The organism is Bacillus sp. ISL-7, from assembly GCF_018613065.1.
Map to the genome: position 1 here is coordinate 1 of NZ_JAGGQW010000018.1, position 53,243 is coordinate 53,243.

General features: G+C 38.8%; 41 protein-coding genes, 2 pseudogenes and 2 riboswitches. Of the genes and pseudogenes, 38 read left to right on the forward strand and 5 right to left on the reverse strand.

From position 1 onward, the window contains the following. The first annotated feature begins 140 nt into the window (after window positions 1–140). Entirely contained in the window at window positions 141–1,700 is a 1,560-nt protein-coding gene (locus J7E66_RS04775) for a BCCT family transporter (protein WP_214998274.1), read from the forward strand. A gap of 593 nt (window positions 1,701–2,293) precedes the next feature. Here the strand turns inward: J7E66_RS04775 and J7E66_RS04780 are convergent. After that, the gene (locus J7E66_RS04780; protein ID WP_214998275.1) at window positions 2,294–2,761 is read right to left on the reverse strand and encodes a hypothetical protein; all 468 of its coding nucleotides are present in this window, start codon (window positions 2,759–2,761) and stop codon (window positions 2,294–2,296) included. A gap of 99 nt (window positions 2,762–2,860) precedes the next feature. Next, on the reverse strand, window positions 2,861–4,789 hold the full coding sequence (locus J7E66_RS04785; protein WP_214998276.1) for an outer membrane protein assembly factor BamB family protein: 1,929 nt from the start codon (window positions 4,787–4,789) through the stop codon (window positions 2,861–2,863). Window positions 4,790–5,577: 788 nt separating this feature from the next. On the opposite strand from J7E66_RS04785, the gene J7E66_RS04790 reads away from it, so the two are divergent. Beyond that, a complete protein-coding gene (locus J7E66_RS04790; protein WP_251032770.1) occupies window positions 5,578–6,342 on the forward strand; it encodes a MurR/RpiR family transcriptional regulator in 765 nt (254 codons plus the stop codon). Window positions 6,343–6,500: 158 nt separating this feature from the next. Here the strand turns inward: J7E66_RS04790 and J7E66_RS04795 are convergent, their stop codons facing one another. Then, window positions 6,501–7,382, reverse strand: a complete 882-nt coding sequence (locus tag J7E66_RS04795) for a LysR family transcriptional regulator (RefSeq protein WP_214998277.1) — start codon at window positions 7,380–7,382, stop codon at window positions 6,501–6,503. Window positions 7,383–7,684: 302 nt separating this feature from the next. Here J7E66_RS04795 and J7E66_RS04800 point away from each other — a divergent pair, with 302 nt between their 5' ends. The 13 genes from J7E66_RS04800 (at window position 7,685) to ald (ending at window position 23,224) form a co-directional block, all read left to right on the forward strand. Beyond that, complete coding sequence (locus tag J7E66_RS04800; protein ID WP_214998278.1) at window positions 7,685–9,310, forward strand: PucR family transcriptional regulator; 1,626 nt, start codon at window positions 7,685–7,687, stop codon at window positions 9,308–9,310. A gap of 190 nt (window positions 9,311–9,500) precedes the next feature. Next, the gene (locus tag J7E66_RS04805) at window positions 9,501–10,958 is read left to right on the forward strand and encodes a CoA-acylating methylmalonate-semialdehyde dehydrogenase (RefSeq protein ID WP_214998279.1); all 1,458 of its coding nucleotides are present in this window, start codon (window positions 9,501–9,503) and stop codon (window positions 10,956–10,958) included. Window positions 10,959–10,987: 29 nt separating this feature from the next. Beyond that, window positions 10,988–12,343: an aspartate aminotransferase family protein gene (locus J7E66_RS04810; RefSeq protein WP_214998280.1), complete on the forward strand. Its 1,356-nt coding sequence runs from the start codon at window positions 10,988–10,990 to the stop codon at window positions 12,341–12,343. Between the two features lie 551 nt (window positions 12,344–12,894). Continuing rightward, window positions 12,895–14,376, forward strand: a complete 1,482-nt coding sequence (locus J7E66_RS04815) for an alanine/glycine:cation symporter family protein (RefSeq protein WP_214998281.1) — start codon at window positions 12,895–12,897, stop codon at window positions 14,374–14,376. Window positions 14,377–14,663: 287 nt separating this feature from the next. Then, window positions 14,664–16,184, forward strand: a complete 1,521-nt coding sequence (locus J7E66_RS04820; RefSeq protein WP_214998282.1) for an aldehyde dehydrogenase family protein — start codon at window positions 14,664–14,666, stop codon at window positions 16,182–16,184. Window positions 16,185–16,221: 37 nt separating this feature from the next. Further along, window positions 16,222–17,415, forward strand: coding sequence for an NAD(P)/FAD-dependent oxidoreductase (locus J7E66_RS04825; RefSeq protein WP_214998283.1), 1,194 nt, complete (start codon window positions 16,222–16,224; stop codon window positions 17,413–17,415). A 57-nt stretch (window positions 17,416–17,472) separates the two neighbouring features. Next, a complete protein-coding gene (gene dapA, locus J7E66_RS04830) occupies window positions 17,473–18,399 on the forward strand; it encodes a 4-hydroxy-tetrahydrodipicolinate synthase (RefSeq protein WP_214998284.1) in 927 nt (308 codons plus the stop codon). An 82-nt stretch (window positions 18,400–18,481) separates the two neighbouring features. Then, window positions 18,482–19,276 carry an aspartate/glutamate racemase family protein gene (locus J7E66_RS04835; protein ID WP_214998285.1) on the forward strand — a complete coding sequence of 265 codons (795 nt, stop codon included), beginning with the start codon at window positions 18,482–18,484 and terminating at the stop codon, window positions 19,274–19,276. 306 nt (window positions 19,277–19,582) lie between these two features. Then, entirely contained in the window at window positions 19,583–19,855 is a 273-nt protein-coding gene (locus tag J7E66_RS04840) for a (2Fe-2S)-binding protein (RefSeq protein WP_214998286.1), read from the forward strand. Then, the gene (locus J7E66_RS04845) at window positions 19,852–20,187 is read left to right on the forward strand and encodes a (2Fe-2S)-binding protein (RefSeq protein ID WP_214998287.1); all 336 of its coding nucleotides are present in this window, start codon (window positions 19,852–19,854) and stop codon (window positions 20,185–20,187) included. The genes J7E66_RS04840 and J7E66_RS04845 overlap by 4 nt, the downstream gene beginning before the upstream one ends. Continuing rightward, window positions 20,184–21,395: an NAD(P)/FAD-dependent oxidoreductase gene (locus tag J7E66_RS04850; RefSeq protein WP_214998288.1), complete on the forward strand. Its 1,212-nt coding sequence runs from the start codon at window positions 20,184–20,186 to the stop codon at window positions 21,393–21,395. The genes J7E66_RS04845 and J7E66_RS04850 overlap by 4 nt, the downstream gene beginning before the upstream one ends. Before the next feature lie 31 nt (window positions 21,396–21,426). Continuing rightward, complete coding sequence (locus tag J7E66_RS04855; protein WP_214998289.1) at window positions 21,427–21,960, forward strand: NAD(P)H-dependent oxidoreductase; 534 nt, start codon at window positions 21,427–21,429, stop codon at window positions 21,958–21,960. A gap of 130 nt (window positions 21,961–22,090) precedes the next feature. After that, entirely contained in the window at window positions 22,091–23,224 is a 1,134-nt protein-coding gene (gene ald / locus J7E66_RS04860) for an alanine dehydrogenase (protein WP_214998290.1), read from the forward strand. 268 nt (window positions 23,225–23,492) lie between these two features. Here the strand turns inward: ald and J7E66_RS04865 are convergent, their stop codons facing one another. After that, window positions 23,493–24,695 carry a macrolide family glycosyltransferase gene (locus J7E66_RS04865; protein WP_214998291.1) on the reverse strand — a complete coding sequence of 401 codons (1,203 nt, stop codon included), beginning with the start codon at window positions 24,693–24,695 and terminating at the stop codon, window positions 23,493–23,495. A 343-nt stretch (window positions 24,696–25,038) separates the two neighbouring features. Here J7E66_RS04865 and J7E66_RS04870 point away from each other — a divergent pair, with 343 nt between their 5' ends. Continuing rightward, window positions 25,039–25,542: a DUF6241 domain-containing protein gene (locus J7E66_RS04870; protein ID WP_214998292.1), complete on the forward strand. Its 504-nt coding sequence runs from the start codon at window positions 25,039–25,041 to the stop codon at window positions 25,540–25,542. Between the two features lie 155 nt (window positions 25,543–25,697). After that, a complete protein-coding gene (locus J7E66_RS04875; protein ID WP_214998293.1) occupies window positions 25,698–26,405 on the forward strand; it encodes an SH3 domain-containing protein in 708 nt (235 codons plus the stop codon). A 312-nt stretch (window positions 26,406–26,717) separates the two neighbouring features. Here the strand turns inward: J7E66_RS04875 and J7E66_RS04880 are convergent, their stop codons facing one another. After that, window positions 26,718–29,252 (reverse strand): tetratricopeptide repeat protein, encoded by a 2,535-nt coding sequence (locus J7E66_RS04880; RefSeq protein WP_214998294.1) that lies wholly within the window; start codon window positions 29,250–29,252, stop codon window positions 26,718–26,720. Window positions 29,253–29,446: 194 nt separating this feature from the next. Between J7E66_RS04880 and J7E66_RS04885 the strand changes: the two genes are divergently transcribed. The 21 genes and pseudogenes from J7E66_RS04885 (at window position 29,447) to ptsG (ending at window position 52,853) form a co-directional block, all read left to right on the forward strand. Continuing rightward, window positions 29,447–30,508 (forward strand): NAD(P)-dependent alcohol dehydrogenase, encoded by a 1,062-nt coding sequence (locus J7E66_RS04885; RefSeq protein ID WP_214998295.1) that lies wholly within the window; start codon window positions 29,447–29,449, stop codon window positions 30,506–30,508. Window positions 30,509–30,535: 27 nt separating this feature from the next. Then, the gene (locus J7E66_RS04890; protein WP_214998296.1) at window positions 30,536–31,948 is read left to right on the forward strand and encodes an MFS transporter; all 1,413 of its coding nucleotides are present in this window, start codon (window positions 30,536–30,538) and stop codon (window positions 31,946–31,948) included. Window positions 31,949–31,980: 32 nt separating this feature from the next. Continuing rightward, window positions 31,981–32,965, forward strand: a pseudogene (locus J7E66_RS04895) (carbohydrate kinase family protein). Between the two features lie 476 nt (window positions 32,966–33,441). Then, window positions 33,442–33,738 carry a WXG100 family type VII secretion target gene (locus tag J7E66_RS04900; protein ID WP_026565218.1) on the forward strand — a complete coding sequence of 99 codons (297 nt, stop codon included), beginning with the start codon at window positions 33,442–33,444 and terminating at the stop codon, window positions 33,736–33,738. A gap of 224 nt (window positions 33,739–33,962) precedes the next feature. Then, window positions 33,963–37,301 carry a type VII secretion protein EsaA gene (gene esaA, locus J7E66_RS04905; protein ID WP_214998297.1) on the forward strand — a complete coding sequence of 1,113 codons (3,339 nt, stop codon included), beginning with the start codon at window positions 33,963–33,965 and terminating at the stop codon, window positions 37,299–37,301. Next, on the forward strand, window positions 37,276–37,494 hold the full coding sequence (locus J7E66_RS04910) for a type VII secretion EssA family protein (protein WP_214998298.1): 219 nt from the start codon (window positions 37,276–37,278) through the stop codon (window positions 37,492–37,494). The genes esaA and J7E66_RS04910 overlap by 26 nt, the downstream gene beginning before the upstream one ends. A gap of 34 nt (window positions 37,495–37,528) precedes the next feature. Beyond that, complete coding sequence (gene essA, locus J7E66_RS04915) at window positions 37,529–37,789, forward strand: type VII secretion protein EssA (RefSeq protein ID WP_374103828.1); 261 nt, start codon at window positions 37,529–37,531, stop codon at window positions 37,787–37,789. A 13-nt stretch (window positions 37,790–37,802) separates the two neighbouring features. Next, entirely contained in the window at window positions 37,803–38,054 is a 252-nt protein-coding gene (locus J7E66_RS04920) for an EsaB/YukD family protein (protein ID WP_214998299.1), read from the forward strand. 66 nt (window positions 38,055–38,120) lie between these two features. Further along, a complete protein-coding gene (locus J7E66_RS04925) occupies window positions 38,121–38,396 on the forward strand; it encodes a type VII secretion protein EssB/YukC (protein ID WP_214998300.1) in 276 nt (91 codons plus the stop codon). 36 nt (window positions 38,397–38,432) lie between these two features. Next, the gene (locus J7E66_RS04930; protein ID WP_214998301.1) at window positions 38,433–39,107 is read left to right on the forward strand and encodes a hypothetical protein; all 675 of its coding nucleotides are present in this window, start codon (window positions 38,433–38,435) and stop codon (window positions 39,105–39,107) included. 15 nt (window positions 39,108–39,122) lie between these two features. After that, the gene (locus J7E66_RS04935) at window positions 39,123–39,587 is read left to right on the forward strand and encodes a hypothetical protein (RefSeq protein ID WP_214998302.1); all 465 of its coding nucleotides are present in this window, start codon (window positions 39,123–39,125) and stop codon (window positions 39,585–39,587) included. A gap of 15 nt (window positions 39,588–39,602) precedes the next feature. After that, a complete protein-coding gene (locus tag J7E66_RS04940) occupies window positions 39,603–40,427 on the forward strand; it encodes a hypothetical protein (RefSeq protein WP_214998303.1) in 825 nt (274 codons plus the stop codon). A 143-nt stretch (window positions 40,428–40,570) separates the two neighbouring features. Further along, window positions 40,571–40,891: pseudogene (locus J7E66_RS04945) on the forward strand (immunity protein YezG family protein); the annotation flags it as partial. 8 nt (window positions 40,892–40,899) lie between these two features. Continuing rightward, window positions 40,900–41,292, forward strand: a complete 393-nt coding sequence (locus tag J7E66_RS04950; protein ID WP_214998305.1) for a hypothetical protein — start codon at window positions 40,900–40,902, stop codon at window positions 41,290–41,292. A 330-nt stretch (window positions 41,293–41,622) separates the two neighbouring features. Beyond that, window positions 41,623–42,579 carry an AAA family ATPase gene (locus J7E66_RS04955; protein WP_214998306.1) on the forward strand — a complete coding sequence of 319 codons (957 nt, stop codon included), beginning with the start codon at window positions 41,623–41,625 and terminating at the stop codon, window positions 42,577–42,579. A gap of 1 nt (window position 42,580) precedes the next feature. Then, a complete protein-coding gene (locus tag J7E66_RS04960; RefSeq protein ID WP_214998307.1) occupies window positions 42,581–43,804 on the forward strand; it encodes a DUF58 domain-containing protein in 1,224 nt (407 codons plus the stop codon). Continuing rightward, entirely contained in the window at window positions 43,797–46,016 is a 2,220-nt protein-coding gene (locus tag J7E66_RS04965; protein ID WP_214998308.1) for a DUF4129 domain-containing transglutaminase family protein, read from the forward strand. The genes J7E66_RS04960 and J7E66_RS04965 overlap by 8 nt, the downstream gene beginning before the upstream one ends. Before the next feature lie 87 nt (window positions 46,017–46,103). Beyond that, window positions 46,104–46,206, forward strand: a riboswitch (purine riboswitch). A 148-nt stretch (window positions 46,207–46,354) separates the two neighbouring features. Next, window positions 46,355–47,875 carry a glutamine-hydrolyzing GMP synthase gene (gene guaA / locus J7E66_RS04970; protein ID WP_214998314.1) on the forward strand — a complete coding sequence of 507 codons (1,521 nt, stop codon included), beginning with the start codon at window positions 46,355–46,357 and terminating at the stop codon, window positions 47,873–47,875. A gap of 151 nt (window positions 47,876–48,026) precedes the next feature. Next, window positions 48,027–48,128, forward strand: a riboswitch (purine riboswitch). A 112-nt stretch (window positions 48,129–48,240) separates the two neighbouring features. After that, on the forward strand, window positions 48,241–49,569 hold the full coding sequence (locus J7E66_RS04975; RefSeq protein ID WP_214998309.1) for an NCS2 family permease: 1,329 nt from the start codon (window positions 48,241–48,243) through the stop codon (window positions 49,567–49,569). A 174-nt stretch (window positions 49,570–49,743) separates the two neighbouring features. Then, window positions 49,744–50,586, forward strand: coding sequence for a glucose PTS transporter transcription antiterminator GlcT (glcT, locus tag J7E66_RS04980; protein ID WP_214998310.1), 843 nt, complete (start codon window positions 49,744–49,746; stop codon window positions 50,584–50,586). 191 nt (window positions 50,587–50,777) lie between these two features. Further along, complete coding sequence (gene ptsG / locus J7E66_RS04985; protein ID WP_214998311.1) at window positions 50,778–52,853, forward strand: glucose-specific PTS transporter subunit IIBC; 2,076 nt, start codon at window positions 50,778–50,780, stop codon at window positions 52,851–52,853. Window positions 52,854–53,243: the final 390 nt, after the last annotated feature.

Below are 53,243 nucleotides of genomic sequence, written 5' to 3' on the forward strand. Positions count from 1 at the left end.
GATTCATTTTTCAGTGGTTTCGGACGGTTCAGGTGGCTTTTTGTTAATGATCATTGTCGTACATCAAGAAGCCGGAACGCTGTTCCGGCGACTAAAATAAGTAGAAGTTTCTAAATTTTATGAACAAAGGGGAAGTATGGATGAAAAATTTGAGACATAGCGTTTTCTGGCCGCCGTTCTTGTTGTTGATCGCTGCAGCTATCTTTAGCTTTACGAACAGAGAAGGTTTCATTAAAATGGCGACTAATGCCAATAACTGGCTGCTTTCGAATGTGGGTTGGCTGTTTAGCTTAGGCGGCTTGATTATGCTGTTAACGGTTGTAGGGGTCTATTTTTCACCAATGGGGAAAGTAAAAATCGGTGGGAAAAATGCAAAACCCATGCTTAAATTGTCAAATTGGCTGGCGATTACTCTTTGTACCACGATTGCATCAGGTGTAACCTTTTGGGGAATTGTTGAGCCAATCTACCATGTAACGGCACCACCTGAGTCTTTGGGGATCAAACCGAATAGCCCTGCGGCAGCCATTTTTTCGATGTCAACGATGTATCTTCACTGGACGGTTACGCCATATGCTATCTATTGTGTACCTGCCCTTATGTTCGCTTTTGCTTATTATAATATGCGTAAACCGTTCAGCTTAAGTTCAACGTTAGCACCGCTTTTTGGCGACAAAGTATTTGGCGGCTGGGGGAAAACGATTGATGCCTTATGTTTATATACATTGGCACTTGGAATGGCCGCAGCAATGGGAACCAGTATTTTGAACTTAGCGGGTGGAGTGAAACATCTAACAGGTATAGCTAGTACCCCAACACTTTGGGCCATTATCTCTGTAGTGGTCATGGTTACGTTTATTATTTCTGCTTCCAGCGGTTTAATGAAGGGAATTCGAATCTTATCGGATATCAATATGAAGGTTTATATTGTGATCGTGCTATTCCTGTTGGTTGCAGGACCGGCAGCTTATATTGTCAATCTTGGAACTGAGTCCTTTGGTTACTTCTTGAGCCATTTCTTTGAAAAAAGTTTATTTACTGGAGCAGCAGCAGAAGACCAGTGGCCGCAATGGTGGACGGTGTTTTATTGGGCGAACTGGTTTGCCTGGGCAGCGATTACAGCGTTGTTCCTTGGAAGAATTTCATATGGTTATTCAGTAAGAGCTTTTATTATGGTTAACTTCGTTTTTCCTTCAGTCTTCGGTGCTTTCTGGATGACGATCTTTGGTGGCACTGCAATCCATAAGCAGATGACGGAAGGAACCCTGGGGGATATTCTGACGAATCAAGGACCTGAATCGGTTTTATATGCGGTATTATCTGATGTTCCATTGTCTAGTCTAGTTATTCCTTTCTATTTATTTGTTGTCTTTATCTCGTTTGTAACGGCATCCGACTCCAATATCTCGGCAATGGGCGGTATCAGTTCTACTGGAATTACGCCTGAGAGCCCGGAATCACCAATGTTCATTAAATTTGTTTGGGGAGCTGCTATTGGTGTTATTTCTTGGATCATGATTAGCTTTGCCAAGATTGATGGGATCAAAATGCTTTCTAATCTAGGAGGCGTACCTGCACTAATACTGGGGCTGTTAACGGTCTTTGCCCTAATTAAGGTCGCTAGAAATCCAGAAAAATATGATGTTGCGAGTAGAGACCAGAACAATGATAGTCAGGAAGATTTGAAAAAGGTGATGTAACATATAGAACATTTGAAACGAGAGGGGGTCTCTTTAAGGGAGCCCCTTTTTTGTGTTACTATTCGCTTATTGAAGATTATTGTTTCATTTAAACTGTAACTAGTGTTAATTATTAAAAATCCTCTCTGAAGAGCTTTTATAATTGTTTTTGTCCTCGGGTTAGTCCTCGACTTGTTAATAAACTATTTCAGGCTATTAAAAATAAAACTCGCAAAATGTGATTTATAGTGTTTTTTTGTAATAAATTTTCTTCTATTATTCATGAAAATGAATGGGCGGCATGATGTAATCTCCCACCAGAAATCCCGAAATAACAACGTTTAGAGGCTTCTTCCCAAAGTTTGGGAGAAGCCTCTTTTACTTGAGTCTATTGGAAAGAGGGCCTTATAAGCCCTTTAGATATTCATCATAAATAAAGTCGATTTTTTCCTCCTTAATTAAGGCCTTCCGAGCACCTCAATGTTTGTCGCTTTCCGCATGAATCAAATTTTTGATCAGTTTGATCAATGTTGTCTTGTTCTTAATTAAAAATCAAATCCCGTACCATTTTAAAGGATGATACGGGATGCTTTTAGGGTTTCAATACACATATTTTAGTAATCAGCATTATTAAGGATAAATCGAATGGTCCATTGGCCCTTTTGATTCAATATCCCATCAGTTTTAAATGTCATATGAGGATTTTCAGGTCTGTATTGATGTAGTTGTGCTTCTATCGTTCCTTTATATAAGTTGTTACCTATCTTTTTAAACGTATCGGAATTTTCACGAACTAACGTGTGTTCAATCCAAATATGAGGACTTGCCATAAGGCTTTTGGCATACGGATCTACTTGAATATTCGAATTGGAATGTATTGTATAATTCAGCCTAATGGTATGACCATGGTTTACGATGGAATAGCCATTGAGTGTTAGCTTGATTCCGTTATCTTCAGCTGAGCCTAAGCCCTGATTTAGGGATTCGGCACTGGTCAAAGCAGGGGAGGCAAAGCCAATGAGCAAGCAAAGGAAGAAGGCGATAGCCCTGAATCGCACGGTATATTTCGTTAGGTCCCTCATTTTACCACCATCCTTATTTTTCGTTTATAGGTTGCTCCACTTTGAAACAATCTGAGTCCGAAAGAAGTGATCGGACTCGAACTGCTTCAAGAAAACACATCATTTCTTTTTGGACAGCCATTCTGCTAGTGCTTCAGCTTCTGCACCTTTAGCGAGGCCCGCCGGCATGCGGTCGCCGCCGTTTAAGATTTGGTTCAATATTTGTTCTTTGGTCATCGATTTACCGATGTGTTGAAGATTTGGAGCAGTTGCGCCCTGAAGATTATCTCCGTGACAAGAAATACAACTTTTTTTGTAAACCTTTTCCGGGTCGATAACAACGTCGGCTTGCCCTTGTAATTTAGCATTTTTATTAGGGGCAGCGATCTTTTCCTTACCACCGAGTCCATAAACCACTACCCTCGTTCCACCAGTAATCACCCCAATATATTGTTTGCCGTCAACCATATAGATGGAAGGGGCCATTTTAATTTGTTTTCCTCCACTTTTCATGCCCCATAATACTTTTCCTTTTTTAATATCGAGTGCATTCACCGTTCCGTCTAATTCCCCGTAGAAAGCAAGGCCGGAAGCAGTACTTGTTAATCCTCCATACATCGGGTCGTCAGTTTTGATTTGATAAACCTTTTTACCTGTATTCACGTCAATAGCTGTAATGTTACCAGTAGGATCAATATCTTCTGGTAAAGGAAGTATCTTCGTACCAGGGAAGGTATTGTTATCTTTTGCAATCTCTTTTCGATCTTTTGCTGCTAACATTAAATTCGGGTTATTAATACCTGGAATCAGCACATAGTTGGTATCGGGATCATACGTCTCTGGGGCATAGCTTTCTCCACCTGGCGTACCTGGCCATTGAAGTTTCACTTTACTCTGATCGCTAGGTGGTGTTGAATGTTGAATTTTGACAAATGGTACACCATCATAAATGGTTTTTCCGGTTTTGGCATCCCATGCATACCATTTCCCGTTCTTTCCGCCTTCCACCACAATCTTCTGTTTTTTCCCGCTGACCTTGGTATTGAGAACCATCGGTGTCGCGGCAGCGTCATAATCCCATACATCGTGATCAACCTCGGAGGAGGCCCACTTAAATTTCCCCGTTTTACTGTCCAAAGCAACGATGGAATCCGTATATGGATTTTTCCCTTTTCGATCTGCATCGTAAAAGTCAGGGGCTGGATTCCCTACTGCAAAATACATTATATCGGTATCTGGGTCGAACGACATTGGTGTCCATACGGAGCCTCCGCCCGTGTATTTCCCCTTCGCCCAGCCTGTTCCTCTTTCAGGAACTGTCCAAAATGGTTCTTTCCAGAGCGGTTCGAGACTATCAGCCTTAAATGCCCAAACGAAGCCTCGAGTGCCATTATCACCGCCGCTGCTTCCAACGTAAATGTTGCCGTCATAATACATGGGAGCCGAAGATTCATAGTATCGGTTTTCTAATTTAATGGAGGGAACATGATCCCAGAAGTTGACCATTTTTTCCAGTTTTCCGGTTTTCGCATCAAGTTTGGCCAGCCGATTGTCAATCATCAAGACATATACCTTTCCATTGGCCACCGCGACACCTCTGCTTGCCACGTTGGACTGCCATGGCAAACTTTCAAGATGGTCAAGTACTTCCTTAGGAGGTGTCCATGCCCAAATTTTCTTTCCGCTTGCGGCATCGATTGCAAACACATGGTTTTTTGCACTCGTCACATACATGATTCCGTTTTGAACGACAGGGAAATCCTCTTGTAAATTAGGAATATCCTGATTCCATTCCAGGATATCCTGCTGCCAGACAATCCCTAATTTTTTTACATTATCTTTTGTAATCTCTTTATAGGGCACATGTCGGGTATGTTGGAGGTCATAACCCCAATTTGGGAATCCTGTCTCCTTTACCTGATTTGCTTGGTTGGATTTCTTGGTTTCTTCCTTGTTATTTGCATTGTTCTGCTTATTATTCGTTTGACAGCCAACAAGGACCATACAGGCCAAAAAAAACGAACCTGTTGCCTTTAAGTAACGCCTCACAATAATTCCTCCTCACATTATGAAATCTTAATATGTATTGAATCACTGATCATGAAATGTACCAGTTTGTTCCCTCCTTTAGAGGATCTAATTTTGATAAGAACAATGATATGGTGCCCTACAAAATCCCTAAATTATACAAATGGTGAAAATATACTTCTTTATTTTGTTGGAATGGAGATTTTCTGCTCCAGTCCATACGCCGCAATACGGGCTTTGCGCCTTTTGTTTTGTCGAGCGGATTTCGACATTCTTTTCTCCATTTCCCGGGGAAAAATCCTTTTTTTAAAAGGGTTTTTCCCGCAACTAATCAAACGTTAGGTTAGTAAGGAATGATCAGGCAACGTGTCGAAGCATGTGAGTTTCCCTAAGGAAATCCAAATATCGACTTGTTTTTTATTTTTTATATAGGAAAAATAGAACTGCGTCGACAAAGATTTTTTTATGAAAAGGCTGAAACTCTTTACTTATATGGAGTCGTGGTTAACTAATCAAACGTTTGGTTAGTTTTTTGGAGTAGTGTAAATTCAACAATCTCTTTAACAGATTTGGGAGTAAAAGGTTGAGAGGGAGGGCTATTCAGCCTATTTAATTAAACGTTTGATTAGTTTGCAGTTGGTCGAAGGGTGTAAATTTTAAGGGAAATAAGGTGAATGGAAGGCTTAGCTGCCCAAGTTATCGACAAGTATTTTATACAATTACAGAGAAAAACGTTGATTTACCAGAGCTGATACCAGTTTTAATCAAACGTTTGGTTAGTTCCATATTTTGAGGGAACTGGTGCCATATTGGAAGAAGTTTATGTAACGATTAAAGAGCTTGCTAGTAATGCCAAAGTTGGAATTTCAACTGTTATGCGTACGATAAATGCCTTAGGGTATGAAAACTTTAATGACTTACGAAAAGATATCTACGATGAATCGTTTCCTTCCGAATCAAGATGGACATTAAAGAAGTCTATTACAGAAATTCAAAAAGAAGAAGGGAGAGTTTCGACTTTAGTACAAGTTTGGAATGAATCAGTTAATTTATTAAACAAATCTTTAGACTCTAATTTAATGGAAAATTTCGAAATTGCTATTGATTTCATAGAAAAATCAAGTCATATCAATGTTTTGGGTACTCGACCGTACAAAGCAACTGCATTATATTTTGAACAGTTACTTGGAGAATTCTACTCTAAGATAAGGCAACTAGGCCATGATACGGAAGTGATTTTCGATAGGATTTTACAATTAGAAAAGGATGAAATTTTAGTGGTTTTTGCATTCGAACCATACACTAATCGAGTTATCGAAGCCGTTAAGCTGGCTTATGAACTAGGCAATAGCATTATATTGATAACAGACTATATCTCATGTCCAATTATTTCTTATGCGTCCGTAACGTTGAAAGTAGAAGTTAGTAAAGAACAATTTTCAGTAGTACCTATTATTACGTTGATAGAGGCATTGGTAATTGAAATTGGTAAACGATCATCAGAAGAATCGATTAAAAAATTGAAAAGACTTGAAAAAACACTTATAGAAAAGAATGTATTGTTTTCTTATTAAAACCTAAGTCCCACACACTGGGTTACGGGTTTTCTGAAACATTTTGGTCTGATAAGGAATTCTCAATTGCAATAACCACTTCCTATAAAAATTAGGGAGTGGTTTTTTGGTTGTTAAAATTCGCTTCCAGAACTTTTCAGATGACAGACGCTTTGATGTTAATAATCCAGTAAATTGTGCTCACTTAACCATGAGTGGACACAATCAATAAATTTTTTTGTGGCAGGAGACATATTAGGTTTTGTAGCCATACCTATAAAACGAAAAGACTCATTTTCTAAATTAAGAATACGAACGTTATTAGGGATATGAGATAAAGTCATTTCAGGTCGTATGCTGATACCTAAATTATTTTGTACCATAGCAATGATAGTTTGGTCATCTGATACCTCGAATTTCACATTTGGTTTTATATTGTTTTCTCTAAAAATTTGTTTTATCTCATTGTCCCAACCTTCTTTGGGCATAATCAAAGGTTCTTCTTGTATTTGTTTAAAGGAAATTTTATCTTGGGTATGAAGAGGGTGCTGATCTGATAGAATACAAAGCATCTTATCTTTTTTTAGTGGTAGAAATTCAAGTGATTTCGGTGTAGGTAAAGTGAGAAAACCACAGTCAATTACTCCGTTTGAAATCCACTGTTCTAAGGTAGAATAATCACCTTCAAACAATTTCACGATAATTCCTGAATGATCATCTTCAAACTGTTTTATAATATGGGGAAGCCATTGTGTAGCGACACTTGTAAATGTACCTATTCTCACTACACCCATTTCTAAACCGTTTATCGCTGCCGCCTCTTGCTTCATTCGATCATGTAAAATCAAGATTTCACGAATATATGCAAGCATACGTTCTCCATTACTTGTTAAAGAAATGCCTGATCGCCCTCGGGTGAGTAAAGAAAAGCCAAATTCAGTTTCAAGACTAGTAATGGCATGGCTGATACCTGATTGTGTTAAGTTTAACATTTCTCCCGCTTTTGTCAGACTCCCCGATTCAACTATAGCGTAAAAGACCTCAAATCGACTAATTGTCATCTTCTTCTCCTTTATATATTAGTTTATCTCATACATAACATTATAAACGTTCATTTTACTCATGCAAAGTCATTAAGTATACTGAAAATAACTCAGCTATCCCACAATGCAAATGGGATAATTTGAAAGCGTTTCAAATTCAGAGAGTTATCCACTATGTAACTTATTAGAATATAAATTGAAAGTCTGAGTTAGAAAATAAATTAATCTAAAAATTTAACAAAGAGTAATAAATTAGTCCATCCATTGTAATTAACAACATGCTAAAGTTTGTCCAAAACCTAAATGAGAGGAAGTTGGCAATGAACTTTGAAGTTAAATTATCAGTGCACGAAATTTTACAGAATAAACATTTTGCTCATGCAAAAGTAATAGCGGGGAAAGCTGGGCTTTTTCGGCTCGTTCGATGGGTTCATGTTCTGGAATTAACCTCTATCTCAAATCTTTTAAATGGAAATGAACTTATTCTTTCTACAGGCGTCGGATGGAAAGGGGATGAAGATGCTTTTAATTCATTAGTTCAACAGTCCATTGATTCCAATGCAGCTGGACTTTGCATTGAATTAGGACCGTATATATCTAAGATACCACAAGAAGTAATAGAATTAGCTGATACCCATGATTTTCCATTAATTGTTTTCTCTACAGAAGTACGGTTTATTGATATTACACAAGAGATACATAGCCTCTTGATTAAAAAGCATTATCAAATCCTTTCTGATCTAGAAGAATATTCTAATAGGTTAAATCAAGTGCTTCTTTCCTCTAATCCTCAACAAAACATCTTGCAACTTTTACATGATCATTTAAAAATGACAGTATTTTATATTTCTAACCAAGGAAAAGTTCAAGTTATCTCTAAAAAAACACCAGATGAACAAGATAAAATGTTTCAACTTTTAAAAGATAATAAGATACCTTTACATATGAACGTTGCTCACCAATCTGTACAAGCCTTGAATCAGACTTTTGCAGATCTATTCATCATTTCGGAATCGGAGGCCATTACGGAATTTGAATCTCTAGTTTTAGACCGTAGTGCCATAGCTTTAGCTCAAAGCCTTTTACGCGAATTATACATCGAAGAACAAAGGAAAGCTAAAGAAGTGGAATGGGTTAGTTGTTGGCTTGATGGAGAGTATAGTCATGAACAAATTCATAGATACCTCTCCGAGCTGGAACCTAATCTCGAACCAAATGGATGTACTGTTTTGCTCTGTAAAGCCGATAATCTAGAAAAAATAATTTCAGAATTCACTTACTTAAAAGTATACTTTCGCTCTATTTTTGAACAACGAGGTATCTTCCTGTTATCTCATATACAAAAAGGTCAGATAATTTTTATACTTCTCAATAGTTCGAAAACTAATGATTTCAAACGTAGGGTGCAAGAAGGAATAGATTGTTTGAAAAAATCCGAGTTTATAAAAAAACAGAAATTTTCCCAACTTGAATTTAGTGCAGGAAAATTTGTCAATAATTTAAGTCTTGTAAAAAATAGCTATCATACAGCAAAAGAAACATTAAATATCCGAGAAAAAATGCCGAATGAATTAATTAGTTATTTTTATGAGGATTTATATATTTTTCGTCTTGTGTTAGCAGCTAACGAACAAGGGGTTCTTTATGAATTCATCTCAGATTATATAGGATCTGTATTATTGCATGATCAACAGAACAATGGAGAGTTATTAAAAACATTAAAAATATATTTGCAATGTAAGGGTGCCAAAAAAGAAACAGCTGAACAACTTCATATTGTTCGACAAACACTATATCATCGACTTGACAAATTGTATGAATTAATTGGAAGGGACTTCATGGATCCATATAAGCGTCAAGCAATTGAAGTGGCGATCTCAGCATATGAATATACCTCTGCGGCTAAGTCACCATATGAATATGCTTCTATACCTAAATCATCATAATCTACTGGAAACCCTCAATCTGGGTTTCTTTTTTCATATATGACAACTTGTAAATAGTTTCGTACCGCATCAATCATAATGTAGAAAAAAATTTCAGAATATTTTACACAGTGTCTAATGATAGGGGTTTTTATAATAAATATAATGAACTCAAAGGATTGTTATTCTTTCAAAAATAGGAGGTTTTACAATGGAGTTAACACAAACTGTGCAAACATTAAAGAACTATATCGGTGGGCAATGGGTAGAATCTACAAGTAAACAATTTGAAGAGGTACCGAACCCGGCAACAGGAGAAGTAATAGCCCGTGTACCGATTTCCACTCGGGAAGATTTAGATAATGCTGTTGCGATTGCTAAAGAAGCATTCAAAACATGGAGAAAGGTTGCAGTGCCCAGGCGTGCTCGTATTTTATTCCGCTATCAACAACTATTAGTTGAAAACTGGAAGGAATTGGCGACGATCGTTACCTTAGAAAACGGAAAAAGTTATGAAGAAGCTTACGGTGAAGTCTTGCGTGGGATTGAATGTGTTGAATTTGCTGCCGGTGTACCCACTTTAATGATGGGACAGCAACTTCCGGATATTGCCACTGGTGTTGAGTCGGGTATGTATCGTTATCCTATCGGAGTAATCGGGGGAATCACGCCGTTTAACTTTCCTATGATGGTTCCATGCTGGATGTTCCCACTCGCGATCGCATGTGGAAATACTTTTGTATTAAAACCATCAGAAAGAACACCGTTGTTGGCTAATCGTTTAGCTGAACTGTTTAAAGAAGCGGGTCTTCCTGATGGAGTATTAAATATTGTACATGGTGCACATGACGTTGTTAATGGCATTCTTGATAATGACGATGTGAAGGCTGTATCCTTCGTTGGTTCTCAACCTGTGGCTGAGTATATATACAAAACAGCAGCAGCTAATGGCAAACGTGTACAAGCTCTTGCAGGAGCAAAAAATCACTCGATTGTCATGCCGGATGCAGATTTAGACAATGCGGTAAACAATATTATTGGTGCTGCATTTGGATCTGCAGGTGAACGCTGTATGGCAGCTTCCGTTGTCGTTGCAGTTGGAGACGTTGCAGATGAATTAATAAGTCGACTTAAAACAGCAGCCGATAAAATTAAAATAGGAAACGGTATGGATGAAGGTGTATTCCTTGGACCAGTCATTCGTGAGTCACAAAAAAAACGCACCATTAATTATATTGAAATTGGTGAAAATGAGGGCGCTTCTCTCATTCGAGATGGAAGAAATGATGCAGAGAATGAGCAAGGATACTTTATCGGACCTACAATCTTTGACCACGTGCATCCTGAAATGAAAATATGGCAAGATGAAATTTTTGCCCCTGTGTTATCGATTGTTCGAGTAGAAAGCTTAGAGGAAGCAATTGAACTTACAAATAAATCTGAGTTTGCAAATGGTGCATGTCTCTATACTGACAGTGCTAAATCCATTCGTGAATTCCGTGATGAAATTGATGCGGGTATGCTTGGTGTTAATCTTGGAGTTCCTGCTCCTATGGCATTTTTCCCATTCTCTGGCTATAAGAAATCCTTCTATGGTGATCTTCATGCAAATGGAAAAGATGGCGTAGAATTCTATACTCGCAAGAAAATGCTTACGGCTCGTTATTAAAAAAGTGATGTATAACCATAAAGGATAGAATGGGGTTGATGATTGTGCAAGCCACAGAACAAACACAAAGTTTGCAAAAAACAGATGAAAAGTACCTTTGGCACGCGATGAGAGGAGCGGTGCCTAATCCATCGAATTTAATTATCACAAAGGCAGAAGGGGCATGGGTGACGGATATCGAAGGTAATCGTTATTTAGACGGTATGTCAGGCCTCTGGTGTGTAAATGTTGGGTATGGTCGAAAAGAGCTGGCTCAAGCAGCCTATGAACAATTATTGGAGATGCCTTATTTCCCTTTATCTCAAAGTCATATCCCTGCGATTCAATTAGCAGAAAAGTTAAACGAATGGCTTGGTGATGATTACGTCATTTTCTTCTCGAATAGCGGGTCCGAAGCAAACGAAACAGCATTTAAAATTGCCCGTCAGTATCATCAGCAAAAAGGGGATAATGGTCGTATTAAGTTTATTTCACGCTATCGTGCTTACCACGGTAATTCAATGGGAGCGCTAGCTGCAACCGGTCAAGCGCAACGAAAGTATAAGTATGAACCATTAGGTCAAGGATTTCTACATGTAGCACCACCAGATACGTACCGTAATCCAGATGATGTTCATACACTGAAAAGTGCCGAAGAAATTGATCGTGTCATGACATGGGAATTAAGCCAAACAGTGGCGGGTGTCATTATGGAGCCTATTATTACGGGTGGAGGGGTTTTAATGCCGCCTGATGGATATATGGCAAAAGTAAAAGAAATCTGCGAGAAGCATGGGGCACTCTTGATTTCTGATGAGGTCATTTGTGGATTTGGCCGAACAGGTAAACCGTTTGGGTTTATGAACTATGGAGTAAAGCCGGATATTATTACGATGGCTAAAGGTCTAACAAGTGGATATCTTCCTCTTTCAGCGACAGCCGTTAAAAGGGAGATTTATGAAGCTTATGTAGGCAGTGATGATTATGATCGCTTCCGCCATGTGAATACGTTTGGAGGAAATCCTGCTGCTTGCGCCCTGGCTTTGAAGAACCTAGAAATTATGGAGAATGAGAAGCTCATTGAACGCTCCAGAGAATTAGGTGAACGACTGTTAGGTGAACTAGAGGATATAAAGGAGCATCCAAACGTAGGGGATGTTCGCGGAAAAGGTCTTCTTTTAGGTATTGAACTAGTGGAAGATAAGCAAACAAAAGAGCCAGCTAGGATTGAAAAGATGAACAAAGTCATCAGTCTTTGTAAACAAAAAGGTCTAATTATTGGTAAAAATGGGGACACCGTTGTGGGATATAATAATATTTTGCAACTTTCTCCTCCATTAAGCATTACAGAAGATGACTTTACTTTTATTGTTAAAACGTTAAAAGAAAGCATTTTTCAATTGTAGTTAATTAGCCGTGAAACATATGCATCAAAACGATGGGGGCTGCCCCATCGTTTGTCATTTCTTAACATAATATTAATGTAAAATTAATAGATATCAATATTTAACACTGTGTCTAGTGTTCACTTTTTGAATATACATTATATTTAGATAAAAGAAGTAACCACTTATCTACTGCATTTCGATTCGAAAGAAGAAACACCGATACATATCGTGATCGGATAGAATATAGGTGTTTTTTAGAGTCAGTCTTTTCATGCAGAATGAGTAGTTACAAATAGTGATATGTTTCTAACCTAACAACTAGATTGGAGAGCGCTTACAAAAGGGACAGGTGAAATTGAAATTTCATGATAGTATTGGAGGGGTGGTAAAGTTCTAGTTTTTAGATTTATTACAAATGATATTTTTTAAAGTAAAAATTAAATCACATATCTTTATTAAGACACAATGTTATAATCCTTTTTTAATATCGAATAATTTCTGAATATTACGTCTCTTGGTTTTGAATATGAATACCCGTTAAAAGTTTATCATTGAACAGGGGGATTTCGATGAGTGAGATTATTAATTGGTTAAATGGTTATGTTTGGAGTTCAGTATTAGTTTATTTGATCCTAGGATTAGGGCTGATTTATACAATTCTTACACGTTTTGTACAAGTAAGGTTCTTTAAAGAGATGATTAGGCTAGTTTTTGAGGGCGGAGATTCAAAGGCTGGAGTAAAATCTTTCCAATCATTAGCTATGTCATTGGGAAGTAGAATTGGTGTCGGTAATGTAGCAGGGGTAGCTACAGCGATTTCATTAGGAGGACCAGGTGCAGTTTTCTGGATGTGGATTGCAGCGTTTTTCGGGAGTGCTATTTCGTTCATCGAAATAACTCTTACTCAAGTATATAAAAGAAAAATTGATGGTGAGTACAGAGGGGGGACTCCTTATTATATTGAAAAGGGATTAAACCTAAGGTGGTTTGCCATTGTATCGGCACTCATAACATTGGTTGTCATGAGTATTCTATGGCCAGGAGTACAAGCCAATACAGTTGCATTAGCGATGCAAGACGCTTTTGGAATATCACCAGCCATAACTGGAATCATCGTGGTGATTCTACTAGGAGCTATTATTTTTGGCGGTGTTAAGAGAATTGCAAAATTTGCTGAGATCATCGTTCCATTTATGGCTCTTGGTTACGTCATCGTTTGCTTGATCACTCTTACTTTAAATTATGAAAACATACCAAGTGTTATGTCCTTAATTTTTACTAGTGCCTTTAATTTAAATGCGACTTTTGGAGGATTAATAGGTTCGGCGATTGCTTGGGGAGTTCAAAGAGGAATTTATGCAACTGGAGCTGGTTTAGGTAGTGAAACGTTTGAATCTGGTGCCGCAGAGGTATCGCATCCAGCAAAACAAGGTTTAGTTCAATCACTTTCTGTTTACATTGATACCTTTTTGATCTGTACTTCAACGGCATTTATGATTCTAATTACAGGAATGTATGATGTGAAACCACAAGGGATGGAGCCTATTACGAATAAGCTTGGTGACGTAGCACCATCTCTTTATACACAGCTCGCGGTTGATTCTGTTTTTCCTAAATTTGGTGCGCCTTTTCTTGCTCTTGCGCTGTTATTCTTCTGTTTTACAACACTAGTGTCTTATTATTATAAGGCAGAGACAAACCTTGCCTTTCTTAGACATAATTTAAGAATAAAATCAACGTGGACCAATCATGTATTGAAAGTTTTCTTACTGGTCACTGTCATATATGGTAGTGTTAAAACAGCTGATACAATGTGGGCGATCGGGGATTTAGGTACGGGGGCCATGGCTTGGGTAAACCTTACAGTTATTTTTCTCCTTACAAAGCCGGCATTAAAAGTATTAAAGGACTATGAGACTCAGAAAAAGGCAGGGAAAAATCCTGTATTTGATCCTGTAAAGTTAGGGATTAAAGGAGCAGACTTTTGGGAAAATGAATATCAGGAAATCAAACAAGATATACCAAAAGAAAGTAAGACTATATCAATGTAGAAGTAGTTCAAAGAAAATGACATATTAAAATGAAGTTGATTTTGAACAGACGTTTCTTTGAAGCGAATCTGTTCTTTTTTTTGTGCATTATACTTCAAGATTCCAAATGAGAGGACAGTGTGACTATAAAAGACCGATTTAGTTCAAGTAGTGTCTAATCAATTAATAGATATATTTTACACACTGTCCAATGAAGAACATCAAGACCTGATGTATCTTTAAATCAGTTGGTATTTACAAAATTCTTAATTTTACAATTTGTATAAATGGATGAAGAGGTGATCGTAATGATTTTAGAAAAAGCAGATATTGAATCCGTTTTAATTAGCAAAAATACTACTCAAAAAATGTACATAAATGGCGAGTGGGTATTAAGTGAAACAAATCAAACAAGAGAAATTATTAATCCTGCAAATGGAGAGGTAATTGGAACCGTAACTGAGGGATCAACAGAGGATGCTAAAAAGGCAATTGAAGCTGCACGAAAGGCATTTTATGTTAATGGGTGGATGAATAGCAGAGCCAGACACCGTGCGGAACTTCTCCTTCAAATATCCAATAAATTGGAAGAAAGAAAAGAAGAATTAGCTTATTTGGATACATTGAATAATGGAAAAACATTAAGAGAGTCATTGGGTGACGTTGAAGATGCTGTAAACCAATTACGTTATTATGCAGGGTTAGCAACAAAGCCGCATGGTCAGACCTATGATGTTCCGGATGACATCCAAGCAATGGTTGTCCGTGAACCGATCGGTGTTGTGGGGCTAATCGTTCCATGGAACTACCCGTTAGTTATGGCAAACCAAAAAATTGCTGCCGCCCTTGCTGCAGGTTGTACAGTGATTGTGAAACCAGCACAACAGACACCACTTTCTGTCATTCGCTTATTTGAGATTATTGATGAAGTAGGATTTCCGCCTGGTGTCGTTAACCTAGTATTGGGTCCTGGAAGTAAAGTTGGGGCAGAATTAGTGTCCAATCCTGATGTCGATAAAATTTCCTTTACCGGTGGTACTGATACAGGCATTAGGTTAATGAAATCGGCAGCAGATACAGTGAAAAAGATTAGTTTAGAATTAGGTGGAAAATCCCCTAATATTGTCTTTGCTGATGCAGATTTTGAAACAGCAGTTGATTATGCATTGTATGCTATTTTTGCCAATCAAGGCCAAGTATGTTCAGCAGGCTCACGTTTATTGCTAGAAGAAAGTCTGTATGAAAAGTTTGTGCCTGAATTAGTCAAACGTGCCAAGATGATTAAAGTAGGTCCAGGTTGGGTAGAAGGTGTTGAAATGGGACCACTGGTTTCGGAAGACCATATGAACACCGTGCTTGACTATATCGAGATTGGAAAAAATGAAGGAGCTACCTTGCTTTGTGGAGGCAATCGAATGGTCGAGGGTGATTTTGGAAAGGGTTATTTTGTTGAGCCAACTATCTTTGGAGATACAACACCTGACATGAGAATTGTTCAGGAAGAGATCTTTGGTCCGGTTTTAGTCATTCAAACCTTCAAAACAGAAGAGGAAGCCATTGAATTAGCAAATGGTACAGTTTTTGGTTTGGCTGGTGCTGTGTTCTCGAATGATGGCGCTAAAGCACATCGTGTGATACGCCAATTACGTGCAGGGATTACATGGATTAATACGTATCATCCAACCTTTAATGAAGCGCCTTGGGGCGGGTACAAGCAAAGTGGAATTGGCAGAGACTTGGGAACATATGGTTTTGAAGAGTATCTAGAAACGAAGCAAATCAACGTAAACCTTAAAGTAGAACCATCAGGTTTTTTTGAGGGGAAATAGCAGTTTAGAAACCATATTTTCTTAGAGGGGATTACAAATGAGAAGTTTTGATGTAATTGTCATTGGAGCTGGTGTGATCGGATCTAGCGTAGCATATCATTTGGTAAAAAAGGGCCTTGAGGTTGCATTAATTGAAAAAGGCGGTGTTGCATCAGGTACTTCCAGTAGATGTGACGCAGTTGCCTTAATTTGTGATAAAAAGCCTGGGATTGATACGGAAATAGGCTATGCAAGTATCCAGATGTTCAAACAATTATCGAAAGAATTTTCAGTTGATTTTGAATTTTCTTCAAGAGGAAGTCTTTATGTTTGTGAAACTGAAAAAGAGCTTGAAATTGCCAGGGATTATGTTTCGGAGCAAGCTAAAGATGGTTATGATATGCGCATGGTTGACAGAAATGAATTGCAGGAAATTGAACCATATTTAGCCGATGATTTAGCAGGAGGGATATGGACAGAAGTAGATTCCTCCATGAACCCCTATAAATTATGTTATGCGTTTGTTGAAGAAGGCAAAAAGCTAGGATTGAAAGTTTATGACTATCATGCCGTGCAGAATATTACACTGGATGACAAAGGAAGAGTTGAAAGCGTCGTAACGGACCGAGGGACCTTTAAAACAAAAAGAATCGTTATATGTGCCGGTGTATGGTCTCCTAAATTAGCAGAAATGGTAGGAGTTCACATACCGATTAAGCCAAGAAAAGGCATGGTATTAATCTCTGAGAAAACGCCGTTGAAGGTGGCAAGTCAAAAAGTTCATGAATTCGGATACATGTTATCTAAATTCGAAGATATTAAGTTTAAAAGAAATGTAAGTGAATTAGTTGAAAAACATAATGTTGCTTTTACGATTGAACCTACTGATGCAAATAACTATTTAGTTGGAGGACATCGGGCCTTCAGAGGGTTTGATATTCGTTCAGAAGTCGAAGTGATGCGTGCCATTGCAGAGAGAGCGATCCGCTTTTTACCTATCTTAAAAGAACTTAACTGCATAAGAGCTTATGCAGGAGTAAGGCCTTGGGTCGAAGACCACCTTCCAATTGTGTCAGAAGTGGAAGAAGTGCCTGGGTACTATATAGCCAGCGGGCATGAAGGAGATGGCATTAGTATGTCTCCAATCACCGGAAGGATGGTGGCTCAGCTCATTACCGGCGAGCCAACGGACTTTAACATTGATAAATTGAATTTTTCTAGATACAAGAAAAAACAAGCTGTCAATATCTAAAACGGAAGAATGTAAATAAAAATTAAAATAATAGGTTAATAATAGGAGGAATTCATTATGAGTATTGCGCCAAAAGGAATTTTTGTACCATTAATCACCCCATTCAATGATGATGAAACCATTGATTTTCAATCTTATAAGAAAGTAATCGACTTTCAAGTAGAATGTGGAGTCCATGGTCTTCTGGTTGGAGGCACAACAGGAGAATACCATGTTATGTCATTAGAGGAACGTAAAAGTTTAATCAAGGCTGGCTGTGAATATGCTGCTGGAAGAGTACCTGTTATGGCAGGTGTTGGATGCTCTACTGCTAAGGAAACAATCGAACTTGCCAATTATGCTGCAGAATGTGGCGCAAAATGGGGACTGGCTCTACCTCCTTATTATCATAAGACAAGTGAAGATGGAATTCGTGATTTTTTCAAGGAATTAGCTGCAAAATCAAATGTCGGAATCGTCATTTACAATTATCCGGGAGCAACCAGCGTATGTCTTTCGCCTGAAATGATTTATGAGTTGAGCCAGGAAGAAAACATTGTAAGCGTTAAAGAATCTGCAGATTTTGGTCACCTATGTCAGGTTTTGGCTTTGACGAAGGATGTCGAGAACTTTACGGTATTTACCGGTGAAGAACACTTTATTCTTCCTACCTTTTCTATTGGAGGACAGGGTGCATTTGGAATCCTCGTTAATTTGCTTCCTAAGGAAATGGTAACGCTATACGAACTGGCAGTTGAGAAGAGCGATATAAATGCTGCACGTCATTTGAATTCAAAATTATCAGTTATTTATGGCTTAATGGAGGCGGAAGGGAATCCGTATCCGGGCCCGGTAAAAGCAGGCATGGACATGATCGGAATGAAAGGCGGAAAAGTGAGAAAGCCTTTAACACAACCTACTGATGAGATAAAAACAAAGATTAAAGAGGAACTGATAAAGTTAGGATATAAAGTTGAATCACTGGATAAATCTATTTTGGTGTAACAGGGTCAATAATGAATAGAAAGAGATAACGAGTTTCGGAGAATACAAATGTATTCTCTGAAACTATAAGGAGGGGCCATTATTGAACACTAAAGCATTGGTCAATGAACGGGAATATGGTTATTTAGGAAAGGAAAAAGAGAGCACTATTATTACTATGAAAAAAGGACAGTATGTAGCAGGATATTCCGTTGGAATCCTTTATTTAGATGAATGCTGGTACCCTGTTTTACCCGGAAATGTTGCAAATCTATCTACATATGACTTTCCTGTAAGGCTAAAAGTAGTGCCAAATTGCAATCAGGAAAGAATCCATGTCGGTGATCCCACGTTACTGGATGATATTATCAAAGCGGCAAAAGAATTTGAAGCAGAAGGAGCACGTGCTATATGCGCGGCATGCGGTTTTTTTGGTAATTTCCAAGATAAAGTAGCAGCGGCTGTCGATATTCCTGTTTATCTTTCAAGTGTCGTTCAAGTACCTTGGATCAAAACAGGCTTAAAACCTAGTCATAAAATCGGAATGTTGACAGCGGATGCGCATGGAATTACCCCAAACTTATTTAAAAGTTGTGGGATAGATGATCCAAGTATTGTTGTAGTAAGAGATTTAGGCAGATTGCCTGAATTTTCAGCTATCATTGAGAGTAGAGGATCTTTTGATAACGAAAAGGTGAGAAAAGAAGTAGTAGAGGCAGCTGTCACTATGGTAAACGAAAATCCCGATATTGGCGCGATTCTATTGGAATGCAGTGATTTACCTCCGTATGCAGCTGATATTCAAAGAGCTGTTAAACTTCCGGTATTTGATTTCATTACTATGATCAAATGGGCTCATTTTGCTACAAGTCAAAAACCATATTATGGTTTTATTTGAAAAAAACATAGATTAAGTTAAACGTAGAATGTAACACACCAAGCACCGCAGTATTTCAATAATATCTCTGATGTGCTACTCCGTACGAATGAGACATCAAACGTTCTCTTCTGCGTAAAAATAGTTGGCTGCACATCTATTTTACACTGGAAGATGAATGTTGATGTCTCATTATTTTTTGTAACCGTAGCCATATATGGAATACGCAGATACCTTTCGATAAAGGAATGAAAGTTCCTTACACAATTAAAGAGGACATGGACGAAATTAATAAGATTATTCTCGAAGTAATGGAGGAGAAAATCCATGAGTGAAAATCAAACCATAATATGTAGATGTGAAGAAATCACGTTGAAGGAAATTATAGAAACGGTTGAGCGTTTTCAATGTTCCTCACGTGAGGTGAAGTTACGAACTCGTGCAGGGATGGGACCTTGTGGGGGACGCACTTGTCGAGGTATGATCGATCGATTAGTAGAGCAATTGGGTGGACCATCGGTTTCTAACGAAGTGTCACTTAGCTATCGTCCTCCCGTCCGACCAGTTTCATTTGGCGTATTAGGAGGGGAAACAAAATGAATCCAACGAGAGTTAATCATCATCCGGTTCTTGGAAATCTTGAAATACAAAAGGAAATTAAGATTTACTTTGACGACCAACAATATGTAGCTTATGAAGGAGATACAATTGCATCTGCCTTGCTTGCATCTGGAGTTCGTACCCTTCGTCGTCATGAGGACAAGCAGACTCCGCGTGGGATTTACTGTAATATAGGTCATTGTTTCGAATGCCGGGTAAGGGTGAACGACAAAAATACAGTTCGTGCTTGTCTAACTCCAGTAGAAAACAATATGCGAATTGAATCAGGTATATCTCTCCCTACAAATGCTCTACAAGGAGGTAAGTTATGATTGATCTTGTGATTGTAGGTGCGGGCCCAGCCGGGTTAGGTGCAGCCGTTTCGGCAGCCGAAAATGGATTGGAAGTGTGCGTAATAGATGAGTTCGTAAAGCCTGGAGGACGTTTATTGGGGCAATTGCACGAGGAGCCTGATGGCAAGTGGGTCAACGGTATTGCCGAAGCCCAAAAACTCCATGATCGCGCCATTCAACTTGGGGTAAGAATCCAATGTGGAGTATCCGTATATGATTTAATAAAATTGGACAATGGCTGGTGTGTGTATACCACGGACAAAGCCATCGAATCTAAATGTCTTTTGCTTGCTACAGGGGCATCGGAAACTCCTATTCCTATCCCGGGATGGACTCTTCCAGGAGTAATGTCGATTGGAGCAGCACAGGTGATGGGGAATGTGCATCGTGTGAAGCCGGGAGAGAAAGGGGTCATTATCGGTGTTAATGTACTCTCAGTGGCCATTGCAAGGGAACTGCAATTATGCGGCGTCCACATTGAGAGTATATTGCTCCCACACCCGAGTCTTTTATCTGGTGATGCCGCGAATCCTGAGAAAATGATGGAATCACTTTTACGATTATCACACTTGGCCCCTTCTCCATTAATCCGATTTGGCGGTAAATGGGTAAGCCCGAAACTTGGTGCTCGTTTGTATCCGAAAAATGGATTTAAAATGTGGGATATTCCTATTCAATTGCGTAAAACAGCTCTTGAAATACTTGGGGAAAATCAAGTGGAAGGTGTGCGCGTTGCTGATATTTCCGCAACAGGGGAGGTTGTACCTGGAACGGAAAAAGTAGTATCTGCGGATTTTGTCTGCATTGCAGGCGGTCTCACACCAATGTCTGAGCTTGCAGCTGTTGCGGGATGCACTTTCTGCTATGTTCCTGAACTCGGGGGACATGTTCCTTTGCACAATGAATTGATGCAGACAAATCTCAATGGCTTATATGTAGCAGGCAATATCACAGGTGTTGAAAGCGCTAAGGTAGCAAGGGCTCAAGGTACAGTAGCTGGCCTTACGATTGCGCGTGAACTTAACGCTTTAGTAGAACGTGCTGATGAAAAAATTGGTGCTGCTACTGCAGGGGTTATGAAAACACGCCGCAATGCACTCATCCAATTCCAGCCAGGCATTGAAGAAGCGCGTACAGAACTTTATCATAAATTTTATGAATCTCGTGGGGAAAGAATCTCGATCTAATTACGGATAGTATTTTCTGGAGGATAAATTAATGAAGGTATTAGTGATTGTAGCGCATCCAAATATTGAAGAGTCAATTATGAATAGAACGTGGTTAGGAGAACTGATGAAGCATCCCAATATAACTGTTCATGAACTTTATAAGCAATATCCAGATGAAATAATTGAAATTGAAAGAGAGCAAAGGTTATGTGAAGAACATGAAAGGATCGTTTGGCAGTTTCCGTTTTATTGGTATAGCTCTCCACCACTTCTTAAAAAATGGCAGGATGAAGTACTCACTCATGGATGGGCTTATGGATCAAAAGGGAATAAATTGCATAATAAAGAGCTCATTTTAGCCGTATCGACCGGAAGTGCAAAAGAAAGATACCAAGCGGGTGGACGTAATCAGTATTCTATGAGTGAGCTCTTAAAACCATTCCAAGCAACTAGTAATTTAATAGGGACTAAATTTTTACCGGCTTTTATTTTCAATGGAACATATACAGCAATTGATGAGGAGATAAAAGAAAGTGCAAAGGTATATGTGAATTATATTCTTGCCAAGGATATTTTTGTGTGAGCTGTAAGAAACCGATGATTATACTTGAAATACAATTTTAACCGTAATCAAAATCAATGGTAGTTTGAAAGGTTGGAGAAATATTTTTTTGTTAGGAAACTACTTATTTTACTTTAGGAGGAAGATTAAAATGATTATTGGAGTACCAAAAGAGGTAAAAAATATTGAAAATCGTGTAGCTCTTACACCAGCTGGGTTAATATCTTTTGTAAATGCTGGTCATAAGGTATTAGTTGAGAAAGATGCTGGGGTTGGAAGTGGTTTTACCAACGAAGATTACGCCAATGCCGGTGCAGAGATTATTGGAAATGCTGCAGATGTATGGTCTCAAGCTGAAATGATTATGAAAGTGAAAGAACCTCTTCCAAGCGAGTATGGTTACTTCCGTGATGGGTTAATTTTATTCACTTACTTACACTTAGCTGCTGAACCGGCTTTAGCTCAAGCTCTTAAGGAAAAAGGAGTGATCGCTATCGCTTATGAAACAGTTGCAGTAAATCGAACTCTTCCTCTCCTTACTCCAATGAGTGAGGTAGCAGGCCGTATGTCCGCACAAATTGGTTCTCAATTCTTACAAAAATCAAATGGCGGTAAAGGTATCCTTCTTACGGGAGTTCCTGGTGTTAGTCGCGGTAAAGTGACCATCATTGGTGGTGGTGTTGTAGGCGCAAATGCAGCCAAAATGGCCATTGGTTTAGGGGCCGACGTTACCATCATTGACTTAAGTGCAGATCGATTACGTCAATTAGATGATATCTTTGGCAACCAAATTAAAACATTAATGTCCAATCCATTCAACATAGCAGAAGCTGTAGCAGAAGCTGACCTTTTAATCGGAGCCGTATTAATTCCTGGTGCAAAAGCTCCTAAGCTGGTAACGGAAGAAATGGTAAAAGCAATGAAACCTGGTTCTGTTATCGTAGATGTGGCGATTGACCAAGGTGGTATTGTTGAGACAGTTGACCATATTACAACACATGACAACCCAACATATGAAAAACACGGTGTTGTTCATTACGCAGTGGCAAACATGCCTGGGGCAGTCCCAAGAACATCCACCATTGCTTTAACCAATGTCACGGTTCCTTACGCCTTACAGATTGCCAACAAAGGTGTATTCCAAGCAATTTTAGACAACGAATCCTTAAAACTTGGATTAAACGTAGCAAATGGTGAAATCACATACGAAGCTGTTGCGAAAGATCTTGGCTATAATTTTGTCTCACCGGAAAAGGTTTTTGAAAAGGAACTTACGATTGTGTAAGAAAGGTCACATATATCATCATTTTCTACAGTAAAGACTACTTCCTAAAAACAAGGGGGTAGTCTTTTTTTAGGAAGCTCTGGATATGTCTTTAAATATCGTTTCTAGTACGGTCCAGCTGCATGAAACCTACCTTCACCCTTCATGTAACTATTAAAGAATTCAAATTCATCTTCCACATCTTGTGAAATATCCGGATGATTAAAAAGGGAATTGCCGTAACCACTAAAAAAAGCCACCAATAATGGTAGCAGAGAAATTTTTATATTTAGATATCATATTGACTTTTAAATTCAAAAATCTCATCAACAGCTTGGTGATATCCACCCGATTTTTGAAAGGATTCCCTTATATTTGAAACAGCCTTATGAAAAGACGGGGTGTTTAACACATGATCTGCGGCTTCACGTAGTTGATTTGCAGTCAAGCCATCCATTCGTAATTTAATACCGGCACCGATATTGGCAACTTGTCCGGCAATGATCGGTTGATCCGCGCTTTGTGGGATGACAATGAGCGGAACCCCGTAATAGAGACCTTCATGGGTACTATTCATTCCACCATGTGTAATAAATAATTTAGTGTATTTTAACACTTCTGTTTGTGGAACATATTTTTCTACAATGAAGTTTTGGGGAATCTCTCCTAAATCGATTAGTGGGGTTTGTTTCCCGATCGACATGACAACCGTATGATTGCTATTTCCAAATGCTTCAAAACAAAGCTTATAAAAATCAATGGCTTGGTTAAAGACAGTACCCAGTGAAATATAAATTGGTCTTTTTCCCTTGATTGCTGTAAGGTCAAAGTTTTCTTGAATTAATCGTGTAGAGATGGATGGACCTATAAATTTGTAAGTTTGGTCGAATGCTTCTCCAAAAAGTTGAAACTCCCTAGTTGTGTAAACGATTGTAAGTGGGGCAGGATTACAAAAGACTTCGTAAGGAGAATGGATCTCGACATCATATTTCTCCTTCACCATTGCCGTCAGGCTTTGATACTCATCGTTTATTTCTTTACCCACTTCTGGAGGAATGTTTTTAGAAAGCTGTTCCAACATTTGATCGAATGATTCCTTTGTCTGCGCCAAGGAAGTACAAGAATTGATTGCCGGAAGCTTAAGGATTTGGGCAAGTAAACGTCCACAACCAAACATGGAATCATGGATGATGTAATCAAAATGTTCTCCTTCAATCTGTTCAAGCACGCTAGGTATGACGATATCTGCCGTACGTAAAAGACCGTTAATTCTTTCATGTAAATAATTTCTTCCACCCGAGATAAAGGCTGTTATAAATTTTTGACCGTCCAATGTTCGTACAATTGCTCCCGTCTTCTCAATTCGCTCTCGAAAAGCTTCTATCGTAAAGTACACTACCTCTTCGCCGCGCGAAATAAGCTCATGCACAACTCCAATAGTTGGATTGATATGTCCTTCTGATCCGGCATTAATAAATAAAACACGTGCCATTTCTACCACTCCTTAGGTAATTCTAAATTTAAGAGTAAGGGTCACTGTCCCATACACTTGCCTACTCAAATAATGGAATTAAATTTATCATAGTATAATACTTAAAAATCTCAAACTTCTAATCACCCCTAGAGCCATTCCTTCTTCATACAGATAGGTAAGGGTTTGAAGTTATTGCTTCCTTTTCCCCTGAAGATGTTCGCCAAGCTTATTCGGAAATTGAGACTTTTTAAAAGGTTTTAAAGGAAAGTAAAGGGAAAATGTTGAATTATTATAGTTAAAGCCTATCTTGGAGGGACGGAGCAATGTTCCAGACCTTCACATTAGAGGAGCAGGAGAAACTATGAAAAAAATACATAAAAAAATATGGATCCCAGTAGTACTCGCGGGGGTATTAATTGGGGGTTATTTATATCTTGATAAGGAAAATGTCACTGTTAGGGTAGGAACAGCACCTAGTGGCGAAAAAGTGGTCCAAGTAAATGAACAAAATAATAAGGTTGATCGTGAATTTCCGTTTAGCATGAGTGAAAACTCTGTTCAGCAAGCCATACATAATATGTCACATCAAAAGGTATTAGCGAAAAAAAAATGGGGTGCGTTGCCATTAACGCCTGAACGGGTTAAAAGATTATTACAAGTGGTGGAAGCAAATAAGAAAAAATATGAAAATGCTGATTTATATTTAAGTATATTAAGATCTTGGGATAAAGGCAATTTTGATCATGTGGTTATTAACCACAATGCCATTTGGTCGCTGCAGGGTGGCACGGTTGGAAAGGCTAATGGCATAGCCTCACCTGAAGAGGAAATGGAATTTATACAGGAGAATTTCGATGTTGAGTAGAAAGAAGCGTTCAATTCGAGCGCTTTTAATTTGATGTTTCCGTGGTAGCATCAAAAAAGGGCTGATCTATTCTTATTTTTGTTTCGTATCGCTGGGCGATATATCTTGCAAATGAACCAATAAACCTTCATATTTAATAGAAAAGGAGGTCCGATATGCGACGTGATATACAATCGAATGAACGAGCTTTCTCATCCAAGGAAGTGGCAGAAGAAGTTGGGATTGCAACACCAACTGTTCGAAAGTATGGCCAAATCTTAGAACGGAATGGATATGAGTTTTTTAAAGATGGCGATCGGCGTATCTTTGTTCAATCTGATATCGGAGCGCTTATAGCGCTACGCGATACGGATAAGCCCCTAGACGATACAGCTAAAGACCTTGCGTATCAACAAAAGGAAAGATTAGTAGATTTCAATGAAACGGAAATAGCGGTACCCGATACATATGAAAATTTACCCCAAGACCCTAATCAATTAAAAGAGATTTTAAAGGTTTTAGTCAATGAACTTGCCGCCACGCGTGAAATGAATGTTCAACTGACAAACGATATGTCTCAGCTTAAACTAACAGTTTCCCGACTCCAGCAAGATCACCATGTTATAAGTTCCAGTATTGCTAATTCAGCGCAAAAAACTCATGCGAAAATTGAAAAATTAACGGAACAACAAAATAACCATTACGAAACTTTGCTGCAGCAAGAAATACAAAAAAGTGAATTTTTACAAAAAGAAATACAAAATATGCGGGACGAACTGGAAAAAGAATGGCGTTCACAAAATGATTTCAATAAACGTTTAGAAGAAGCGATACAAAAACCTAAAGAAAAATGGGAGAGGCTTTTCTCCATATTCCGAAAATAGGGTGCCTGTTTTAGGTTTTTTTTTGCTTACTTGTATCGTATCGCCCGGCGATATAACGAATTAAATATGAATTTTTAATAAAGGTTGCTGGTGTATCGCTCTTCAATCCGACATTAATGCGCTTATAGCGGTATTCGATACGGACATTCCTCCAAATTTCAACAAATTCCCGGGAAATATCTACAAATTCTGAGTATATAGCGACAAAATGCCACTATTTCTTCTATTAAAAAACCACTTCCTAATAAAATTTAGGTAGTGGTTTTGCTGTTAAAATTTAAATGCCAAGCCTTAAGCCTTGAACGAACACGGCTAAATATGTAAATTACTTTCAATTACATCATTAAATTGTTCTACTTCTTTTCGAATACTGATGGTTGGTTCCCACGAATCAATAAGGTTAATAGCGATTTGATTTGATTGCAGTGCTTTTTCATTATCGCCTTTCTGAGAAAACATTTGTGACATCCCATAATGATAATAAATTAGCTCAATCTGATTCGCCTTATTTTTGTGATAGAGAATATTATCAAACGCTGCTTCTGCCTTTTCAAATTCGTCGCAATTTACATAAGCTAAACCTAAATTAAAATATGCTTCAATCGTTTTTTCACCGCCATACATTGTGCTGATTTGATTAGCGGCTTCGTATAAATTGATTGCCTCTTTATAATTTTTTCGCAACAAGCTTAGGTCCCCGCGAACTAATAAAACTCTATGTTGGATAATAGGGGTCGCGGATATATCTATGACTTCTCTTAAAATTGCTTCTGCCTTTTCAGGATCGCTTGATTTTAAGAACAGTCTGGATTTTAAGGCAAGTCCCCAAACCTTCAAATCAAAAACATCCGCGTTATTAGAATCTAAATGCTCTAGTATCTGAAGCCCGGCTTCAATTTGTTGAAGGGCTTCATCCAATTCATTGACTTCTATTAATGCCCAGCCTACTGTATCAATTCGAAGAAAAGCTTCATGCGTTTTTTTATCCAATTGGTTGGCGTAATCAGCGGCTTTCAGTCCGTACTCGATTCGGAGCGGCAAGTTAATCCGGCTTAAAAAGTGACTTATGCGTGTTACCAGATCAATTAGCAGCTCCTTATCTGGAACTTGGCTTGCCCACTTTATAACTTTAAGTATGTTCGGCCATTCTTTCTTGATTTTATCCAAATCACGACCAAGCAGGTAACTCCAATAAACAGAATTTAGCTGCTCCCGTTTTAAATGGGTTTCTAAGTACTGAATATAATATCGGCTCCATCGACTGCGTGCTTCCTTTTCAAAGTCTTGATTCTCTAACAAGTGCTGCTCGCCATAAGCCACTACAGTTTGATGCCCAAGAAAATATAATTTCCCTTCTATCCGCTCTGGTTGGATCAGGGCAAAGGTCCGCATCTTTTCAACAGCATAATGATAATTTCGAACATCTAATCCAGCGGCTGCAGCCCAGCTCTCTTCATCAGGAGGTTTGCTGAAAAAACATAGCACCTGCCATAGACGCCGGGTACCTTCATCACAGCGTTTCCATGTGCGCCCAAAGAGGAAATCAAACATTTCCAACAATGTGTAGCCGGCTTTCCCTAATTCCTGAATAAGTTGTTGAGCAGGAATGTCATCGTCTGAAATATAGGCTATGCTGAGTGCAATAGCTTTAGGGTTACCAGCAGTCGCTAAAAACAACTGGTGCTGGATTTCAGGAGATATATTCAATAACTGTTTTATCTTTTCTCGCTTATCTGGAGAGTTACAAGTTTGTAATTGACGGCGTACTTCATAAGTAAAAAAATCAAAAGCTTCAGTTTTTTCAAGACCATTCAGCTGAATGGTAACCATTTCCCTAAAGGCTTCCCGATATTTTTGATACAAATTCTCACGAGAGGTTAGGATTACTCTAACACCTTGTGGGAGATTGGTAATGAACTCGTGAATATCACTTTCGGCAGTATCAATACTGTCTACAATCAGCAATACCGGTTCTTGCCGAGAATAATTCGCCAATGCATTACGGACAACAAAACGTTTTTCATTAATTGATTTATCTATTTGTTCTACGCGTCCTAGTTGATAGGCAATTGTATTTAGGAAATCACTAAAGGTTAACCCTTTCCAATCAGCACTTACCCAGATTATCGATCTAAATGTTGGCCAATTTTCGTCGACATTAACAGAATCCCCATGGAGATTTCCCCCAACACAGGCATATGCTACTTCAAGCGCGATGGTCGTTTTTCCCATGCCAGCCCAACCAGTAATTGTACATACTGGTGAAGGAGAAAGCACCCACTGACGAATAGCTTCTAAGTCAAAGCTCCTACCGATGAAGCCCCCTGACCAGCGAGTTGGCAAGTTATGCGTCATTGGCTGTTCTTTAGGTGTAATAGTATTGCTTATTTGCGTATCAGGAAACAATCGATTAATTACATTTTCAATGTCTTCATCAAGCGGTGCACCGAATGCCCCGTTATTTCGTAAGATTTTGGCTTTTTTTAGACATGAAACGACCCAGATAGGTAATGCAGGTTTAATTACAGGTATGGAAGTAGTCTCAAGTAGTTTTGTAAACCACTGTATATTCATGTCACTCTTTTCTATGATGACCCAGATAATTCCAAAGAGTTTTCCGTCGTCAATTCGGCCGGGAATATATTTTAGGCCCATTTGCCCTATCCAGCTTTTAATGGTATTAGAAGAGACCCCCAGCTGGTAAGCGACTTTTTCTAAATAGGATTGTCCTGATGAATTAATTTCATTTTTACCCCTTCTGATTTTGAAGTCAGGATGGAGTTTTAAAGACTTAACACCAGACGATAACAGTTCCGCAAAATCTTTCTGGTCCTCGAGTTCAGCCATAATGCCTTGCACACCTCCTTTTATGTTATTTTACCAATTCATCTCTTTTTGTATATGAAAAATTAGAAAGTACAGCGCCGCTGTACTTTTATACAGTGTAAAAAGCTACTAGATCATTGGGTTAGCAAGTAAAATCAAAATATAACAGAGGGGAATAAAATGTATGCACTTACATAAAAGAAAGGAATTTTAAAATGAAAAACACACTACCTACACACATGAAAGCTGCAATTATGCACAGTACAAGAGAAATTACAATTGAATCATTGCCTGTCCCGCAAATTAGTCAAGATGAAGTTTTAATTAAAGTAATGGCCGTTGGAATTTGTGGGTCGGACTTACATTATTATACTCACGGAAGAATTGGTAAATACATCGTTGAGAAGCCGATCATCCTTGGCCATGAATGCTCGGGTGAGATTGCTGCTATTGGAACGGCTGTTGATAGATTTAAAGTCGGTGAACGCGTTGCGGTTGAACCAGGTGTAACCTGCGGGTACTGCGAAGCGTGTAAAGAGGGCCGTTATAACCTTTGTCCAGATGTAGAATTTTTGGCAACGCCACCAGTTGACGGTGCATTTGTACAATATATAAAAATGCGGCAAGACTTTGTCTTCGCAATTCCGGATACTCTTTCCTTTGAAGATGCTGCCCTAATCGAACCCTTTTCTGTTGGTATTCATGCAGCGATGAGAACGAAACTTCAACCTGGATCAACCATTGCAATAATGGGAATGGGCCCGGTGGGGTTAATGGCTGTTGGTGCAGCCAAAGCATTTGGGGCAGGCACAATAATAGTGACCGATTTGGAGCCGTTACGGCTCGAGGCAGCAAAAAAAATGGGGGCAACTCATGTTATCAATATTCGGGAACAGGAACCACTGGAGGAAATCAAAAACATTACAAATGGCAGAGGGGTTGACGTTGCTTGGGAAACAGCCGGGAATCCAGGAGCGCTGCAATCCGCACTAGCTTCCGTTCGTCGAGGTGGGAAACTTGCCATTGTAGGATTGCCTTCCCAGAATGAAATCCCGCTAAATGTACCATTTATCGCGGACAATGAGATTGATATTTATGGCATCTTTCGTTATGCAAACACGTATCCAAAAGGGATCAACTTCCTTGCTTCTGGCATAGTTGACACCAAGCATCTTGTGACGGATCGATATTCGTTAGCTGACACACGTGAAGCGATGGAACGAGCCCTTAATTTTAAAAATGAATGTTTAAAAATTATAGTCTATCCGAATGACTAAAACTGAACGAATGGAGAGGTATAATCTATGATAGAAACAGGACAATTAGCAGGATTGAAGGCCAAAGGCAAAAAAAGTTCCCGCTCTAGTAATACTAGTACTGGTTTATCCTGGTTAGAACGATTTGGATACGGACTTGGTGATATGTCGTATAATATTGTTTTCCAATTTGTTAACGCGTATCTCCTTTTCTATTATACGGATGTCGGTGGGATTCACCCTGCGGTTATTGCAACTCTATTCCTTGCCGTACGAATTTTAGATGCTATTTTTGACCCAATCATGGGGATGATTTTAGATAAGACCAACACACGCTGGGGGAAAGCAAGACCATATTTATTATGGGTCTCCCTTCCGTTCGCATTATTCACTTTCCTGTGTTTTACCAACCCTCACTTTGGCCCGACGGGAAACATTATCTATGCGTATGTTACCTATATTTTGCTAGGAATGTCCTTTAGTATGCAAACGATTCCAGTTAACAGCTTAACAGCGCGGATAACTAATGACGTGCAAGAACGAACCGTATTAACAACTACTCGGATGATATTGGTTTATATAGGAATCCTACTATCCATTTCATTTGCAACACCACTTGCAACAGCATTTGGAGGGGAGAATCAAGAACTTGGGTTTCAGATGACTGCTCTAGTCTATGCGATGGTAAGTATCGTTTTGAACCTCTTTAGCTTTTTTACAGTACGAGAGCGAATTGTCCCCAAAAAGAGCGAGAAACATGGAATTAAAATGACGTTATCTGTTTTATTTAAGAACAAGCCTTTGTTAATTCTAGCCTCATCATTTTTGGCGTTTGCTATTGGATTTAATATTAAACTTAGTACCATGGTGTACTACTTTACGTACAATATCCATCAAAAGGAATTAGTGTTTTGGGGAACCGTTTTATTTTTTGGGGCAGCGTTAATCAGTAACTTATTTATCCCTGTATTTTCAAAAAAATGGGGTAGAAAGAACGTAATGATTATCTCAGCTGCTATATCTCTTATTTCGTACATCGGGCTGCACTTTACTCCATATTCTTCAGTTACGTTAATTTTATTTTGGTTATTTGCTTCGGGCTTTTTTACAACTCCTTTAAATACGCTAGCTTGGGGTATGATTGCCGATTGTGTAGATTATGCTGAATGGAAAACTGGAGTTCGGGCTGATGGCGTGGTTATTTCCAGCATGAGTTTTACTAATAAATTAGGAGTTGCCCTCGCGGGGTCATTCTCTGCCATTTATTTAGGGATAGCAGGCTATGTACCTAATGCAGAACAGACAGTAACGTCACTAAATGCTATTAAAAATATGAATGCATTGATCCCAGGACTTTTTATTTTACTTGCTGTATTAATCATAAGCTTCTATCCGTTAACAGAGAAAAAATATAAAAATATGATGTCAGATTTGGAGCAAAGATCAAAACAACCAGTTTAATTATTCTTTATATAAAAATTTAAATTTAGTAAATGAGTGTGATAGATGTGCAAAGTAATATAACTAGAAATCTTTCAGTTGTCTGTGTTGGAGAATTATTAATTGATTTCTTTTGTACGGATATTGACATGGATTTAATAAAGGGAAAAAAGTGCTGGTGGTGCACCGGCCAATGTCGCAGCTGCCATTGCAAAATTAGGCGGGGACGCAGCGTTTAGCGGAAAAGTAGGGAAGGATCCATTTGGGGATTTCTTGAAACAAACATTAGACGCTGCAAACGTAGATACCTCTATGCTTGTCATGGATGAGAAAGTACCAACCACTTTAGCCTTTGTTTCATTAAAGAAAAGTGGAGAGCGGGACTTTGTATTCCATAGGGGAGCCGATGCTTTTTTGACCTTAGACGATATTGATCAAGATAAAATAAGGAATGCAAAGATTCTCCATTTTGGTTCGGCGACAGCTATGTTATCTGAGCCATTTTGCAGCACCTACCTAAATCTTATTTCCAATGCTAAAGATGAGGGACAATTTATTTCGTTTGACCCTAACTATCGAGGCGATTTATGGAAGGGAAGAGTCGATGAGTTTGTCACAATTGCCAAAAAGGCAATTGCTTTAAGTGATTTTGTTAAGGTAAGTGATGAGGAATTGGAGATTATCACAGAGACTAAAGATCATGAAGAAGGTGTTAGTCTCCTTCATGAAATGGGAGCGGAAATAATAGCAGTTACGCTTGGTAAAAGAGGAACATTGCTGTCTAATGGAAAGAAAAATGAGATTGTTAACAGCATTCAGGTTACATCCATTGATTCTACAGGTGCAGGTGACGCTTTTGTCGGAGCAGCCTTATACAGATTTGCAGACTCTAAACAAATCAAAACTATTAGTAATGATTTTGATAAGCTCCGTGACATCGTGTCTTTCGCTAATAAGGTTGGAGCGCTTGTTTGTACAAAAATAGGAGCTATTGAAGCATTGCCAAGTGGTTTTGAGATAGAAATTGCTAAAGTTTGAATGCAAATTGATAAAAATGAAAAATATTTTACTCTTTGAAAGAGGCTTCTCGTATTGGTAATTATGAGAAGCCTCTTTTTTCATTTCTTCGTATCACCATAGCTACTTACCACATCGTCTTGTCAAGTAAAGTTTGTGTATTTGGAACTGTGCAAGGAACCCATTCCAACTCGGAAAAACAGGTAAATAGTGCTACGATTTTTGACATTTCCTTATATATAGTCAAAAAACAAACCCTATGTCTTACTAAGAAAGAATCATATTTCCCTTATCCTCCGGCTAAAAATTCCCAGTTTTAATGTAAATTAGAAGGAAAGTACTAGACGAAATACCACCCATTTCCAGATGCGTTTGAATGTTCCAAGATCCTATGTTAAATAAATAGATAGGAATTTACTTCCAACGTAGTGTTGTTGTCTGGAAATCGTGATTAATTAATTCCACGGCAAACTATAGGCAGAGGAGATGGAGAACAAGTGGCTGGACAAATTCGTATGACCCCAGCGGAGTTAAAAGCTAAAGCGACTCGCTATGGGCAAAGTTCACAACAAATTGAGCAAATTTTAAGGGACTTAACTAATTTACAAAATGAACTTCGTGGTGAATGGGAAGGCCGTGCCTTCCAAAGATTTGACGATCAGTTTAACCAGTTGAAGCCAAAAGTACAAAATTTTGCTCAATTAATGCAGGAAATTAATACACAATTGAACAAAACGGCAGATGCAGTTGCTCAACAAGATGAGCAATTATCGCAGAATTTTGGGCTTAATTAATTCATTTGCCTGACAAATGAAAGATGAGCATTAGATAAGTGGAATGTCATTCGGGGCTATGTTCCCAAAAAACCAAAAGCCACGCGACAATTGTTGTGTGGCTTTTATTTTTTGTTTGCAGCTAGCAGGCAACTTCAAAAAGTCTCCCAACATATTAAAGTGTTTTTATATATAAATAGAAATCATTTCTTTATTACATACTAAAAATTTCAGGGGTTGAGTGGATGAAAAGGGTTGAGCGGGGTGCCTTGTTATTTCTAGTTCTGATCCTTGCGCTATCTTCAGGCATCTCTTATCTGGCATTGAATCAAGTTTCAAATAGCAAAGCCAACACAGATGAGCAGAAAATGACCGTAGCATTGGTTAATGAAGATCAAGTTGCAAGTTTTAACAATAAGAACTATGAATTCGGTGCAGAATTTATCAAGAATATTGAGAAAGATGATACACATGACTGGTATGTTGTCAGCCGTGGTGTAGCTGAAAGCGGCCTTGCGCGGAATGTCTACAACATGATGATTGTCATTCCGAATGATTTTACAGAAAAGGCATTATCAATTGATTCGAAATCACCAGAACAGGTGGTATTGAACTACAAAATTAATGCTTCAGATAACAGCAATATAATAGCCAAAGCCGAGAAAACGGCGAGCGCTATCCTGGGAGATTTTAACCGCCAGATAATTGATGTCTATTTCGCCAGTGTGATCGGCAATTTACATGATGCTCAGGACAATATCGGAACATTGGTAAACAAGGAGCAAGTATATACGAACTTCTATGATCAATCGATCCATCGTCCCATATCCGGGTACACCGCTCAGTTTGGAGCTGTTGAGAGTAGCACAAAGATATCGAGAGAGAGCTTTACCGGCTTACAGGACCTATTAAAGGGGTTTGAAACTAGCCTGGGTGAGGATGTAACCGCAAGCCATACCTACCAATCCAGCTTAGTGGATTTTACAAAACTGAAAGCGGCAAATGGTCTATTAACAAAGGGTTTCTCTGGCCAGCTTAACATGTTAGATCGTGAAATGAATTATGGCGATGTCATGCAGCAATTAGATTATTTAACGTCAGCTAATAAGGCTATCAATGACCAGTTCCACCAGGATGGTAATCAGTCGGCGACTATTTTAACCGAATCAGCCGCCCTTCAAGCGTACCTGAAGGACACAAAGGATAAAATGGATCAAAAGAATGCAGAGCTGTCGGACAAATTGGCATCAGATATGGAGCAATTAATTGCCGATAAGCTTAAGAACGAAATAAAACATAGTTCAGGTCAAGAGCAAAATGTTTCCTTAAATCATATGTTTGCTGCTCCAGATAAAAATGCACGGGATACATTACAAAAGCAAATTGATCTGCTGCCAACACTTGATAGTAATGATTTAGACGGCCTAGGCCTAAGTGATCAAACCATCACACAGCTAAAAAATGTCATAGCTGTCACCAATAAATACAATCAAGAGTTTGGTTATACCCCTAATCGTGATACAAATGGGATTCCTTTGTCTGAAAAAGTAAAACAAGTCAAAAGTGATTTGGTGACAAAGGGGGTAACTCTGACAGATACCGTAAACCTTCAGAAAAATAAAAAGAATGGGCAGGAATTTACTCTATCGATTCCAAAAGAATTTGAGATTGAGAGAGTTTTATTATCATTACCAAATAGTCAAGAAATGGATTATACTGAGTTATTTCTTAGTAACCCAAAAATTAAACTGCCTTCATCAGATGAAGGACAATTCACTGTAAAAGTTGATGTGAGTCTTAAAAACATGGATGCAATCCTAGATGTTTTCCAGCCTATTACATGGAGTTGGGAACTCGATCAGAAGGATATAACCGATGTAGATCTTCCAGAACTGCCAGGTACGGAAGAGGGAACTTCAGCTGAAATTAAAAAGAAAACCGAGCAATCCGTATCGTCCTATGAAAGTAATCAGCCCATAACAGTTGAAGAAATGGGCAAAAGTCCGAATGATACGACGGACGAAAAGACGGTAGAAAATCAAGAGTTGATTCAAACAAGTGACAATGACAACAAAAGCATTATTGAGAGATTGGAAATTTTAAATAACCATATTACCCGCCAAGTGATGTCACCTCTTACCGGGGATTCGACAAGTGTTCTGATCAATGCTTCCAGCGATACCGTCAGTGATTTCCATAAGTTATTGACTCTGTATAATTTATACTTTGGCATTGGCATAGATCAATTTAATCGTCAGGACCTAGTAAATGATTTGAATCAAACCAATCTGACGGATATGGCAGATGGGGATTCACTATATTATTTATTTAATAAGCAAGACATTGTCGATGTGTTAGCATCTTATATTGCTGAACAAATAACAGAGGAAATACGGGAACAGACAGAAGATGTAAAAGGCAAAATAGATGAATATATGCTGCTGGTTGACAATGCCAATCAAAATGCAGCCCAAATGTCGGAAAGGATAAAGGAAACAACGGCACAAGCAGAAACTTTAAATACGAACCTTTCTGAGACGTTAAAAGATTTGAGAGCATGGCGCGAAGCAAGTCTTAATTTACAAACTGAACAAGCAAAAGTTTTGCAGAATGGGGACGAAGAACAACAGGCAGTTCTATCGATAGGAAATGAATTTAACTCGCTGCTTGCTGCAAGTCAATCCCTAGCGGACCAGTCGAAATCTAATTTAACTTCCGCTGATTCGATTTATCAAACCTTCGATGCAATTGATCGTCAAGCGAAGGAAATTCAAGCCAGTGGAACGACTTTAGTACAACAAGCAGGGAACCTTTCGAGTAATTTAACAACTAAATTGGCAGAGGACCAAAACTTTGCTGACAATTTCGCCGGGGTGCTAGCCAATAGCCGCATAGGTGAACGGCCAAATGAAGATTTGTTAAGCTTTCTTTCAAATCCGGTCCAAACCAAGAATGTTGGGGTTATCGCTGCAGGTGATACCTTTACACCTTACTTTGTTGTCTTGATCTGTTTTATTGTCGCCTTATTTACCGCCTATGTTCTCTCTAATCATGAGCGAAAACGTCTGCAAGAAGACACATTTGCGGGAGAACAAACAATTGTTGGCAAGAATATACCGCTCACAATTATGACTGTGAGTATTGGTCTGGTTGAGGGGATCGTGATCGGACTGCTGTCAGCCTATTTACTGCAAATGAGTGAAGGGAAATTCCTGCAATGGATCGGTTTAATCACGTTGATTATGGTCACATTGCTGATGGTGTCAGCTTATTTATTACGGCAGTTGAAAATGGCAGGTATGTTTATCCTTTTGGTAATTTTGAGCCTCTATTTATTCCTAACCGAGGCACTTGGACGTCACTTTGATCAATTTTCTACCGCTGCTACATTAAGAGACTACTCACCTTTGCAATACATTGAGACGTTATTAATGAAGTTTGGAAGTGGAGCAGCGGATACAAAGTGGATTATTTTTGGCTTAGCAGCCCTGACGGTTGTCAGCCTTGCCGGCCATTTGTTTGTCTTTAATCGTTCGGCTAAAAGCGAGGAGGGTAATCATGAAGGAATTAATGAAGCTCTGTAGTGTTATCACTGTTTTTACAGGATTCCTTTTTATGTTTTCACTCCAGACTTTGGCGGAGGAAACCCTTGATCATAGCGGGAAAATTCGATTGCAAACGGACCGGATTGGCCAAGATGCACTTGAAAGAGAGAACTTAGAAACTCAAGACTATCAAGAAACGGAATTGGAAAAAATGGGCGCCGAACCTGTTTAAGGAACAAACGCAGGCTACCCTCAAAACGAAACAAATAGAAATGGAACAATCCACGTCAGATTTACAACAAGGGCTTTTTGTTTCGCCGAGTAAGCCCGATATTACCCTGAAACAAACCGAAAAGGTACTGTTTTCGAGTAATTATACAGTTCAATATACTGCAGCTCCCTCCGAGAACGAGCCTGAGGATCAACAAGGTGGTATTTTGAATACAAAAACAATCATGACGTTCTTAGGGATGGTCGTGATTGGCTGCGGCGGGATCTTTACTATGATGAGAAAAACGCTTGGGTAAAGGAGGGGCCACCATGCCTGGTCAAACACATGTTAACGTGACCGTTGATTTTAGCAGATGGGGCAAAGGGCAGTATGACGTAAGAATTCCTGCGCACCAACCGATTAATCAACTGCTGGTGAATTTGGCAGAAACCTTAAATCTGGATCTTACAATGGTACCTCTGTTTGCAGTAAAGCTTTCCAATAAAGATCTCTTATTAGCAGATGACGATCGGCTTATCGATTACCCGGTAACCAATGGAGACCTTTTACTAGTTTTATAAGTATATAGAAACAGGCACTAATCTTTCTGAAGATGGCGCCTGTTTCGCAGGAAGGAGTCAGAACTCATGAACGAAATAAGCATCCAATGGGAGTCAATCACATACAAGTTTCTCATTCTTAACAATAGCTGGCAGCTGAACTTGCCGAAATCACAAACACGAGTAAAAGATGTTCGCCAATTGGCTTTAATCAATAACGACTCAGACTTATTCGTACCCGCAATGGTTGAAGAAGGAGACGATATGTTTACCTTCTCTTTTGAAGTCGACCAAAGGGCTAACACATGGGAAGATGTACAAAAGCTAAACCGGAAAGATAAACTACGCCTGTTGTACAATTAGATTGATGGAGTTAACCTTGGAAGTGGAAGAGTTAACGTGGCAGAACAGGCCGATGAAAGAATCTCAGAAAATATCTTAAAGGTTTTACAGGAAAATAACACCAGTGTAGAGGAATTCCAGCGGATTAAGTTGACGCCTGTCTCAGAATTGTCAGATCGTGAAATGAATTTAATCTTTTACCTTCGGGAGTCAGTAGAAAAACCAACTGAAGACACTTTAATGAGTAAGGTAGTACCAATAGACTCCATTGATGACTATCTAAGGAGAGAAAAGCCATATACAACCGTTGCCGGGTATGTAGCAAAGTATGAAGATGTTGCAAATGTAACAGGTGACTATAAGGAAACCCTTGAGACTTTACGGTTAGATTATACGTATGAAAAAGATGGGGTTGTTATTAGAACGTATCCGGATGATGGTGATTCTTATGCGGTCATCCGCTTTAAATACAGTGATGTGTCGGACGATTTGATTCAAATACCATATGGTACTGAATTTTATGGTTCAACGACTGATGCATATCCTTGTACACATAATGGCTTTTTAGGCGGAAGAAATGAAACGATTGTTCCTGAGTGGCAAGTGAAGGATTATGATCGGGCAAACATTCAAGAAGGTGCTGAGATGTATAGGGTGGTTGATGGCAAAGAGGAGAAAATTGCTATCTTTAGAAACGGCCGTTTTGAACCAATAGACTTTAATAATAATTAGAAGTGTGGGGGTATTATGGATAGATGCGTTGCTGTTTATGATAATAAGAAATATAAGGCCTTTGCAGCAAGGGTTAAAGGTCAAATAACGAGCATCAAATTATTTCTGCACCGAAAAGAACCTGGTTTCACATCTGCTATGTCTGCATACGATAAAGATTTACATGAAAAAGAAGTAAAAAAGGAAGAGGTTTCGGAGTTATATCGGGAGTATTTTATCGCCCGATACAAAAATTATGAATTTTTTGTTACTCGTATTTTCCAGGATGATAAAGAGATGGAAATTGTGACGGCAGATTCCAATTTAGGCAGAGAGTGTAATCTCGACTATCAAGATAGAGATCTGTATACGAAAAGACTAGGATCTGATGATGAATATCAACTTATTCATGTAAAGGAAGATTATCTGACCAAGAACACGATCCGAAGAGAAGTTACTATAGAGGAGTGTTTTAAAATAGAAACTGAGCTTTTTGAATAAGGGGGGGCTGGATCGATGACAGAAAGTCTTGTACAGGAAAAGATTGCTTTATTAAATAGATACGAAGAATCGTCAGAACAATTTCAGTCCTGTTATGAAAAGATTATCTTCGATATCGTCAAAACTAAAGACTTGTTTACGGTGGTAAGGAAGGAATCATCACTAGAAAGTATTAAGGATGGGACGGCTCCCATTTTCTGCGGCATAGGCTATAACGATATTCCGAGCGTTTGGTTATTTACTGAGGAATCGATTGCAAAGGAATATACGAACCATTACAAATTGAAAAAAGATGAGGTTGGCTTATATAAGAAAGTAGCCATTGAGGAATTAACGGTTTTTTTATTTAATGCGATGTTTTCTGGGGTCAGTGGATTAATTGTTGATGAAGGGAAAAATACGCTGACCACCAATGTATATGATTTAGTAAATACCTCATTACTAGCGATGCAACGCCAGCCTGTTTTAGAAAAACAAGAATACAAGATTATGACTCTGTTTAATCAAATGAAATTTGGGTCAAAAAAATTATGGATCATACCTGCAAAAGAGACAACAGGGGAAGGGCTAATCTTTAATCAGTTTTCTCCGCTGCAAATTGAAAATACTATTATAATTTATGCAAATCAGGATGAAAGTAAAAAAGAGTCGCTGGAGCATGGTTATAAAAATGAATTTTCAGCATCCGTCGACATAAACAGTCTGTATCAAGTATTAAACCATTCTATCAACAAGGGGATAGAGGAAGTACTTTTCGTTGGCAATGATTATGAAGTGAAAATGAGTTTTATAAAAGTATTAAATATATTGGCACGAATGAATGATCAAAAACGTAGTTAAATATTAAACCATTATTTTTAAGAGGCTATGGTTTTTCCTACTAATTAAGGAGAAGCAAGATAGATTAAAGACTGGATTCAAAGTAAATCAGCTTTGAATCTATTTTTATAATCTCTATTAATGGTGAGGGGAGTTAATTCAAAATGGAAAAAGAAATGAATAAATTATACAGAGAAATTGCCGAAACAGTTAATGAAATGATTCCAGAAGAATGGGAGAAATTCTATTTTTATGCTCAAATATCAGAATCTGGAGGCGGAACTTATTTTTTTTATAATACGCCTGTAAGTAAACAATCTTTTAATTATAGTGTGAATATCCCATCTAACTATGCTATTAATAAAGAAGAATTTAAAAAGAATAAGAGAAAACTGTTTGCATTGAGCGATGAATTAAGGAATATTTTTAAAGAAAATCAGCAGGAACTTTGGTATTCATTTACGTTATCTCTTGAGAGTAATGGGGGAATGTGATGGTAAAGTCAGGAATATATGGTAAGTACAGAGGAACTGAGTATGAAATAACCGGGGATATGGATAATAATGTTAAGATTATAACCGAAGAAAAAGGAAAAATTGATAGTACATTTGAAGATCTTTATAATACTGGGGTATATTCAAAAATAGTAAATCCTAGCGAATTAGTGGATTGTGTGAGTATTGCCCTTTATGGAATTATCCAAGGGGAGAAAGTCCAAATTTTACAGGAAAAAGAAAATGAGTACCAAGTGGCCGCAGTCTCTTTACTTTTTGGAAATGATTCAAATCTACCAAGAGTAGATCGTGATACATGGCTTGGATGGGTTCCGAAAAGTAAAGTGAAACTTATAGAAGAAAAAATCGCAATTAATCCAAGAGATTTATAAATTAAGAGTCTACTCTTTTTATGGAAGTAGGCTATTTTTATGAGTCTATTTTCCATAAAATGTATTTTAGGCCATTCACCGTTGAAAATCGGACATAACGTATAAAGAATGAGCCATATCCCTCAGAAAATCCCATTAATCTAAAATATCAGCCAAAAACCCCAAAAAAGAGCAATTCCCTAAACTTGAAACCTGCCCCAATTTACCCTCGTCTAGTAGTTACCCAGTTTTGTATATTGTGTGTCTATTTACAAAGGAATATTTTAGGAGTATATAGAATACTTAGATGAATGCCCAAAATAGATAGAAACCATCCAAGGAGGAGTCACCTTGTCTCTTGAACAAATAAATCCCGTGATCGAAAAAATACTAGTAAACATAGAAAAGGTTATGATTGGAAAAAGAGACGTTGCTGAACTTAGTCTGGTTGCCCTGTTAGCTGGCGGCCATGTCTTGTTAGAAGACGTACCGGGTGTCGGGAAAACGATGATGGTTCGTGCCCTGGCAAAGTCTGTGAATGCTAACTTCCGCAGAATTCAATTCACACCCGATCTATTGCCATCCGATGTAACCGGAGTCTCCATATATAATCCAAAAGAAATGGAATTTCAATTTCGTCCCGGTCCGTTAATGGGGAACATCATTCTTGCCGATGAAATTAACCGGACATCCCCGAAGACACAGTCGGCACTCTTAGAAGGGATGGAGGAAGCGAGTGTAACCATTGATGGAATAACCCATCAACTGAACAAGCCATTTTTCGTTATGGCAACTCAAAACCCAATCGAATATGAAGGGACATACCCGCTTCCTGAGGCACAACTTGACCGTTTTTTATTAAAAATGAGAATGGGTTACCCGGACTTACAAGAGGAAATGGAAGTGTTGAACCGAGCACAGAGGGTTCCGCCGATTGAGGATTTAACGCCAGTGATTGACCTTGAAGGCCTCCTAGATTTACAAAAAGAAATTAAAGATGTCTTCGTCGATGATACGATTAAGCGTTACATTGTCGACATTGTCAATCGCACTAGGGGACATGGCAGCGTCTACCTTGGGGCAAGCCCAAGGGGTTCAATTGCCTTAATGAAAGCAGCGCAGGCCTATGCGTATATGTTTGGACATGATTATGTCCTGCCTGATGACATTCAATATTTGGCCCGTTTTGTCTTATCCCATCGGATCATTTTAAAATCAGAGGCAAAGTTTGAAGGGATTACTGCTGAAGAAATAGTCAACCAGGTGGTTGCAAGAGTTCCTGTACCGGTCCAAAGGTTAGTGAAATAGAATGAAAAAGCTCTGGATTCCAATCAAAAAAGTGTGGAAGTTTATCCTGTTACTTTTTTTGATTCTATTAACCTTTTCTTACGCGATGTTCCAAGGGGGTTTTGTCAGCTGGTTTTTATTTTATAGCTTTTTACCCTTTGCGATCTATTGTGTGGCCATAGCCTTCTACTCCTTAAATGAACTTGAAGTCACAAGAACATTGCAAAAATTAGATTACAACGCGGGGGAACCTTTAAGGGTGGCAGTTACAGTAAAAAGGTCAAAATCCTTTCCGTTATTTTATTTACTTGTCGAGGACAACTTAGATGATTCCTTGAAATTTGCCAATCAGCAAAAGAAACCAAAGGCACTTCTTTTACCGGGATTGAAAAAGGAATTTTCTTATGAATATATCATGGAAGAGCTGCCACGCGGTGAACATTTTTTTCAGTCCTTTACCGTAAGAATCGGTGACCCGCTAGGCTTATTCGAAAAAGAAAAAAGGTTAGCTGCAGAGGGGAAAATTATTGTCTATCCAGCATATTCAGAGCTATTATATCGACCAGTCGAAAATCAGTATGATCAAGGGCTGACTGCATCAAGGGAACGTGTGCAGCGTGATACCTCAATGGCTACGGGAGTAAGGGACTACCAGCCGGGTGACCGATTTTCGTGGATTAACTGGAAAGCCTCTGCGAAACGAAACGTACTAATGACGAAGGAATTTGAGCAGCGGCAATCACACGACGTGTTCGTTGTCATGGATTGTGTACCGGATAAGCACTTTGAGCCGGTTGTATCGTTTACCGCCTCCTTGCTGCGGGCCATTTTGAAAAAAGGAGCCCAGACAGGCCTATTAACGATTAGCAGCGAGCGGGCATTGTTCCCGATCCGAGGCGGAGAACAGCATCTCCAGCAACTCTTTTATCATTTAGCAAAAATAGAAGCGAAATGTATCTCACCTTTTGAAAAGGTGTTAGATACAGATGGTCTGTTTATCCAACAAACGGTTTCATTTATGCTTGTCACTGCACAGATAACCAAACCCTTGATTGAAAAAGCAAGTTTTCTTGGACAACGAAAAGGAGGAACCATTACGCTTTTTCTAATAAAGGGGGAGAAAGAATCCCCAACAGAAAACGAAAGATCACTCATTGCAATGGCCAATGCACGAGGGGTGCGGATTGTTATGGTTCATGAAGGTCAACACAAGGCAGCCTTTTCGGAGGTGAACTTTTTTGATTAAAAGGGATTATCCGTCGTTTCTGTTATATACGTTTGGTTTTCTATTATTATGGGAGTGGCTTCGTCCAGTTGAACAATTAACGGAAACGGAACATATTGAAACATTTATTATTTTCCTGATTATTTCGTTTGCCCTCTCTTTTTTACATCTAAAATGGATTTGGCAATACCTGATTAAAATGATATTTATCTTATATTCTATCAACCGCATCCACTATGATGAAGGGTTCTTTCAGTTTGGCTGGGTTAAGTCCTTATTAACGGATGGGATCGATAATATTGGCTTGATCGCTGCAAGGGACTGGAACGACTTATCCAATGTGTTCCGGACACTATTATTCTTTGTGCTGCTTTGGCTAATGGTCTATTTAATTCATTATTGGCTCTTAAACCGGAAGCGAATATTTATCTTTTATTTTATGACATTGATTTATATTACCGTGTTGGATACGTTTACCCCTTATAGCGCAAAAGCGGCGATTGTCAGAACAGTGGTGGCTGGTTTTGCGGTGATGGGGATGCTGACGTTTAACCGGATTATCCAGAGCGAGAATGTAAACACTGAGCCAGCTTTCTTTCGAAAGTGGATGGTGCCGCTAGCAGGAATGATTGCATTTAGTGTTTTTCTTGGAATAGCAGCACCAAAAGCTGAACCGATATGGCCTGATCCTGTTCCCTATTTAACAGCTAATAACGATAAAGTTCCAGAACGCAATCTAAATGGTGTTCATCGAATTGGGTACGGAACGAATGATTCGGCTTTAGGCGGTCCATTTATAGGGGACAACAACCCGGTTTTTAACTATGAAGCGAACGGAAAAAATTATTGGAAGATGGAAACGAAGGATGTTTACACAGGAAAAGGCTGGCTAACATCTGGGACAACGCCCATTTCCTTCCGACAGGAAGACTTGGTCCCTGTTTATTCATTGCCAAAAACAGTGGAGACCATTAAGGAAACTGCCCGTGTATTAACCCATGTAGGTTATAATTATAACTATCTTATGTATCCTGCCGGTATTAATAAAGTGTTAAAAATTCTGCCGCTTGATGCAGCTGGAAATGACTTTGAGGTCGATACAACGAATGAGAGAATCAGCTTTTACAATCATAACAAAGCTCCTGTTGTACCTCGCGACTTTACAGTTGAATTTGAAACACCCAAATATAAAGCAAAGGATTTAGTGCAAACAACTAGTTTTGATCCGATGAGCATCAACCCTGAATTTTATGAAAAGTATACCCGGCTGCCTGAGGAACTGCCACCAAGAGTTAAAGAGTTAGCAGAAGAAATTACTGCCTCAAAATCGAATTGGTTCGATAAAGCGAAGGCAGTGGAAAGTTATTTTGGAAAAGCGGAATACACCTACGACCAAAAAAATGTTGCGGTGCCTGACACCAACGATGATTATGTCGATCAGTTTTTATTTGATACAAAAAGGGGTTATTGCGATAATTTCTCCTCATCCATGGCAGTTATGCTTCGAACGCTGGGGATTCCCACTCGCTGGGTCAAAGGGTTTACGGGCGGAGATTTTCTCCAATATAGTGATGAGGCTTCAGGGGTACAGGTTTATGAAGTAACAAATAATAATGCCCACTCCTGGGTGGAGGTCTTTTTTCCGAATCAAGGATGGGTCCCATTTGAGCCGACAAAGGGCTTTTCAAATGAAATCATCATCAATTATGAATCAAAAGCGACATCATCATCTAATCCGCAAACCAGCACACCAACTGTGAAAAAGCCTCAGCAGGAAAATCTTGATGATACGAAGGCGTCAAAGGATTCGAATCAATTCTCTGATATCAAAAGAATATGGACTGATTCTAAATTGTTTTTGAAAAATAATTGGAAGCGGATGGTCCTTATATTCATACTCTTAGCAGGAGTATCTACGATTCTTTATCGGATCCGTGGGAAGTGGGTTCCGTACTTGCTGTTAGCGGTTTATCGGTTCAAGAAAAAGGACGAAAGTTTCGGGACTGCCTACCTGGCATTATTAGAACAGTTCGATCGCTACGGTTTAAAGCGGAAGGAGAACCAAACACTGAGGAACTATGCCCTTTATATTGATTCGTTCTTTTCGACGAGAGAGATGTCCCGATTGACAGCTATTTATGAAAATTATGTGTATCATCAAAACCTGCCAAAGGGAACTTGGGAAGAATCGCATGAATTGTGGGAAAATTTAATCAAAAAAACAATTGCTTGACCAGAAAAACGACCTATTGTTACAATATGTACTATTCAATGTCTAGCGTAAGTTATTAGCGGAATTCGCTAAATGGGTGTGCGCTTTTCAAAATATGTACGTTTCCTTCATATATCCTCGAAAATAAGGTTCGAGAGTCTCTACCGGGTCACCGTATAATGACCTGACTATGAAGGCAGGATTTTTCTGTGAGCACTTTGCAAGAAAACTAGAATTCTGCCTTCCTGATATTTAAATGGAGGGAGAATTCTAGTTTTTTTTATATCATTTGTTGTTATGGTTAATAATAACTATATCTTTAGAAAATTGGGGTGAATGCTTTGCCAGGAAAGCATGAAATGATTATTGTATTAGATTTTGGGAGTCAATATAACCAGCTAATTACTCGCAGGATCCGCGAGTTCGGGGTATACAGTGAACTGCATCCGCACACGATTACAGCAGAAGAAATTCGCCAATTAAACCCAACAGGGATTATTTTTTCCGGCGGACCAAACAGTGTGTACGATGAAAATTCCTTCCGATGTGATGAAGAAATATTTGAAATGGGTCTGCCAATCCTCGGAATTTGTTACGGGATGCAATTAATGACTGTCCATTTCAATGGGAAGGTGGAAAAAGCAAACCAGCGTGAATACGGGAAAGCAACCATGACGGTGCAGCATGAATCAGCGCTATTTAGCGGCCTGCCAAAAGAGCAAACCGTGTGGATGAGCCATGGCGACCTTGTGGTAGAAGCCCCTGCAGGTTTCACTGTTGACGGAACAAACCCGCACTGCCCGATTTCAGCAATGAGTGATGAAGAACGAAAGCTTTACGCTGTTCAGTTTCATCCGGAAGTACGTCATTCTGTTTATGGGAATGAATTGCTTAGGAATTTTGTTTTCAACGTTTGTAAAAGCACTGGCGATTGGTCAATGGGGAATTACATTGAAATCGAGATGGCGAAGATTCGCGAACAGGTTGGCGATAAAAAGGTGCTTTGTGCCTTAAGCGGCGGGGTTGACTCTTCCGTTGTTGCCGTGTTAATTCATAAAGCTATTGGTGACCAACTAACTTGTATTTTTGTGGACCATGGTCTTCTCCGTAAAAATGAAGCAGAAAGTGTGATGAAGACTTTCTCTGAAGGCTTCCATATGAATGTAATCAAGGTCGATGCTAAAGAACGTTTCCTATCGAAGTTGGAAGGCGTTTCTGACCCAGAGAAGAAACGGAAAATCATCGGCAATGAGTTTATCTATGTATTTGATGATGAAGCAACAAAGCTTAAGGGCATCGATTTTTTAGCCCAAGGAACGCTTTATACCGATATCATTGAAAGTGGTACAGCTACGGCACAGACGATTAAATCACATCACAATGTAGGCGGCCTTCCAGAAGATATGCAGTTTACTTTAATTGAACCATTAAGCACCTTGTTTAAAGATGAAGTCCGTGCGCTTGGAACAGAGCTTGGCATTCCGGATGATATCGTCTGGAGACAGCCTTTCCCTGGCCCAGGTCTAGGGATTCGTGTCTTAGGAGCTATTTCAGAGGATAAACTTGAAATCGTTCGGGACTCGGATTGGATCCTTCGTGAGGAAATTAAAAAAGCTGGGCTTGACCGAGAAATATGGCAGTATTTCACCGTACTTCCAGACATTCGCAGTGTCGGAGTAATGGGTGATGCTAGAACTTACGATTATACCATCGGTATTCGAGCGGTTACTTCGATTGACGGGATGACATCCGATTGGGCAAGGATTCCGTGGGATGTTCTTGAAGTAATTTCAACGCGTATTGTTAACGAAGTCGCGCATGTGAACCGGGTAGTGTACGACATTACCAGCAAACCGCCAGCAACGATTGAGTGGGAATAAGAAAAGCGATAGCGTAAGAACCGGGACTATAGTCCCGGTTCTTATTTCTTTAGGAGTGAAATATTCACGAACGATTTCAATTTTAATTTTAAAATCGTTCGTATTTTTTGTTTACAAGATATTTTTTTCCTGCTAAAATAAAAAACGAGTTAAGAGAATATAATAATTGCATCGTATAATCTTGGGGATATGGCCCAAAAGTTTCTACCGAGCCACCGTAAATGGCTTGACTACGAGGCAGTGTCATTAATAAAGAGGCTAGCTTCCTTTCCTCTATTTTTGCACATGCCTAAAGTCACGCTCCGGTAGAATATGCCGGAGCTTTTTTTTGCATAATAAAGAAAAGATTCATAGGGGGAAAATAAATGCAGAAGTATTTTGAGTTTGAGAAACACGGTACAAATTATCGCCGCGAGTTTATTGGTGGACTGACCACCTTCTTAGCGATGGCTTATATACTAGTTGTTAACCCGTTAACATTATCATTAGCATCAATAAAGGATTATCCTGATGCCTTACGAATGGATTATGGTGCTGTATTTGTGGCAACAGCCCTCGCATCAGCGATAGGATCGATTGTCATGGGACTTCTTGGAAAGTATCCACTAGCACTAGCCCCGGGAATGGGCTTGAATGCGTTCTTTGCTTATACAGTTGTATTAGGAAGCGGGATTCCTTGGCAGCATGCCCTTGGCGCAGTCCTTATCTCAGGTGTGTTTTTCTTCTTATTAACGCTCACTGGCCTGCGAGAAAAAATTATTAACGCCATTCCAGTTGATTTAAAACACGCGGTTGGTGCGGGGATTGGCTTATTCATTACCTTTATCGGATTACAAAATGCTGGTATTGTGGTCAATAATGATGCAACACTTGTTGGTTTAGGCAATTTGACAGCAGGACCTACTTTGCTTGCTATTTTTGGGATCGTTGTTACAGTAATTATGATGACAAGAGGTATTAATGGTGCCGTATTTTATGGAATGGTCATCACAGTAATCGTCGGAATGATCTTTAACTTAATTGATATGCCGCATAAAGTAGTCGATTCAGTTCCAAGTTTAGAGCCGACCTTTGGTGCAGCCTTCTCTTCGTTTGGAGATAGTTCTTTTTATACCACTGCAATGCTTGGAATTATTCTAACTTTCTTGTTTGTTGATTTCTTTGACAATGCTGGTACACTTGTCGCAGTAGCGAACCAAGCGGGAATCATGAAAGACAATAAACTCCCTCGAGCTGGACGCGCGTTAATTTCGGATTCGATTGCAACAACTGTCGGTGCAGTACTTGGTACATCCACAACAACGTCTTATATTGAGTCATCTGCAGGGGTTGCCTCTGGAGCGAGAACTGGGTTTGCAGCTTTAGTAACAGCTGGATTCTTTATCTTATCGTTATTCTTCTTTCCGTTATTATCGGTTGTTACAGCACCTGTAACGGCACCTGCGTTAATTATTGTAGGGGTATTAATGGTATCTTCATTAGGGAAAATTGATTGGCAGCGTTTTGAGATTGCTGTTCCAGCATTCTTAACGATGATTGCGATGCCACTGACTTACAGTATTGCTACTGGTATTGCTGTTGGGTTTATCTTCTACCCAATTACAATGATCGTAAAGGGCAGAACAAAAGAAATACACCCGGTCATGTACTTCTTCTTTGTAATCTTTGTACTATATTTCATTTTCTTAAAATAAGTCAAAAGGAACTGTGGGCTGCCACAGTTCTTTTTTATTGGGTTAAGAGGGATGAAATTTGAATAAATTACTAGTCGTAAGTTCATGTAGCTGTCGAACTTTGTCGTTGACTTCCTGTTTTCTCTCTTTTATCCTGTAAATAATAGGTTAAAAGGTAGAAATGGGGAATTGGGTATGGCAGAACTGCTGATTGAAAAGGTTTTAAATAATAATGTTTTAATTGCTGAACACCCTTCCTATGGTGAAGTTGTTTTGATTGGGAAAGGACTTGGCTTTAATCGCAAGCGCGGGGACTATATTGAAACAGATTCAGTGGAAAAACTTTTTGTCTTAAAAAATGAAAAGGAACAAGAAAATTATATTAAATTGCTTCCTTTTATTGATAATGAATACTTAGAGGTAATCATAGCCTCCATTGAATTAATCAAGCAACGAACAAATTCGATGTTAAATGAACATATCCATGTGGCGTTAACGGACCATCTTATGTTTGCTTTAACGAGGATCTCGCAAGGGATGGAATTGAAAAATCCATTTTTAGTGGAGACGAAAGCGCTTTATCGTGATGAGTATGAAGTGGCAAAAGATGTCGTGGAGCTTATTAAGGATAAGACAGGAATTAGCCTTCCGATTGGTGAAATAGGATTTATCGCCCTGCATATTCATAGTGCGCTTACAAATAAAAATCTTTCGGATGTAAATCAACATTCACAACTAGTCAGCAGATTGGTTGATATGGTAGAAGAACAGCTTGAAATAGAGATAGATAAAGAAGGAATCGATTATATGAGACTTGTTCGTCACCTTCGCTTTGCGATTGATAGAGTAGTTAAGGGTGAAAAAGTCGATGAACCAGAAAAAATCGCTTCCCTATTGAAAGATGAATATCCAGTATGTTATAATCTCTCATGGAAGCTCATTAAAGTGATGCAACAATCATTAAAATTGAAAGTCTTTGATGCAGAAGCAGTATATTTAACAATGCATTTGCAGCGACTTCAAAAAAAATTTAAATAGCACTTATTTTTTTACGTGTTACTGATTCGATCAGGCATGAGTAAAAAGTTTAATTGAAATGAAGTTAATGGGGTAATCTATACCCATAGTTTCATTCAATTGGATTTTTTTACTCATGCCTTTTTTATTGTATTTTTTGTGGATAATGTAACCGCTTTATGAGCCGAACAAAAAATTAGGAGGTATTTTTTATGTTTAAAAATGCTTTTGGTGTTTTACAGAAAGTCGGTAAAGCACTTATGCTACCAGTAGCGATTTTGCCTGCTGCCGGGATATTATTAGCAGTTGGTAATGCACTTCAAAACCCGACATTAATTGACCTCGCCCCATTCTTAGATAATAGTGGGATTGCGATGGTTGCGAAAATTATGGAACAGGCAGGTAGTGTTATATTTGGTAACCTGTCGTTATTATTTGCCGTTGGGGTAGCGATTGGACTAGCTGGAGGAGAAGGTGTAGCTGGACTTGCTGCGATTGTAGGTTTCCTGATTATGAATGCAACCATGGGAACTGCTTTAGGAATAGATGCAGATGCGCTTGCGAAGCATCCTCAAAGTTACGCGTCAGTTTTAGGGATTCCAACACTGCAAACCGGAGTTTTTGGAGGTATCATCGTCGGTCTGATTGCCGCGTATATGTATAATAGATTCTTCGAAATAGAATTGCCATCCTATCTAGGATTCTTTGCTGGTAAGCGATTCGTTCCAATTGCGACAGCTGCAAGTACTGTTCTTTTAGGATTGCTAATGATTGTTATTTGGCCTCCAATTCAAACAGGCTTGAATCTTTTCTCCACTAACATGGTTGATGCAAACAGAACTGTTGCTGCCTTTATTTTTGGGGTCATTGAACGTTCATTAATTCCATTTGGATTGCATCATATTTTCTATGCGCCATTCTGGTATGAATTTGGCAGCTATACAAATGCTGCTGGCGATCTTGTACGTGGTGACCAACGTATTTTCATGGAACAAATTAAAGATAATGTACAACATTTAACTGCAGGTACATTTACAACGGGTAAATATCCGTTTATGATGTTTGGACTTCCTGCAGCAGCACTAGCCATATACCATGAGGCTCGACCAGAAAAGAAAGCGATTGTAGGGGGATTGATGGCTTCTGCGGCGTTAACTTCTTTCCTAACAGGTATTACAGAACCAATTGAATTCTCATTCTTGTTTGTTGCTCCAGTATTATTTGGAATCCACGCAATTTTTGCGGGATTATCCTTTATGACAATGCACTTGTTAAATGTAAAAATCGGGATGACATTCTCTGGTGGATTAATTGACTATGTTCTATTCGGTTTAATCAACCCACAAACAAATGCGTGGATTGTTATACCTGTAGGTCTTGTTTTTGCATTGATTTATTACTTCGGTTTCCGATTTGCGATCCGCAAATGGAATTTAAAAACACCAGGTCGTGAATTAGAAGAAGAAGATGAGAGCCAAGCACCGGCAGGCAAAGCAGGCAAAGGTGATTTAGCTGCTAATATTTTAGATGCAATGGGTGGTAAGGAAAATATTGCTCATTTAGACGCTTGTATTACACGTCTTCGTGTATCGGTTAATGATAGTAAAAACGTTGATAAAGCCCAATTGAAAAAACTTGGTGCGGCAGGTGTCCTTGAAGTAGGTAATAACATTCAAGCGATTTTTGGACCGCGTTCTGAAACAATCAAAGGACAAATGAAAGATATCATGTCAGGTAAGCGACCTCGTACGACTTCTGTTGCTACACCAGAAAAAGGTGCAGAAAAACAGAACGAGGCCACTAATTCAGATGCACTTCAAAAAGCACGTGAAAATGAAGTATTTGCAGCACCGCTAAAAGGGGAAATCAAGCCGATTACTGAAGTGCCGGATCAGGTGTTTGCTGGGAAAATGATGGGCGATGGATTTGCAATTGTACCGGCAGAAGGAATGATTGTTTCACCTGTCAATGGAAAAATCGTAAACCTATTCCCAACAAAACATGCAATCGGTATTTTATCTGATACTGGTCGTGAAATACTAATTCATGTGGGTATTGATACTGTTAATTTAAAAGGCCAGGGATTTGAGACATTAGTGTCAGAAAATGACATTGTCGAACAAGGACAGCCTTTATTGAAAGTAGATTTAAACTACATTAAAGAACACGCAACATCCACAATTACACCGATTGTCTTCACGAACTTAGCTGAAGGTGAAAAAATTGTTATTAATAAGCAAGGTCAAGTGGAGTTGAAGCAAGAAGGTATCATTAAGATTACTAAGTAAATTGAGAGCCGGTCCAAATGTTTGGATCGGCTTTTATACTTATTAATAGAAGAAAGTTGATATTGGTAAATTCATTTGAAATTTTTATTGACGTTGTCTTATCTAGGTGGTACTATATTAAAGCAGTCGTTATTGACGAGTTAACAACTTGTTGGTGTTGAAAAACATTTGATAAATTGGTTGACAACGAATCGCTGAAATGTTATAGTTATAAAGTTGCTTCAAACGAAGTAACGAGATTGTTCTTTGAAAACTAAACAAACAAAATCGTGCAAACAAACAAAAATTTTTAGTTTCAATTAAGAAACTAAGCCAACGTAACAAAATGAGCTAATCAACTTTCTTGGAGAGTTTGATCCTGGCTCAGGACGAACGCTGGCGGCGTGCCTA

Excerpts from the sequence above, each read along its gene's own strand:
- J7E66_RS04775 (WP_214998274.1), top strand. The coding sequence starts at position 141 with ATGAAAAATTTGAGACATAGCGTTTTCTGGCCGCCGTTCTTGTTGTTG.
- J7E66_RS04780 (WP_214998275.1), bottom strand. The coding sequence starts at position 2,761 with ATGAGGGACCTAACGAAATATACCGTGCGATTCAGGGCTATCGCCTTC.
- J7E66_RS04795 (WP_214998277.1), bottom strand. The coding sequence starts at position 7,382 with ATGACAATTAGTCGATTTGAGGTCTTTTACGCTATAGTTGAATCGGGG.
- J7E66_RS04800 (WP_214998278.1), top strand. The coding sequence starts at position 7,685 with ATGAACTTTGAAGTTAAATTATCAGTGCACGAAATTTTACAGAATAAA.
- J7E66_RS04805 (WP_214998279.1), top strand. The coding sequence starts at position 9,501 with ATGGAGTTAACACAAACTGTGCAAACATTAAAGAACTATATCGGTGGG.
- J7E66_RS04810 (WP_214998280.1), top strand. The coding sequence starts at position 10,988 with ATGGGGTTGATGATTGTGCAAGCCACAGAACAAACACAAAGTTTGCAA.
- J7E66_RS04815 (WP_214998281.1), top strand. The coding sequence starts at position 12,895 with ATGAGTGAGATTATTAATTGGTTAAATGGTTATGTTTGGAGTTCAGTA.
- J7E66_RS04820 (WP_214998282.1), top strand. The coding sequence starts at position 14,664 with ATGATTTTAGAAAAAGCAGATATTGAATCCGTTTTAATTAGCAAAAAT.
- J7E66_RS04825 (WP_214998283.1), top strand. The coding sequence starts at position 16,222 with ATGAGAAGTTTTGATGTAATTGTCATTGGAGCTGGTGTGATCGGATCT.
- dapA (WP_214998284.1), top strand. The coding sequence starts at position 17,473 with ATGAGTATTGCGCCAAAAGGAATTTTTGTACCATTAATCACCCCATTC.
- J7E66_RS04840 (WP_214998286.1), top strand. The coding sequence starts at position 19,583 with ATGAGTGAAAATCAAACCATAATATGTAGATGTGAAGAAATCACGTTG.
- J7E66_RS04845 (WP_214998287.1), top strand. The coding sequence starts at position 19,852 with ATGAATCCAACGAGAGTTAATCATCATCCGGTTCTTGGAAATCTTGAA.
- J7E66_RS04850 (WP_214998288.1), top strand. The coding sequence starts at position 20,184 with ATGATTGATCTTGTGATTGTAGGTGCGGGCCCAGCCGGGTTAGGTGCA.
- J7E66_RS04855 (WP_214998289.1), top strand. The coding sequence starts at position 21,427 with ATGAAGGTATTAGTGATTGTAGCGCATCCAAATATTGAAGAGTCAATT.
- ald (WP_214998290.1), top strand. The coding sequence starts at position 22,091 with ATGATTATTGGAGTACCAAAAGAGGTAAAAAATATTGAAAATCGTGTA.
- J7E66_RS04865 (WP_214998291.1), bottom strand. The coding sequence starts at position 24,695 with ATGGCACGTGTTTTATTTATTAATGCCGGATCAGAAGGACATATCAAT.
- J7E66_RS04870 (WP_214998292.1), top strand. The coding sequence starts at position 25,039 with ATGAAAAAAATACATAAAAAAATATGGATCCCAGTAGTACTCGCGGGG.
- J7E66_RS04875 (WP_214998293.1), top strand. The coding sequence starts at position 25,698 with ATGCGACGTGATATACAATCGAATGAACGAGCTTTCTCATCCAAGGAA.
- J7E66_RS04880 (WP_214998294.1), bottom strand. The coding sequence starts at position 29,252 with ATGGCTGAACTCGAGGACCAGAAAGATTTTGCGGAACTGTTATCGTCT.
- J7E66_RS04885 (WP_214998295.1), top strand. The coding sequence starts at position 29,447 with ATGAAAAACACACTACCTACACACATGAAAGCTGCAATTATGCACAGT.
- J7E66_RS04890 (WP_214998296.1), top strand. The coding sequence starts at position 30,536 with ATGATAGAAACAGGACAATTAGCAGGATTGAAGGCCAAAGGCAAAAAA.
- esaA (WP_214998297.1), top strand. The coding sequence starts at position 33,963 with ATGAAAAGGGTTGAGCGGGGTGCCTTGTTATTTCTAGTTCTGATCCTT.
- J7E66_RS04910 (WP_214998298.1), top strand. The coding sequence starts at position 37,276 with ATGAAGGAATTAATGAAGCTCTGTAGTGTTATCACTGTTTTTACAGGA.
- J7E66_RS04920 (WP_214998299.1), top strand. The coding sequence starts at position 37,803 with ATGCCTGGTCAAACACATGTTAACGTGACCGTTGATTTTAGCAGATGG.
- J7E66_RS04925 (WP_214998300.1), top strand. The coding sequence starts at position 38,121 with ATGAACGAAATAAGCATCCAATGGGAGTCAATCACATACAAGTTTCTC.
- J7E66_RS04935 (WP_214998302.1), top strand. The coding sequence starts at position 39,123 with ATGGATAGATGCGTTGCTGTTTATGATAATAAGAAATATAAGGCCTTT.
- J7E66_RS04940 (WP_214998303.1), top strand. The coding sequence starts at position 39,603 with ATGACAGAAAGTCTTGTACAGGAAAAGATTGCTTTATTAAATAGATAC.
- J7E66_RS04950 (WP_214998305.1), top strand. The coding sequence starts at position 40,900 with ATGGTAAAGTCAGGAATATATGGTAAGTACAGAGGAACTGAGTATGAA.
- J7E66_RS04960 (WP_214998307.1), top strand. The coding sequence starts at position 42,581 with ATGAAAAAGCTCTGGATTCCAATCAAAAAAGTGTGGAAGTTTATCCTG.
- guaA (WP_214998314.1), top strand. The coding sequence starts at position 46,355 with ATGATTATTGTATTAGATTTTGGGAGTCAATATAACCAGCTAATTACT.
- J7E66_RS04975 (WP_214998309.1), top strand. The coding sequence starts at position 48,241 with ATGCAGAAGTATTTTGAGTTTGAGAAACACGGTACAAATTATCGCCGC.
- glcT (WP_214998310.1), top strand. The coding sequence starts at position 49,744 with ATGGCAGAACTGCTGATTGAAAAGGTTTTAAATAATAATGTTTTAATT.
- ptsG (WP_214998311.1), top strand. The coding sequence starts at position 50,778 with ATGTTTAAAAATGCTTTTGGTGTTTTACAGAAAGTCGGTAAAGCACTT.